Annotated in this window: 48 protein-coding genes and 1 pseudogene (2 of these 49 running past the window's edge); 25 read left to right on the forward strand and 24 right to left on the reverse strand. The window is 60.3% G+C overall.

Annotation, left to right across the window (positions count from 1 at the left end; translation table 11 throughout):
- The 5 genes from exbD to NR126_RS03765 form a co-directional block, all read left to right on the forward strand.
- On the forward strand, window positions 1-11 hold the final stretch of the coding sequence (exbD, locus tag NR126_RS03745; protein ID WP_027616805.1) for a TonB system transport protein ExbD. 418 nt of this gene lie to the left of the window's left edge; 11 of the gene's 429 nt are visible here — the last part of the coding sequence; the start codon falls outside the window, past its left edge; its stop codon occupies window positions 9-11.
- A complete protein-coding gene (locus NR126_RS03750; RefSeq protein WP_027616804.1) occupies window positions 8-754 on the forward strand; it encodes an energy transducer TonB in 747 nt (248 codons plus the stop codon). The genes exbD and NR126_RS03750 overlap by 4 nt, the downstream gene beginning before the upstream one ends.
- 158 nt (window positions 755-912) lie before the next feature.
- Window positions 913-1836, forward strand: a complete 924-nt coding sequence (locus NR126_RS03755; protein WP_027616803.1) for a hydrogen peroxide-inducible genes activator — start codon at window positions 913-915, stop codon at window positions 1834-1836.
- 9 nt (window positions 1837-1845) lie between these two features.
- Complete coding sequence (gene recG, locus NR126_RS03760; RefSeq protein ID WP_027616802.1) at window positions 1846-3921, forward strand: ATP-dependent DNA helicase RecG; 2076 nt, start codon at window positions 1846-1848, stop codon at window positions 3919-3921.
- Window positions 3922-4000: 79 nt separating this feature from the next.
- Window positions 4001-5401 (forward strand): aminoacyl-tRNA deacylase and HDOD domain-containing protein, encoded by a 1401-nt coding sequence (locus NR126_RS03765; protein ID WP_027616801.1) that lies wholly within the window; start codon window positions 4001-4003, stop codon window positions 5399-5401.
- Window positions 5402-5482: 81 nt separating this feature from the next.
- Here the strand turns inward: NR126_RS03765 and NR126_RS03770 are convergent, their stop codons facing one another.
- The 5 genes from NR126_RS03770 to NR126_RS03790 all read right to left on the reverse strand — a co-directional run bounded on the left by NR126_RS03770 (window position 5483) and on the right by NR126_RS03790 (window position 9307).
- Window positions 5483-6739 (reverse strand): hypothetical protein, encoded by a 1257-nt coding sequence (locus NR126_RS03770; RefSeq protein WP_256829692.1) that lies wholly within the window; start codon window positions 6737-6739, stop codon window positions 5483-5485.
- 160 nt (window positions 6740-6899) lie between these two features.
- Complete coding sequence (locus NR126_RS03775) at window positions 6900-7286, reverse strand: hypothetical protein (RefSeq protein WP_027616799.1); 387 nt, start codon at window positions 7284-7286, stop codon at window positions 6900-6902.
- 221 nt (window positions 7287-7507) lie between these two features.
- Window positions 7508-7783: an HU family DNA-binding protein gene (locus tag NR126_RS03780; RefSeq protein WP_003213368.1), complete on the reverse strand. Its 276-nt coding sequence runs from the start codon at window positions 7781-7783 to the stop codon at window positions 7508-7510.
- Between the two features lie 188 nt (window positions 7784-7971).
- Complete coding sequence (locus NR126_RS03785) at window positions 7972-9120, reverse strand: NAD(P)/FAD-dependent oxidoreductase (protein WP_105753565.1); 1149 nt, start codon at window positions 9118-9120, stop codon at window positions 7972-7974.
- A gap of 19 nt (window positions 9121-9139) precedes the next feature.
- On the reverse strand, window positions 9140-9307 hold the full coding sequence (locus NR126_RS03790) for a rubredoxin (RefSeq protein ID WP_027616797.1): 168 nt from the start codon (window positions 9305-9307) through the stop codon (window positions 9140-9142).
- 201 nt (window positions 9308-9508) lie between these two features.
- On the opposite strand from NR126_RS03790, the gene NR126_RS03795 reads away from it, so the two are divergent.
- Window positions 9509-10072: a chorismate lyase gene (locus NR126_RS03795; RefSeq protein WP_105753564.1), complete on the forward strand. Its 564-nt coding sequence runs from the start codon at window positions 9509-9511 to the stop codon at window positions 10070-10072.
- Complete coding sequence (gene ubiA, locus NR126_RS03800; RefSeq protein ID WP_256829693.1) at window positions 10072-10962, forward strand: 4-hydroxybenzoate octaprenyltransferase; 891 nt, start codon at window positions 10072-10074, stop codon at window positions 10960-10962. Before NR126_RS03795 ends, ubiA begins: the two co-directional genes overlap by 1 nt.
- A 57-nt stretch (window positions 10963-11019) precedes the next feature.
- Here ubiA and NR126_RS03805 read toward each other — a convergent pair whose 3' ends face one another.
- Window positions 11020-11409: a hypothetical protein gene (locus tag NR126_RS03805; RefSeq protein ID WP_027616794.1), complete on the reverse strand. Its 390-nt coding sequence runs from the start codon at window positions 11407-11409 to the stop codon at window positions 11020-11022.
- Between the two features lie 151 nt (window positions 11410-11560).
- On the opposite strand from NR126_RS03805, the gene phoB reads away from it, so the two are divergent.
- From phoB to NR126_RS03820, 3 genes are all read left to right on the forward strand, one after another.
- Window positions 11561-12250 carry a phosphate regulon transcriptional regulator PhoB gene (phoB, locus tag NR126_RS03810; protein ID WP_027616793.1) on the forward strand — a complete coding sequence of 230 codons (690 nt, stop codon included), beginning with the start codon at window positions 11561-11563 and terminating at the stop codon, window positions 12248-12250.
- Between the two features lie 82 nt (window positions 12251-12332).
- On the forward strand, window positions 12333-13619 hold the full coding sequence (gene phoR / locus NR126_RS03815; protein ID WP_256351162.1) for a phosphate regulon sensor histidine kinase PhoR: 1287 nt from the start codon (window positions 12333-12335) through the stop codon (window positions 13617-13619).
- 124 nt (window positions 13620-13743) lie between these two features.
- The gene (locus NR126_RS03820) at window positions 13744-15084 is read left to right on the forward strand and encodes a hemolysin family protein (protein ID WP_027616791.1); all 1341 of its coding nucleotides are present in this window, start codon (window positions 13744-13746) and stop codon (window positions 15082-15084) included.
- 104 nt (window positions 15085-15188) lie between these two features.
- On the opposite strand, the gene NR126_RS03825 is transcribed toward NR126_RS03820, so the two are convergent.
- From NR126_RS03825 to NR126_RS03860, 8 genes are all read right to left on the reverse strand, one after another.
- Window positions 15189-16082: a peptidoglycan DD-metalloendopeptidase family protein gene (locus NR126_RS03825; protein WP_027616790.1), complete on the reverse strand. Its 894-nt coding sequence runs from the start codon at window positions 16080-16082 to the stop codon at window positions 15189-15191.
- 94 nt (window positions 16083-16176) lie between these two features.
- Window positions 16177-17109: a response regulator gene (locus NR126_RS03830; RefSeq protein ID WP_256829697.1), complete on the reverse strand. Its 933-nt coding sequence runs from the start codon at window positions 17107-17109 to the stop codon at window positions 16177-16179.
- 146 nt (window positions 17110-17255) lie between these two features.
- Window positions 17256-18017, reverse strand: a complete 762-nt coding sequence (phoU, locus tag NR126_RS03835) for a phosphate signaling complex protein PhoU (RefSeq protein WP_027616788.1) — start codon at window positions 18015-18017, stop codon at window positions 17256-17258.
- Between the two features lie 112 nt (window positions 18018-18129).
- Window positions 18130-18963: a phosphate ABC transporter ATP-binding protein PstB gene (gene pstB / locus NR126_RS03840; RefSeq protein WP_027616787.1), complete on the reverse strand. Its 834-nt coding sequence runs from the start codon at window positions 18961-18963 to the stop codon at window positions 18130-18132.
- A gap of 131 nt (window positions 18964-19094) precedes the next feature.
- Window positions 19095-20765: a phosphate ABC transporter permease PstA gene (gene pstA, locus NR126_RS03845; RefSeq protein ID WP_105753562.1), complete on the reverse strand. Its 1671-nt coding sequence runs from the start codon at window positions 20763-20765 to the stop codon at window positions 19095-19097.
- Between the two features lie 15 nt (window positions 20766-20780).
- Window positions 20781-23066: an ABC transporter permease subunit gene (locus NR126_RS03850; protein ID WP_256829699.1), complete on the reverse strand. Its 2286-nt coding sequence runs from the start codon at window positions 23064-23066 to the stop codon at window positions 20781-20783.
- Window positions 23067-23292: 226 nt separating this feature from the next.
- Window positions 23293-24294, reverse strand: a complete 1002-nt coding sequence (locus NR126_RS03855; protein WP_027616784.1) for a phosphate ABC transporter substrate-binding protein PstS — start codon at window positions 24292-24294, stop codon at window positions 23293-23295.
- Between the two features lie 161 nt (window positions 24295-24455).
- On the reverse strand, window positions 24456-25754 hold the full coding sequence (locus NR126_RS03860) for an MFS transporter (RefSeq protein ID WP_105753560.1): 1299 nt from the start codon (window positions 25752-25754) through the stop codon (window positions 24456-24458).
- A 360-nt stretch (window positions 25755-26114) separates the two neighbouring features.
- Here NR126_RS03860 and NR126_RS03865 point away from each other — a divergent pair, with 360 nt between their 5' ends.
- Both NR126_RS03865 and NR126_RS03870 read left to right on the forward strand, forming a co-directional pair.
- A complete protein-coding gene (locus tag NR126_RS03865; protein WP_027616782.1) occupies window positions 26115-26516 on the forward strand; it encodes an acyl-CoA thioesterase in 402 nt (133 codons plus the stop codon).
- A gap of 32 nt (window positions 26517-26548) precedes the next feature.
- Window positions 26549-27448, forward strand: coding sequence for a D-hexose-6-phosphate mutarotase (locus NR126_RS03870; protein ID WP_256829701.1), 900 nt, complete (start codon window positions 26549-26551; stop codon window positions 27446-27448).
- 16 nt (window positions 27449-27464) lie between these two features.
- Here the strand turns inward: NR126_RS03870 and NR126_RS03875 are convergent, their stop codons facing one another.
- From NR126_RS03875 to purE, 4 genes are all read right to left on the reverse strand, one after another.
- Window positions 27465-28001: a DUF3299 domain-containing protein gene (locus NR126_RS03875; RefSeq protein WP_105753559.1), complete on the reverse strand. Its 537-nt coding sequence runs from the start codon at window positions 27999-28001 to the stop codon at window positions 27465-27467.
- Window positions 28002-28087: 86 nt separating this feature from the next.
- On the reverse strand, window positions 28088-28333 hold the full coding sequence (locus NR126_RS03880; protein WP_027616779.1) for a GlsB/YeaQ/YmgE family stress response membrane protein: 246 nt from the start codon (window positions 28331-28333) through the stop codon (window positions 28088-28090).
- Between the two features lie 104 nt (window positions 28334-28437).
- Window positions 28438-29523: a 5-(carboxyamino)imidazole ribonucleotide synthase gene (locus NR126_RS03885; RefSeq protein ID WP_027616778.1), complete on the reverse strand. Its 1086-nt coding sequence runs from the start codon at window positions 29521-29523 to the stop codon at window positions 28438-28440.
- Between the two features lie 11 nt (window positions 29524-29534).
- Window positions 29535-30026, reverse strand: coding sequence for a 5-(carboxyamino)imidazole ribonucleotide mutase (gene purE, locus NR126_RS03890; RefSeq protein ID WP_007971731.1), 492 nt, complete (start codon window positions 30024-30026; stop codon window positions 29535-29537).
- 606 nt (window positions 30027-30632) lie between these two features.
- On the opposite strand from purE, the gene NR126_RS03895 reads away from it, so the two are divergent.
- Window positions 30633-31223 carry a hypothetical protein gene (locus NR126_RS03895; RefSeq protein ID WP_105753558.1) on the forward strand — a complete coding sequence of 197 codons (591 nt, stop codon included), beginning with the start codon at window positions 30633-30635 and terminating at the stop codon, window positions 31221-31223.
- Window positions 31224-31278: 55 nt separating this feature from the next.
- Here NR126_RS03895 and NR126_RS03900 read toward each other — a convergent pair whose 3' ends face one another.
- On the reverse strand, window positions 31279-32190 hold the full coding sequence (locus tag NR126_RS03900) for a LysR substrate-binding domain-containing protein (RefSeq protein WP_027616777.1): 912 nt from the start codon (window positions 32188-32190) through the stop codon (window positions 31279-31281).
- 180 nt (window positions 32191-32370) lie between these two features.
- On the opposite strand from NR126_RS03900, the gene aspA reads away from it, so the two are divergent.
- The 8 genes from aspA to NR126_RS03940 all read left to right on the forward strand — a co-directional run bounded on the left by aspA (window position 32371) and on the right by NR126_RS03940 (window position 49511).
- On the forward strand, window positions 32371-33795 hold the full coding sequence (gene aspA, locus NR126_RS03905; RefSeq protein WP_027616776.1) for an aspartate ammonia-lyase: 1425 nt from the start codon (window positions 32371-32373) through the stop codon (window positions 33793-33795).
- 406 nt (window positions 33796-34201) lie between these two features.
- On the forward strand, window positions 34202-35653 hold the full coding sequence (locus NR126_RS03910; RefSeq protein ID WP_027616775.1) for a sodium:alanine symporter family protein: 1452 nt from the start codon (window positions 34202-34204) through the stop codon (window positions 35651-35653).
- A 98-nt stretch (window positions 35654-35751) separates the two neighbouring features.
- Window positions 35752-36756, forward strand: coding sequence for an asparaginase (locus NR126_RS03915; protein ID WP_256829703.1), 1005 nt, complete (start codon window positions 35752-35754; stop codon window positions 36754-36756).
- Between the two features lie 145 nt (window positions 36757-36901).
- Window positions 36902-37906: an AraC family transcriptional regulator gene (locus tag NR126_RS03920; protein WP_256829704.1), complete on the forward strand. Its 1005-nt coding sequence runs from the start codon at window positions 36902-36904 to the stop codon at window positions 37904-37906.
- Between the two features lie 145 nt (window positions 37907-38051).
- Window positions 38052-39080, forward strand: a complete 1029-nt coding sequence (locus NR126_RS03925) for a histone deacetylase family protein (protein WP_027616772.1) — start codon at window positions 38052-38054, stop codon at window positions 39078-39080.
- Between the two features lie 15 nt (window positions 39081-39095).
- Window positions 39096-40196 (forward strand): polyamine ABC transporter substrate-binding protein, encoded by a 1101-nt coding sequence (locus NR126_RS03930; RefSeq protein WP_027616771.1) that lies wholly within the window; start codon window positions 39096-39098, stop codon window positions 40194-40196.
- 161 nt (window positions 40197-40357) lie between these two features.
- Window positions 40358-44938 (forward strand): dermonecrotic toxin domain-containing protein, encoded by a 4581-nt coding sequence (locus NR126_RS03935; RefSeq protein WP_256829705.1) that lies wholly within the window; start codon window positions 40358-40360, stop codon window positions 44936-44938.
- A gap of 28 nt (window positions 44939-44966) precedes the next feature.
- Entirely contained in the window at window positions 44967-49511 is a 4545-nt protein-coding gene (locus NR126_RS03940; RefSeq protein WP_256829706.1) for a hypothetical protein, read from the forward strand.
- Window positions 49512-49542: 31 nt separating this feature from the next.
- Here the strand turns inward: NR126_RS03940 and NR126_RS03945 are convergent, their stop codons facing one another.
- Complete coding sequence (locus NR126_RS03945; RefSeq protein WP_256829707.1) at window positions 49543-51096, reverse strand: PLP-dependent aminotransferase family protein; 1554 nt, start codon at window positions 51094-51096, stop codon at window positions 49543-49545.
- A 90-nt stretch (window positions 51097-51186) separates the two neighbouring features.
- On the opposite strand from NR126_RS03945, the gene NR126_RS03950 reads away from it, so the two are divergent.
- From NR126_RS03950 to NR126_RS03960, 3 genes are read left to right on the forward strand one after another with little or no spacing between them, the layout of a single operon-like run.
- Window positions 51187-51816 (forward strand): FMN-binding negative transcriptional regulator, encoded by a 630-nt coding sequence (locus tag NR126_RS03950; protein WP_027616767.1) that lies wholly within the window; start codon window positions 51187-51189, stop codon window positions 51814-51816.
- A gap of 2 nt (window positions 51817-51818) precedes the next feature.
- Window positions 51819-52265 carry a GNAT family N-acetyltransferase gene (locus NR126_RS03955; protein ID WP_105753553.1) on the forward strand — a complete coding sequence of 149 codons (447 nt, stop codon included), beginning with the start codon at window positions 51819-51821 and terminating at the stop codon, window positions 52263-52265.
- A gap of 17 nt (window positions 52266-52282) precedes the next feature.
- Window positions 52283-52954 (forward strand): GNAT family N-acetyltransferase, encoded by a 672-nt coding sequence (locus tag NR126_RS03960; protein WP_027616765.1) that lies wholly within the window; start codon window positions 52283-52285, stop codon window positions 52952-52954.
- A 4-nt stretch (window positions 52955-52958) separates the two neighbouring features.
- On the opposite strand, the gene NR126_RS03965 is transcribed toward NR126_RS03960, so the two are convergent.
- From NR126_RS03965 to NR126_RS03980, 4 genes and pseudogenes are all read right to left on the reverse strand, one after another.
- Window positions 52959-53252 carry a helix-turn-helix domain-containing protein gene (locus NR126_RS03965; RefSeq protein ID WP_105753552.1) on the reverse strand — a complete coding sequence of 98 codons (294 nt, stop codon included), beginning with the start codon at window positions 53250-53252 and terminating at the stop codon, window positions 52959-52961.
- Window positions 53249-53740: pseudogene (locus NR126_RS03970) on the reverse strand (HipA domain-containing protein); the annotation flags it as partial. The pseudogene NR126_RS03970 and the gene NR126_RS03965, both read right to left, overlap by 4 nt.
- A gap of 426 nt (window positions 53741-54166) precedes the next feature.
- Window positions 54167-55972: a sodium-extruding oxaloacetate decarboxylase subunit alpha gene (gene oadA, locus NR126_RS03975; protein ID WP_033865966.1), complete on the reverse strand. Its 1806-nt coding sequence runs from the start codon at window positions 55970-55972 to the stop codon at window positions 54167-54169.
- 11 nt (window positions 55973-55983) lie between these two features.
- Window positions 55984-57399 carry an acetyl-CoA carboxylase biotin carboxylase subunit gene (locus tag NR126_RS03980; protein WP_027616761.1) on the reverse strand — a complete coding sequence of 472 codons (1416 nt, stop codon included), beginning with the start codon at window positions 57397-57399 and terminating at the stop codon, window positions 55984-55986.
- Between the two features lie 192 nt (window positions 57400-57591).
- Here NR126_RS03980 and NR126_RS03985 point away from each other — a divergent pair, with 192 nt between their 5' ends.
- Window positions 57592-57671: the 5' portion of a LysR family transcriptional regulator gene (locus NR126_RS03985; RefSeq protein WP_027616760.1), read on the forward strand. 883 nt of this gene lie beyond the right edge of the window; only the first 80 of its 963 coding nucleotides appear in the window; its start codon is at window positions 57592-57594; its stop codon lies beyond the right edge, outside the window.

Here is a 57671-nt window from a genome sequence, read left to right on the forward strand (position 1 = left end):
CCAAAAAATGATCACGACGCGCCAAAAGCTGACGCGTTACAGCGCTAGCCTGGCGGTGGTGCTGGGCGTCCACGCGGTCGCGGTAATCCTCGCGCTCAATTGGAAGTCCTCACCCCCGGTCACGCTGCCGCCGATGGCGATGCTGGTCGAACTGGCGCCGGTCCCGGCCCCACCACAACCGGCTCCGCCCAAGGTTGTAACGCCGCCCCAACCCCCGGCTCCGGTCGAGGAACTGCCGTTGCCCAAGCTGGCCGAGGCTCCCAAGCCGACCATCTCGGTGCCCAAGCCGAAACCCAAGCCCAAACCACAACCGCCAAAACCGGTTGAGAAAAAGCCCGAGACGCCGAAGGAAAAACCTTCCGATACGCCGCCGTCCGAAGCCCAGCCAAGCAATGCGCCGCCGGTCAAATCGGCTCAGCCCAATCCGGGGCCGACCGCTGCGCAGAACGCGGCCAAGGCCAGCTGGCAAGGCACCTTGCTGGCGCACCTGCAGAAGTACAAGAAGTACCCGCCAGGCGCCCAGGCGCGTGGCAAGGAGGGCTTGAACCGCTTGCGTTTCGTGGTAGATGCCGAAGGCAAGGTATTGTCCTTTGAGCTGGTAGGACGTTCCGGCAATGCTGATCTGGACCGCGCGACCCTGGAAATGATCCGCCGTGCCCAGCCGCTGCCCAAGCCTCCGGCCGACATGCTGACCAACGGCTCGATCGAAATCGTTGCGCCGTTCGTGTATTCGCTGGAGAAAAAGCGCCGCTAAGCCGGTGGGGTTTGTCACAAGGCACCGAAAGGTGCCTTGTGCATTTCTGGCAACGACAAAGCTGCATTGCCCAGTGTCACTCAACCAGCCCAGTCTGATAACGTGCGTCTATCGATTGCAGCCGGTATGCTTGGCTCGCATCTTCATGGACGCCCGCTATGACCCTCACAGAATTGCGCTACATCGTTACTCTCGCCCAAGAACAGCATTTCGGCCACGCGGCCGAGCGCTGCCACGTCAGTCAGCCGACCCTGTCGGTGGGCGTGAAAAAACTTGAAGACGAACTCGGTGTGCTGATTTTCGAGCGCAGTAAAAGCGCGGTGCGCCTGACCCCGGTCGGCGAAGGCATCGTCGCCCAGGCACAAAAGGTGCTGGAGCAAGCCCAGGGCATCCGTGAACTGGCCCAGGCGGGCAAGAACCAGCTGACCGCGCCGCTCAAAGTCGGGGCGATCTACACCGTCGGCCCGTACCTGTTTCCGCATCTGATTCCACAACTGCACCGGGTCGCCCCGCAGATGCCGTTGTACATCGAAGAAAACTTTACCCATGTGCTGCGCGACAAACTGCGCAATGGCGAACTGGACGCGATCATCATCGCCCTGCCGTTCAACGAAGCCGACGTACTGACCCTGCAACTCTACGACGAGCCGTTCTACGTCCTAATGCCGGCTCAGCACCCCTGGACCAAGAAAGCCACGATCGACGCCAACCTGCTCAACGACAAGAGCCTTTTGCTGCTCGGCGAAGGCCACTGTTTCCGCGACCAGGTGCTCGAAGCCTGTCCGACCCTGACCAAGGGTAACGACGGCGCCAAACACACCACGGTCGAATCCAGCTCACTGGAAACCATCCGGCACATGGTCGCCTCCGGCCTGGGCATCTCGATCCTGCCGCTCTCGGCCGTCGACAGCCACCACTACGCGCCGGGCGTGATTGAAGTGCGTCCGCTGACCCCGCCAGTACCATTTCGCACCGTGGCCATTGCCTGGCGTGCCAGCTTTCCGCGGCCCAAGGCAATTGAAATCCTCGCTGACTCGATTCGCCTGTGCTCGGTGGCCAAGCCGACTACAGTTGCGGGTTAAGCGTCAATCATGACTGAGCTGTCCCAGGTATCGGTCACGGCACTCAAGGGTGTCGGCGAAGCCATGGCCGAAAAGCTGGCCAAGGTTGGCCTGGAAAACCTTCAGGACGTGTTGTTCCACCTGCCCCTGCGCTATCAGGACCGGACCCGAGTAGTGCCTATCGGCCACCTGCGGCCCGGCCAGGACGCGGTGATAGAAGGTACCGTCAGTGGTGCCGACGTCGTCATGGGCCGCCGACGCAGTCTTGTTGTGCGCTTGCAGGACGGCACCGGCGGCTTGAGCCTGCGCTTCTACCATTTCAGCAATGCGCAGAAGGAAGGCCTCAAGCGCGGCACTCGCGTGCGCTGCTATGGCGAGGCCAGGCCCGGCGCTTCGGGACTGGAGATCTATCATCCGGAGTATCGCGCCATCACGGGCGACGAACCGCCGCCGGTGGATGAAACCCTAACCCCGGTCTACCCGCTGACCGAAGGCCTGACCCAACAACGCTTGCGCCAACTGTGCCAGCAGACCCTGACCCTGCTCCGCCCCAGCAGCCTGCCCGACTGGCTGCCCGACGAGTTGGCACGGGACTATCAACTGGCGCCTCTGGCCGATGCCATTCGCTACCTGCATCACCCGCCTGCCGATGCCGATGTCGACGAACTCGCTCTCGGCCATCACTGGGCCCAGCATCGTCTGGCGTTCGAGGAGCTGCTGACCCACCAGTTGTCACAACAACGCTTGCGCGAAAGCATGCGCTCTTTGCGGGCGCCGGCGATGCCCAAGGCGACTCGGCTGCCGAAACAGTACCTGGCCAACCTGGGCTTTGCGCCAACTGGCGCCCAGCAGCGCGTCGGCAATGAAATCGCCTACGACATGAGCCAGCAAGAGCCCATGCTGCGGCTGGTTCAGGGCGATGTCGGCGCTGGCAAGACCGTGGTCGCCGCCCTCGCCGCGCTACAGGCGCTGGAGGCCGGCTATCAAGTGGCCCTGATGGCGCCCACCGAGATCCTTGCCGAACAACACTTCATCACTTTCAAGCGCTGGCTCGAACCATTGGGCCTGGAAGTCGCCTGGCTGGCCGGCAAGCTCAAGGGCAAGAATCGAGCGGCTGCACTCGAACAGATCGCCGGCGGTGCGCCAATGGTGGTCGGCACTCACGCGCTGTTCCAGGACGAAGTGCAGTTCAAGAACCTGGCGCTGGTGATCATCGACGAACAGCACCGTTTTGGCGTGCAGCAACGTCTCGCACTGCGCCAGAAAGGCGTGGGCGGACGCATGTGTCCGCACCAGTTGATCATGACCGCCACACCAATCCCGCGGACCCTGGCCATGAGTGCCTACGCCGACCTCGATACTTCGATTCTCGACGAGTTGCCGCCTGGACGAACCCCGGTCAACACCGTGCTGATCACCGACACCCGTCGGGTCGAAGTGATCGAGCGGGTGCGCGGTGCCTGCGCCGAAGGGCGACAGGCGTATTGGGTGTGCACGCTGATCGAAGAATCCGAGGAGCTCACCTGTCAGGCGGCCGAGACCACCTTCGAGGATCTCACCGCAGCGCTCGGCGAACTGAAAGTCGGGCTGATCCATGGCCGCATGAAACCTGCGGAAAAAGCCGCGGTGATGGCCGAGTTCAAGGCCGGCGCCCTGCAATTGCTGGTGGCGACCACCGTGATCGAAGTCGGTGTCGACGTGCCCAACGCCAGTTTGATGATCATCGAGAACCCCGAACGCCTGGGCCTGGCGCAGTTGCACCAATTGCGCGGTCGGGTCGGCCGGGGCAGCGCGGCCAGTCATTGCGTACTGCTTTATCACCCGCCGCTATCGCAGATCGGCCGTCAGCGGTTGGGCATCATGCGCGAAACCAACGATGGCTTCGTGATCGCCGAAAAAGACCTCGAATTGCGCGGTCCCGGCGAAATGCTCGGCACCCGGCAAACCGGTCTCCTGCAATTCAAGGTCGCCGACCTGATGCGCGACGCAGACCTGTTGCCGGCGGTGCGTGATGCAGCCCAGGCCTTGCTGGAGCGCTGGCCGCACCACGTCAGCCCGCTGCTGGATCGCTGGTTACGCCACGGCCAGCAATACGGCCAAGTGTGATGAGCGTCACGGCGCCAACGAACCAAAGACACCAGCAAGCTGGTTATACTCTCGAAATTGTAGGAATCGGATACAGGCCATGACCGAAGCTGCTTACGCTAACGAAGCCCCGCACACTCCGTCTGTTATCCGACAGTTGCTCGACAGCTTGGGCATCAGCTACACCGAAGTGCTTGAACACCCCGGCCTGAATGCCGAGCGCAAGGTCCAGGCGGTGCTGCTCGACGACGCCATCGGTGCGCTCATGGTGCTGTTCCCGCAAAGCCAGTTGCTGGACCTCAATCGCTTGGCCGAACTCACCGGTCGCCGCCTCACTGCGGTGCCGCAGGAGCGCCTGGAGCGCATGCTCGGCAAGCACAACCTGAGCCTGCTGCCCGGCTTGCCGGCACTCACCAGCTCTCCGTGCCTATATGAACAAAGCTTGCTCGACCAGCCGCTGCTGCTGATCAACTCCGGCGAGCCGGGCATGCTCCTGGAAATTCGCGGCGAAGACTTCAAAAGCATGCTCACCCAGGCCAGCGCCGCACATTTTGGCGAGCCGCTGAGCCGCATCCGTCCGAACCTCGACCGTCCGGGAGATGACCGCGAGGAAATTACCCAGGCCGTCCAGGCCTTCACCGCGCGCCGCATCCAGCAACGCCTGGAAGCGACCATCGAGATTCCACCCCTGGCCGGCTCCGCGCAGAAAATCATCAAGCTGCGGGTCGACCCCAACGCCACCATCGATGACATTACCGGCGTCGTCGAAACCGACCCGGCGCTCGCCGCCCAGGTGGTGAGTTGGGCGGCATCGCCGTACTACGCGTCGCCCGGCAAGATCCGTTCGGTGGAAGACGCGATTGTCCGCGTCCTGGGGTTTGACCTGGTGATCAACCTGGCGCTGGGTCTGGCCCTGGGCAAAACCCTGAGCCTGCCCAAGGATCACCCACAACAGGCCACGCCGTACTGGCAGCAGTCGATCTACACCGCTGCCGTCATTGAGGGCCTGACCCGGGCCATGCCGCGCGCCCAGCGCCCGGAAGCCGGCCTGACCTACCTGGCGGGCCTGCTGCACAACTTTGGCTACCTGCTGTTGGCCCATGTCTTCCCGCCGCACTTCTCGCTGATCTGCCGTCACCAGGAGGTCAACCCGCACCTGTGCCACACCTACGTCGAGCAGCATTTACTGGGGATCAGCCGGGAACAGATCGGCGCCTGGCTGATGCGCCACTGGGACATGCCTGACGAGCTGGCCACTGCCCTGCGCTTCCAGCACGACCCGAGCTACGACGGCGAATTCGCCGAGTACGCCAACCTTGTGTGCCTGGCCGTGCGCCTGCTGCGCAGCCGAGGCGTCGGTTCCGGCCCGGACACCAGCATCCCCGACGCCCTGCTCGAACGCCTGGGCCTGACCCGCGACAAAGCCGAAGAAGCGGCCAGCAAGGTGCTGGAGGCCGAAGTGCTGTTGCGCGAACTCGCCTCGCAGTTCACTCACAACTGAAAAGCATCGCGGGCTTGCCCGCGATGAAACCACTTGCGCCCTGAGCGAGCGTGGCTTGCCTTCTAAGCTTCGTCCTACTACTCAAGTCAGGTAGCGTAACAAACTACTCTGCCCTATCAGGACAAGCTTCCTTTCGTTTGTGACCACCATGTCTTCATAGCTGTTTCTGTGGGCGTTCCAACCCTTCTCGTTGAACGATGTATCCAGTGAGCCGCTCAAGAGATAGCGTGCCACTACTGATCCGGACACAAGAATTGCATCTTCCTGCCATGCACAATTTCGCCACCAGCTCTTAGCGGGCAATACTCGCGCGAAAAGTGGAGTGCCATTATTAAACGAAGGACTGAAGGATCCTCCAGTACTTAGAACTGCAATCCATGGCGTTTCGGAAGATGGCGTTGCATTCCACTTCTCATAGGCGGCTCCTACCACAACAACTTCTCCGTCACTCTCCCTGACTGAGAGGGTCGCAGCCGCGGTCGCTCCAAAACCAGGATCAGCAATGATGACTGGCCGCCCGTTATTGAAACTGCTGTCCAGTTCGCCACTTTCTTTGTAACGAATGACATAGCTACTTACGGTTGTTCCAACAGCGAAGGCACCGCACACCAAAAATGCTCCATCCTTTTGCAGCGCAATACTAATGGCTTCATTGCTCTCTGCGTTTTCGCCATTAAGCTCGATAAGTAATACACCCGTCCCGTTAAATGTCTTATCAACCGAGCCATCCGGCATAAGGCGAAAAACCAATCCACTATTCCGGTCCTCGGCATCCCGAACGCCGCTATGCGCCACTAGAGTCTTGCCATCTGGTTGCACGCACACAGAACCGCCAATGTAGTTAACTGCAGGGGTTAGAAATTTGCCTGTGTGTTTATTTTTTGACTTTGCCGTTCTTGGGTAAATCAGATCATAGGGTTCAATCCTCACGAACCCATCGGTGCCAAAAGTAGTATCAATTCGACCATCGAAATCTAGCCGAGCGAATACCATATCGCGCTGACCATCCTCACTCAGGTGTGTACCCTTTATCAAAAATTTATCTGCCCGATATGAAAACAATCCAAATCGAGGCGCAGTGTTCCATCCAATATGCAGCGTTACCGTTCCGTTTTCGCCGAATGAAGAGTCGAAGAAACCGTTGGCATTCACACGCCTCAATTTCAAAGTATTTTGCCAATCCGCATGATCACCGTTGGCATAAATCAACTTTCCGTTAGACAGGGCAAGAATGGAGTGACGAACACTTCTGTCTCCGTCAGAGACTAAATCCACCACACCATTATCGCCAAAAGACGGGTCAAGGGTGCCCGCCGCTGCTTCGTTCAAACTGTTCATGTCCGCACTCCATGATGTTAAACAAAGGGTGCACAACCCCCTACACCCCGTACAGTGGAGCACGTAAAAAGACGTCCGTAACCTGTCAGAAATGACAGGCCTTTAGTGCTTTTTAATCACAACTTGACTCGATTAAGCACAAAAACTTTCCAATGCTCTATCAGCGACCAACAGCCGGCTTTTTCTTCGGCTTCAGATACTTGGTCAGGCCCTGGAACCACATCACCAGCGCCGGGTTGCCCTTGATCTGGATCGACTTGTCCTGGATCCCGGTCATGAACGCCAGTTGCTTGTTCTTCGCCTGCATCGTCTCGAAGGCGTAGCCGGCGTCCTTGAACGCAATGGCAAACGCCGGCTCCGCATAGAGCCCCGATTGGCTGGTGATGCGCTGATCCTTGACCCGGAAATGCCGTGCCACCTTGCCGTCCAGTGTCTGCAACTGGAACACCAGGTCCTTGTCACCCAATTGCTGCTGGAACGCCGGATTGGTGCGACTGGCCTTGCCCATCAGCAAACCCATCACCCACAGAAGAAAACGAAATTTCATGCTCGAGCCCCAGAGGAAAAAATGAACGCTGGGGCAGTGTAACGACTTCGATCAAGAACTCCACTGTTTAGCAACGTTCCCGGAAGTTGAACCGTTTATTCCTGACGATGACTGCCAAGTCACGATTTCACACTTCGTCCAGGCAAGAAAAATGGGCACCCAACCCGGTTGGCGTGCCCATTTTTCTTGCCTGCTGAGCCACCGAGCGGCGGCGCCAGGTGTTAAGGATTGACGCTGTCTTTGAGCGACTTGCCTGGCTTGAAGGCAACGGTGTTGCTGGCCTTGATTTTCACTGGCTCACCGGTTTGCGGGTTTTTACCGGTGCGGGCACCGCGATGGCGCTGCAGGAAAGTGCCGAAGCCGACCAGGGTGACGCTGTCTTTGCGGTGCAGAGCGCCGGTGATCTCTTCGAGGACGGCGTTGAGGACACGATTGGCCTGCTCTTTGGTGAGATCAGCTTTTTCGGCGATGGCGGCGGCGAGTTCTGGTTTACGCATAGTGAAGCCTCTTTGACGGTTTTTTGTTGTTATGTCCGTGCTGTTCTTCCGGAACAGCGCCCAAGGCGCCGCAGGCTCTACTCTGCGGCAGACGGGTGTGAGGATGGCACGCGGTTAAGGGCTGCGCCAGTCTCGGCGCGACCTTTGTAGGGACAAAAGCGGGGTGATTCCGACAGAACGACCAGTATTTAAGCCAGAAGCGCCGGAAGCTCCTTGTTTAGAGCCAATTTGTCCATGACGGCTGCGCCCGTGAGGGCATAACCAAGCAATTTGCCGCTGCGGTCATGGCACAGCGCCTTGATGTCCGCACCCTGTCCTTCCACGCTCCAAACGCCTTCAGTACCTCGTGGTGGCGGGGATACCACCAATGGGCAGACCGGGGTTTTCACGGTGATCGGCATAGCGCCATAGCTGACGGCGGTAGGGTTGCCGGCCAGGGTTTGCGCCAAGGCCCGGGCACAACTCATCAACGGCATGACGTAGAGCAAATTGAGGCCGTCGACTTCGGCGCAGTCGCCCAGGGCATAGATATTGGCATGAGAGGTTTTCAGCGAGCGGTCAACCACCACCCCGCGATTGACCTGCAAGCCTGCGGCTGCCGCCAGATCGGTGCGCGGTCGCAGGCCAATGGCAGAGACCACCGCATCGCACGGGATGACCTGACCATCGGACAAATGCGCCTCAAGTCCATCGTCGCAACGCTGCAGACGATTGAGCACCGGCCCGAGATGGAATTTCGCGCCGAGGCTTTCCAGCCCGGTTTGCACCGCAGCGGCGGCGGCCGGATGCAACAGGGTCGGCATCACTTGCTCGCACGGCGCAACCAGTTGCACTTCATAGCCGCCGAGGATCAGGTCGTTGGCAAACTCACAACCGATCAAGCCCGCGCCCAGAATCAGCACCCGTCGCTTGCCGGCGACCGCCGCGCGAAAACGCGCGTAGTCTTCCAGGTCATTGATCGGGAAGATCGCCTCGGGTGCATCGCCCTCGATAGGCACGCGCACGGTTTGCGCGCCACACGCCAGGATCAGGTCGCGATACACCACCGCTTCTTCACCGATCCACAGGCGCTTGTGGCCCGGATCGATACCGCTGATGCGAGTATGGGTGCGCACTTCGGCCTTGAGCGTTTCGGCCATGGCGCCGGGCTCGGCCATACTCAGGCCGTCGGCGTCCTTGTTCTTGCCGAAACCGGTGGAGAGCATCGGTTTGGAGTAGGAGCGCCCGTCATCGGCGGTAATCAGCAACAGCGGGGTTTCGCCATCAAGTTTGCGAAACTCCCGGGCCAGGTTGTAGCCAGCCAGTCCGGTACCGACGATTACGACAGGTGCACTCATTGCCAACTCCTCCAATGCCTCAGGCGATTTCAATCATTTCAAAGTCCATTTTGCCGACGCCGCAGTCCGGGCACAGCCAGTCTTCCGGTACGTCCTGCCACAGCGTGCCTGGCGCGATGCCGTCATCCGGCCAGCCGTCGGCTTCGTTGTAGATCAGCCCACAGACCACGCATTGCCACTTCTTCATTGCTTGTTTCCTCGAATTCTCAGGCTTTTTCTGGCGCGGACAGTCGCCAGCGATGGGTCCGCCGTCCGGCTCAGGGCGTTTTGTACTGATCGCACTCGCCAGATGCAAGCGTGTTCGACGCAACTGCCCGGTTAGATCAGTAAAAACCGCCAACCGACATGGTAAGCTCGCCACCTCATTTGCTGCCAATAATGACTCACTGTGCCGCACTCAAAATCCTCCGCCCCGACTCCGGACTGGCTGCCACGAAGCCTGCTGGCCCCCCTCCCCGACGCCCAAACCCTCGACTGGCTATTCGACGAAGGCTCGCTCACTCGCCGCCTTACCGGTTTGTCGGATGAGCACTTCAGCGTCACGCCGCTGGTCGAAGGCTGGCAGCCATTACGCACCGATGAATGCCTGGCACTCGATCTTCCCGAGCACAGCGAAGGCTGGGTGCGCGAGGTGTACCTGCGCGGGCATGGCGAAGCCTGGGTGTTTGCCCGCAGCGTCGCGGCGCGCAGCGCACTGCAGGGCGATGGCTTGCATATGGATGAGCTGGGTAGCCGTTCCCTGGGTGAATTGCTGTTCTGCGACCAGGCTTTTCAGCGTCGGGCCATCGAGGTTTGCCACTATCCTCAAGCGTGGCTGCCAGAACAGGTGAAGGCATCCACCCTATGGGGCCGGCGTTCACGTTTCGATCGCGGCAGCCTGAGCGTGCTGGTGGCGGAAGTTTTCCTCCCGGCCCTGTGGCGCACCGCCAGCGCGCAAGCGGAGATCAGTTGATGTATCAGAACCTGCTGAAATCGTTGAACCGCCTTAACCCACGCGCCTGGGATTTCGTGCAGTTGACGCGCATGGACAAGCCGATCGGCATCTACCTGCTGCTGTGGCCGACCCTGTGGGCGCTGTGGATCGCCGGTAAAGGCTCGCCTACCCTGGCCAATATCGTGATATTCGTCCTCGGCGTGGTGCTGACCCGCGCCGGCGGCTGCGTGATCAACGACTGGGCCGACCGCAAGGTCGACGGCCATGTGAAGCGCACCGCCCAACGGCCGCTGGCGGCCGGCAGGATCAGCTCCAAAGAAGCACTGGTGTTCTTTGCCTTGTTGATGGCCCTGAGTTTCCTGCTGGTGCTGTGCACCAACGCGGCGACCATCTGGCTGTCCTTCGGCGGCCTGGCACTCGCCGCCAGCTACCCTTTCATGAAGCGCTACACCTACTACCCGCAAGTAGTGCTGGGTGCGGCATTCTCCTGGGGCATGCCGATGGCGTTCACCGCCGAAACCGGTGAGCTGCCGGCGATCGCCTGGCTGCTGTGGATCGCCAACCTGCTGTGGACGGTGGGGTATGACACTTACTACGCCATGACCGACCGCGACGACGACCTTAAGATCGGCGTGAAATCCACCGCGATCCTGTTCGGCGAGGCCGACCGCATCATCATCCTGACCCTGCAATGCCTGGCGCTGGGCTGCCTGCTGCTGGCCGGCTCGAAGTTCGAGTTGGGCGGCGGGTTCCACCTCGGGTTGCTGGCCGCAGCCGGGTGTTTCGCCTGGGAATACTGGTACACCCGCGACCGCGACCGGATGAAATGCTTCAAGGCATTCCTGCACAACCATTGGGCCGGACTGGCGATTTTCGTCGGGATTGTGCTGGATTACGCGTGGCGTTGATGGGCTGGCGGGTAGCCGCTGCTCGGAGTTGCTCCGGGCAGCGAGCTGGGGCCGAGGTTATTTCTGCGACATGTGCACCACGTGCCAAACGTCTTTCATTTTGTCACCGGTCATGTCTCCAGGGGCCTTGTCTTTGACAAAGGTGTAGAGCGGCTTGCCGTCATACGCCCACTGCATAGCGCCGTCGTCACGCTTGACCGTCGACCATTTGCCTTCGGCCTTGTCGCTCGGCGTCGCCATCAGCGGCGGCCAGTTCTTGGCGCAGTCGTCATTGCACATCGATTTACCGCCGCTGTCCTTGTCGAAGGTGTAAAGCGTCATGCCCTTGTGATCGGTCATCATGCCGTTTTTATCGGCCATCGCCGGATCGGCGGCAAAAGCCAAGCCCGGCAAGACCAGCGCAGCGGTCAACATCAGGGCTTTCAAGGAGCGAGCAGAGTGAGTCATGGAAACCTTCTTTTGTGGTTGTCAGGATTCGGACTTAGAGCTTAGCCCAGGATCATGACAATCGCCGCGACACAAAATGCTGTAACACGACTGCAATAATTCCGTTATCTAATGCGGCGCAAGACAGTTAAATGACAAGAGGATTAAACCCATGGTTGGCAGGAGCATTCTGATCGTCGACGACGAAGCGCCCATCCGCGAAATGATCGCCGTGGCGCTGGAAATGGCCGGCTATGACTGCCTGGAGGCCGAGAACTCCCAGCAGGCGCACGCTATTATCGTCGACCGCAAGCCCGACCTGATCCTGCTCGACTGGATGCTGCCCGGAACCTCCGGCATTGAACTGGCCCGCCGCCTCAAGCGCGATGAACTGACGGGTGATATCCCGATCATCATGCTCACCGCCAAGGGCGAAGAGGACAACAAGATTCAGGGCCTGGAAGTGGGCGCTGACGACTACATCACCAAACCCTTCTCCCCACGGGAACTGGTGGCCCGCCTCAAAGCCGTGCTGCGTCGCACGGGTCCGGCCGAAGGTGAAGCGCCAATCGAAGTCGGCGGCCTGCTTCTGGACCCGATCAGTCACCGCGTGACCATCGACGGCAAACCTGCGGAAATGGGCCCGACTGAATACCGCCTGCTGCAGTTTTTCATGACCCACCAGGAACGCGCCTACACCCGCGGGCAATTGCTCGATCAGGTCTGGGGCGGCAACGTGTATGTCGAGGAGCGCACGGTCGACGTGCACATCCGTCGCCTGCGCAAGGCCCTGGGGGATGCTTATGAGAATCTGGTACAAACCGTGCGCGGCACCGGCTATCGTTTTTCCACCAAGGCCTGAGTCGAGCCCCACCGACCCGAGACGCTGACAAGGACGCATTTTCTCCGTGAACCAAAACTGGCATGGCACTCTGATCCGCCACATGCTGTTACTGGTCACCGGCTGCCTGGTGATCGGTCTGATCAGCGGCTATTACGGCTGGAGCCTGGCCGCTGGCCTGGGGATCTACCTGGGTTGGACCCTCAAGCAGTTGCTGCGCCTGCACGAGTGGCTGCGCCTGCACCAACCCGATGAAGCACCGCCCGATGGCTACGGCCTGTGGGGCGAAGTGTTCGACAGCATCTATCACCTGCAACGCCGTGACCAGCGGGTGCGCGGGCGCCTGCAAGCGGTAATCGACCGAGTCCAGGAGTCTACTGCTGCGCTCAAAGATGCCGTAGTCATGCTCGACAGCGACGGCAACCTGGAATGGTGGAACCGCGCCGCCGAAACCCTGCTGGGCCTCAAGACGCCGCAGGACAGTGGCCAGCCGGTGACCAACCTGGTGCGCCATCCACGGTTCAAGGAATACTTCGAACAGGACAGCTACGCCGAACCGCTGGAAATCCCTTCGCCGACCAACGACCGGATGCGTATCCAGCTGTACATCACCCGTTACGGCAACAATGAACACCTGATGCTGGTGCGCGATGTAACGCGCATCCACCAGCTCGAGCAGATGCGCAAAGACTTCATCGCCAACGTCTCCCACGAACTGCGCACGCCGCTGACCGTGATCTGCGGCTACCTGGAGACCCTGCTCGACAACGTCGAAGAGGTGAATCCACGCTGGACCCGCGCGCTGCAACAGATGCAGCAGCAAGGCGGGCGCATGCAAACCCTGCTCAATGACCTGCTGTTGCTGGCCAAGCTGGAAGCCACCGATTACCCCTCGGACAACCAGCCGGTGGCCATCGACACCCTGCTGCAGTCGATCAAGAGCGACGCCGTGGCACTGTCCGGATCACGCAACCAGCGCATCACCCTGGAAGCCGACCCGACGATTGCGCTCAAGGGCAGCGAGGCCGAATTGCGCAGCGCGTTTTCCAACCTGGTGTTCAACGCGGTGAAGTACACCCCGGCCGAAGGCAATATCCGCATTCGCTGGTGGGGCGATGATCAGGGCGCTCACCTGAGCGTGCAGGACTCGGGAATCGGCATCGACAACAAGCACCTGCCACGCCTGACCGAACGCTTCTACCGCGTCGACTCCAGTCGCAACTCCAACACCGGTGGCACCGGCCTCGGCCTGGCGATCGTCAAGCACGTGCTGCTGCGCCATCGTGCGCGTATGGAAATCAGCAGCGTGCCGGGCCATGGCAGCACCTTCACCTGCCATTTCGTGCCGACGCAGGTTACCCGATTGCTGGCCGGCAGCCTGACCGACTAGCACCCAGGCAGCACTACCCCTAGGCAATTGCCCTGTCAGCCGCTACATTGGCTGACTTGAGCCTGCCTTTCAGGCTCGTATTCAGCCTTTCTATTCGCCGACACGGAACCTGCAAAACTCCATCATGGACCCTTCCCCTGGCTTGTCCCTCGCTACACTCTTCGCCGATTTCGGCATGATTCTTTTTGCACTGATCCTGGTTTTGCTCAACGGTTTCTTCGTTGCGGCAGAATTTGCCATGGTCAAATTGCGTTCGACCCGGGTCGAAGCGATTGCCGACCAGAACGGCTGGCGCGGGCACATCCTGCGCACCGTGCACAGCCAGCTCGACGCCTACCTGTCGGCCTGCCAACTGGGTATTACCTTGGCCTCCCTCGGCCTGGGCTGGGTCGGTGAGCCGGCGTTTGCGCATATCCTCGAACCGTTGCTGGCTGCGGTAGGTGTCGATTCGCCGGAAGTCATCAAGGGCGTGTCGTTCTTCACCGCCTTCTTCATCATTTCCTACCTGCACATTGTGGTGGGTGAGCTGGCGCCGAAGTCCTGGGCCATTCGCAAGCCGGAGCTCTTGTCGCTCTGGACGGCGGTGCCGCTGTACCTGTTCTACTGGGCCATGTACCCGGCCATCTATCTGCTCAATGCCAGCGCCAACGCGATTCTGCGGATTGCCGGCCAGGGTGAGCCCGGCCCTCATCACGAACACCATTACAGCCGCGAAGAACTGAAGCTGATCCTGCACTCCAGCCGTGGCCAGGACCCGAGCGACCAAGGCATGCGCGTGCTCGCATCGGCCGTGGAAATGGGCGAACTGGAGGTGGTCGACTGGGCCAACTCGCGCGAAGACCTGGTAACGCTGGAGATCAATGCGCCGCTCAAGGAAATCCTCGCGATGTTCCGCCGCCATAAGTTCAGCCGCTACCCGGTGTACGACAGTGAGCACCAGGAGTTTGTCGGCCTGCTGCACATCAAGGACCTTTTGCTGGAACTGGCGGCACTGGACCACATTCCCGAGTCGTTCAACCTGGCCGAGCTGACCCGCCCACTGGAGCGCGTGTCCCGGCACATGCCGCTGTCGCAGTTGCTGGAGCAGTTCCGCAAGGGCGGCTCGCACTTCGCCGTGGTGGAAGAGGCCGATGGCAACATCATTGGCTACCTGACCATGGAGGACGTGCTGGAGGTGCTGGTCGGCGATATCCAGGACGAACACCGCAAGGCCGAGCGCGGCATCCTCGCTTACCAGCCGGGCAAGTTGCTGGTGCGCGGTGACACGCCGCTGTTCAAGGTCGAGCGCCTGCTGGGCATCGACCTCGATCACGTCGAAGCCGAAACCCTCGCCGGCCTGGTCTACGAGAGCCTCAAGCGCGTGCCGGAAGAGGAAGAAGTGCTGGAAGTCGAAGGCTTGCGGATTATCATCAAGAAGATGAAAGGTCCGAAGATCGTCCTGGCCAAGGTGTTAATGCTCAACTGATTGGGACTCATCGTACTTCCACCACAGAACCTGTAGGAGCTGGCTTGCCAGCGAAGCTTGCGCGCCCTCAATGACGCCTTCGCCGGCAAGCCGGCTCCCACAGTTCATTTGCCGAATGCAAAGTTCGGCAGGCCGCCTACCGGCTGGTTGAATTGATACGGAATCGACACCAGCCCCATCCCGGTATTGCGCTGCACCACAAAGTGCAGGTGCGGGCCGCTGCTGTTGCCGGTGTTGCCCGACAGCGCCAAGGCGCTGCCCACCGCCACCCGCTGGCCCTCGCGAACGCGCACCGAGCCCTGCTTGAGGTGCAGGTACACGCCCATGGTCCCATCGCTGTGCAGCACCCGTACGAAGTTGCCTGACGGATGAGTGCCACGCCCACTCTGCGAGTTTTCGGTCTTCACCACGACACCGCCACGGGCGGCGATGATCGGCGTGCCTTCGGGCATGGCGATGTCCATGGCATAGCGGCTCTTCGGCCCGAAGTGGCTGTATTGGCCGTTGGCGCCCTGACTGATACGAAATGGACCGCCACGCCAGGGCAACGGGTAGCGATAGGCCGTGGCGCTGCCTTTAGGGTCGCCCAGCGAATACTTGAGCCTGGGAATGTACGCCAGCGGTTTTGAGGCTTGAGTCGCGGTGAGCTGCGCCAGGCGCACGCTGGTGCGCAGCGGTATGACCCGGCGGATGGGCTTGCGGGGTGCCCCGCTGACGTTCTTCACGGCAGCGAAGCTCAATTCGATCTCGACCGGTGCATACAGGTCGTTGCGCACGTAGACGCTGTCCACGCCGTCTTTTTTCAGGATGACGTAATACACCTGACGGTCCAGATGCTCGTCCATCTGGTCCAGAAAGACGAACACCTTTGAGCCTTTCGAGGGGCGGTCGCTGTAACTGACCACGCCATTGGCATCGGTGGATTTGTAGATCGTCCCGGCGCCCGCCGTAGCGCACGCCATGAACAGAGCACAACACAGCAGCAGGCGCATGAGCATGGGCAGGACTCTGTCGACGGAAGGCATGAAAATCAGCCTAGCAGCCAAAATTGTCCTGCATGGTCGGCAGCTGTTGCAAAGCGTGCTGCGCCAGTCACGCCCCCGGAATGAAGTGTTTCTGCGCAGTCCCACGGGCGATCAGGCGCGAAATGTAGTCGAGCTTCTGCGCGTCCTGATCGACGAAACGAAACGTCAGCTGCAACCATTCGCTGTCGGGTTTGGGTTCATGGGCGACGATGGCGTGCAGGTAGCCGTTGAGGCGCGCCGTTTCCGCGTTGTCACCCTGCTCCAGATCGAGCACAGCGCTGTCGAGGACCTGTGGCAGGGACTCCGTGCGCTTGATCACCAACAGTGCCTCCTTGATGCTCAGGGCCTTGATCACGCAGGGCTGGCTGCCGCTGGGTAGGCGCAGCTGGCCATGGCCACGGCCGCCAGCCACTGCAGGCGCGTGTGGTTTGACCGGCGGGCTGTTGAGCAGGCCCTTGCTCGCATCCGCGGCGCTGGTGCCCTGCAGGTAAGCATTGGCCGCGACGGTTGCCGCCGGGGCTGGCGCATTGGCTCTGGTGGCCGTCAAGGCGCTCAGCGAGTCGTTGGCGAATGCCGGCGCCAGGCGGGTCGGCGCCTGATTCATCAACGCGTCGAGCTTGCCAATCTTGTTCAGGGCCTGCTTGACCTTGGTCAGTAACTGCTCGTTGGTGAACGGCTTGCTCACGTAGCCAGAGACGCCAGCCTGGATCGCCTGGACCACGTTCTCCTTGTCGCCCCGGCTGGTCACCATGATGAACGGCATGCTCCGCAGAGCGGGTTGCTCGCGGCACCAGGTGAGCAATTCCAGCCCGGACATCTCCGGCATTTCCCAATCGCACAGCACCAGGTCGAAAGCTTCACGGGCCAACAGGGCCTGGGCCTTTTTGCCGTTGACCGCGTCTTCGATGCGCATGCCCGGGAAGTAGTTGCGCAGGCACTTCTTCACCAGATCACGAATGAACGCTGCATCGTCCACGACCAACACATTGACCTTACTCATCGACCACCCCTTGTGCATGCCCCGACCAGGCATTTCGCCAATACACTTCAGTCACGCCGGGACTTTTCTCGTTCGCGGGCGCCAAAAATCCAATCGCACAAACGAAAACGCCCGGCCAAAAGGCCGGGCGCTTCAATTGGGCAATCTTACTTATCGTCCGTTTCGCCCGGAACATTAGCGGATTCACCGCTGGTGCCCTCAACTTCTTCCTTCATGCGCTTGAGGCCCATGTGCCGGACATCGGTGCCGCGCACCAGATAGATGACCAATTCGGAGATGTTGCGCGCGTGGTCGCCGATACGCTCCAGGGAACGCAGGACCCAGATGATGCTCAATACCCGCGAGATCGAGCGCGGATCTTCCATCATGTAGGTGGCCAGCTCGCGCAGCGCAGTCTTGTACTCGCGGTCGATGATTTTGTCGTACTGGGCCACGGACAACGCCAGGTCGGCGTCGAAACGGGCAAACGCGTCCAGCGCATCGCGGACCATGTTGCGCACCTGGTCACCGATATGCCGCACTTCGACGTAGCCACGCGGGGCTTCGCCTTCTTCACACAACTGGATAGCACGGCGGGCGATCTTGGTCGCTTCATCACCGATGCGCTCCAGGTCGATCACCGACTTGGAAATGCTGATGATCAGACGCAGGTCGGATGCAGCCGGCTGGCGCCGGGCGAGAATGCGCAGGCATTCTTCGTCGATGTTGCGCTCCATCTGGTTGATCTGGTCATCGATCTCGCGCACTTGCTGAGCCAGGCCGGAATCCGCCTCGATCAGCGCGGTGACCGCGTCATTGACCTGCTTCTCCACCAACCCACCCATCGCCAGCAAATGGCTGCGTACTTCTTCCAGCTCAGCGTTGAACTGCGCGGAAATGTGGTGGGTTAAACCTTCCTTCGAAATCATGGTTTTGCTCCGCAAAAGCTGTGAGCTGCAAGCGCCAAGCTGCAAGCTGATAGATGTCGTTACGCTGAACCGCTGTTACTTGCCGCTTGAAGCTCGCGACGTGAAGCCGCGATTAGCCATATCGCCCGGTGATGTAGTCTTCGGTCTGCTTCTTCGCCGGGTTGGTGAACAGCGTGTCGGTATCGCCGAATTCCACCAGTTTGCCCATGTACATGAACGCCGTGTAGTCGGAAACTCGCGCCGCCTGCTGCATGTTGTGGGTCACGATGACAATGGTGAACTTGGATTTCAGCTCGTAGATCAGCTCTTCGACTTTCAGCGTCGAGATTGGGTCGAGTGCCGAGCATGGCTCATCGAGCAGCAGCACTTCCGGCTCGACGGCGATGGTACGGGCGATCACCAGACGCTGCTGCTGACCACCGGACAGGCCCAGTGCCGACTCATGCAGGCGATCCTTGACCTCATCCCACAGAGCTGCGCCCTTCAGTGCCCACTCGACCGCTTCGTCGAGCACGCGTTTTTTGTTGATCCCCTGGATACGCAGGCCGTAAACCACGTTTTCATAGATGGTCTTGGGGAATGGGTTGGGCTTCTGGAACACCATGCCGACACGGCGACGCAGCTCGGCGACATCCTCGCCCTTGCGGTAGATGTTGTTGCCGTAGAGATTGATCGCGCCCTCGACCCGGCAACCGTCCACCAGATCGTTCATCCGGTTGAAAGTGCGCAGCAGGGTCGACTTGCCACAGCCGGACGGGCCGATGAAGGCGGTCACGCGCTGTTTCGGGATATTCATGCTGACGTCGAACAGCGCTTGTTTCTCGCCGTAGAACAGGCTCAGGCCCGGCACTTCGATGGCCACGGTTTCCTGCTCGAGGTTCAGGCTCTGCTTGTCGCGACCCAGGGCCGACATGTTGATGCCGTGGGTATGGGTTTCGTGTTGCATGGGAGGCTCCCTGTGCTAACAAATTCGGTTCGGTTTTTGTAGGAGCCAGCCTGCTGGCGATCCGGGCAGTGCGGATTATCTGTAAGTCCGCGGTGATGCCATCGCGAGCAGGCTCGCTCCCACATTAGAAATCAGCTATCCAGTGCTTTGTATTTTTCACGCAGGTGGTTACGGATCCACACCGCCGACAGGTTCAAGGTGGCGATCACCAGCACCAGCAGCAAGGCCGTGGCGTACACCAGCGGTCGTGCGGCTTCGACGTTCGGGCTCTGGAAGCCGACGTCATAGATATGGAAGCCCAGGTGCATGATTTTCTGGTCCAGGTGCAGGTACGGGTAGTTGCCGTCCAGCGGCAGCGAAGGTGCGAGCTTGACCACACCCACCAGCATCAAGGGCGCCACTTCACCGGCGGCACGGGCCACCGCGAGGATCATGCCGGTCATCATCGCCGGGCTGGCCATCGGCAGGACGATCTTCCACAGCGTTTCCGCCTTGGTCGCGCCCAGCGCCAACGAGCCTTCACGCACCGTGCGGGGAATCCGCGCCAGGCCTTCTTCGGTGGCCACAATCACCACCGGCACCGCCAGCAGCGCCAGGGTCAGCGAGGCCCAAAGCAGGCCCGGGGTACCGAAGGTCGGCGCCGGCAAGGCTTCAGGGAAGAACAGGCGGTCAACCGAGCCGCCCAGTACGTAGACGAAGAAGCCCAGGCCGAACACGCCATAGACGATCGCTGGAACGCCCGCCAGGTTGTTCACCGCGATGCGGATCACCCGGGTCAGGGTGTTCTGTTTGGCGTATTCACGCAGGTACACCGCTGCCAGCACGCCGAACGGGGTGACGATCATCGCCATGATCAGGGTCATCATCACGGTGCCGAAAATCGCCGGGAAGATCCCGCCTTCGGTGTTGGCTTCGCGTGGGTCATCGCTGAGGAATTCCCAGACCTTGCTGAAGTAGAAACCGACCTTGGTGAAAGTGCCCATGGCATTCGGCTGGAAGGCATGCACCACCTTGCCCAGTTCGATTTCGACTTCCTTGCCGTTGCCATCGCGGGCGGTCAGGCTGTCGCGGTTGAACTGTGCGTGCAGCTCGCCGAGGCGCTTCTCGATGTCCTGGTAGCGGGCATTCAACTCGGCGCGCTCGGACTCCATGTCGGCCTGGGCCGCGGCGTCCAGCTTGCCGTTGAGTTCCAGTTTGCGGCCGTGCAGGCGGATACGCTCCAGACCGGCGTTGATCGCGCCGATGTCGGACTTTTCCAGGGTCTTGAGTTCGGCCGACAACGTGCTGACCCGCTCGATCCGCGCTTGCAGCTCAGGCCAGGCAGCTTCGCCTTCGGCGACGATCTTGCCGTCCTGCTTGACGTTGACCAGGTAACCGTAGAAGTTGCCCCACTCGCGACGCTCCAGCGCCATCAACTCCGGCGGCGTGGTCTGGTCAGTCAGCCACTCGCCGACGATCCAGGTGAAGTCGTTGCCGTTCAGGTCGCGGTTGCCGACCTTGATCAGCTCACGCGTCATGAACTCCGGGCCTTCGTTCGGCACCGGCAAGCCAGCACTTTTCAGGCGCTCACGAGGCACCTGCTCTTTCTGCACCACTTCGCCGATGACCACCTGGCTGCCCTGGCCCGGCACTGCGTACTGGGCATGCACCAGGTCGGCGGGCCAAAAGTGGCCCAGGCCGCGCACGGCAATCACCGCCAGCAGGCCAATGGTCATGATGACCGCGATGGCGACCGCGCCACCGCTGATCCAGACACCGGGGGCGCCGCTCTTGAACCATCCATTCAGGGAGTTCTGTTTCACAGACTTCTACCTTTATTAAAGCGACGAGTATTTCTTGCGCAGACGCTGACGAATCAGTTCCGCGAGGGTGTTCATGACGAAGGTGAACAGCAGCAGGACCAGGGCCGAGAGGAACAGCACCCGGTAGTGGCTGCCGCCGACTTCCGACTCCGGCATTTCCACCGCGACGTTGGCTGCCAGGGTGCGCAGGCCTTCGAACAGGTTCATTTCCATGACCGGGGTGTTGCCGGTGGCCATCAACACGATCATGGTTTCGCCGACTGCACGGCCCATGCCGATCATCAGCGCCGAGAAAATCCCCGGGCTGGCGGTGAGAATTACCACGCGGGTCATGGTCTGCCAGGGCGTGGCACCCAGCGCCAGCGAGCCCAGGGTCAGGCCGCGCGGCACGCTGAATACGGCGTCTTCAGCGATCGAGTAGATGTTCGGAATCACCGCGAAGCCCATGGCCAGGCCGACCACCAGGGCGTTGCGCTGGTCGTAGGTAATGCCCAGGTCGTGGGAGATCCACATGCGCATATCGCCGCCGAAGAACCAGGTTTCCAGGTACGGACTCATGTACAGCGAGAGCCAGCCGACGAAGAGGATCACCGGGATCAGCATCGCGCTCTCCCAGCCATCCGGCACTTTCAGGCGAATCGACTCAGGCAGGCGGCTGAAGGTGAAACCGGCGACCAGGATGCCGATCGGCAGCAACATCAGCAGGCTGAAGATGCCCGGCAGATGCCCTTCCACGTAAGGTGCGAGGAACAGGCCGGCAAAGAAACCGAGGATCACCGTCGGCATCGCTTCCATCAGCTCGATCACCGGCTTGACCTTGCGGCGCATGCCCGGGGCCATGAAGTAGGCGGTGTAGATCGCTGCGGCGACGGCCAGCGGTGCCGCCAGCAACATGGCGTAGAACGCGGCCTTGAGGGTACCGAAGGTCAGTGGCGAGAGGCTCAGCTTGGGTTCGAAGTCGCTGTTGGCCGCGGTCGATTGCCAGACGTATTTAGGCTCGTCGTAGTTTTCGTACCAGACCTTGCTCCACAGCGCGCTCCAGGACACTTCCGGATGCGGGTTGTCGAGCAGCAGCGGTTGCAAGGCGCCGCCCTGCTCCACAATCACCCGGTTGGCTCGCGGCGACATGCCGAACAGGCCCTGGCCTTCGACCACTTGATCCACCAGCAAGGTACGGTGCGCGGTGCTGTGGAATACCCCGAACTTGCCCGATGCATCCAGGGCAACGAAGCCCTTGCGACGTTCTTCGGCAGTGATTTCAACGATCGGCGCGGTGCCCATCTGGAAGGAGCGAATCAGCTTCAGGCGCTGCTCGCCATCCGGGTCGCGGGCCATGAACCACTGGGACAAGGCACCCTTGGAGTTACCGATGATCAGCGAGATACCGCCCACCAGCTGGGCGGCGGCGGTGACTTGGGCTTCGCCGTCTTCCAGCAGTTTGTAGCGACCGTTGAGGCTCTTCTCGCGCAGGCTGAACACGTCGGCCTGGGCGCGCCCGTTGATCACGTAGAGCCACTGCTGGCGCGGGTCGATGAAGATGTTCTTCACCGGCTCGGTCATCTGCGGCAGGTCGATGCGCTGCTGATCACTGGTGACTTCACCGGTCATCATGTTTTCTTCTTTGGTCAGCGCCAGCACATGCAGGTGAGCACCATTGGAGCCGGCGACCATCAGCGTCGAGTCGCTGGCATTCAGGCTGACGTGCTCCAGCGGGTCGCCCTCCTCGTCCAGGGCAATCGGCGCTTCGCCGTAGGGGTACTCGATGGCCGGCGAAATGGTTTTCTTGCCGTCCGGGTAGCTGACTTTATAGGTGTGGCGGAACACCAGGGCCTGACCATTGGACAGGCCGACGATCACCAGCGGAGTGCCCGGCTGGTCTTTGCTGATCGAGGTTACGCGGGTGCCTGCCGGAATTGGCAGATCGACACGACGCAGCTCGGCGCCACTGTCGAGGTCAAAAAACAGTGCCTGGCCCTTGTCGGAAACCCGCATCGCGACCTGGTTCTGCTCTTCAAGGGCAATCATCAGCGGTTTGCCGGCGTCCTGCATCCAGGCCGGCGTGAGCTTGTCCTTGGCGGTCAGCTCGGCACCCTGAAACAGCGGGGCAACAACGTAGGCGAGAAAGAAGAAGATCAGGGTGATCGCGCCAAGCACGGCGAGGCCGCCGATCAGCACGTACCAGCGGGTCAGCCGGTCCTTGAGCGCCCGCAGACGACGCTTGCGTTGCAATTCAGGCGTATTGAAGTCAATTCGCTTGGGAGGGGAAGTCGTAGTCATTGGGGAATTGGCCAGATCATTCATGCGCACACCCTAGCGATCCTGTATGACAGAAAGATGACAATCAAGTGACGCAACAAAGCCACCGCCAGTGGGGACTGGCAGTGGGTAAGGAATTTGTCGGTAGGAGCGGGCTTTCGCCTGGGCTGGCTGGCGATGCGGGCAACGCGGTCCGACAGGTGATCCGCGTTGATGCATTCGCCAGCAAGCTGGCTCCTACAGAGTCCGGGGCGAGCCCGGGCTCAATTTATTACTTCTTTGCGACGTTTTCGCCGCCTTCCGACAGACCCAGGTCAGCCAGTGCTTTTGCAGCTACCTTGGCCGGCAGCGGGATGTAGCCGTCTTTCACCACGACTTCCTGACCCTGTTTGGACAGAACCAGCTTCACGAACTCGGCTTCCAGCGGGGCCAGAGGCTTGTTCGGGGCTTTGTTGACGTAAACGTAGAGGAAACGTGACAGCGGGTATTTGCCATTCAGGGCGTTTTCTTCGGTGTCTTCGATGAAGTCGGTGCTGCCTTTCTTGGCCAGGGCCACGGTCTTCACGCTGGCGGTCTTGTAGCCGATGCCCGAGTAGCCGATGCCGTTCAGCGAAGAGCTGATCGATTGCACGACCGAAGCCGAGCCAGGCTGTTCGTTGACGTTCGGCTTGAAGTCGCCTTTGCACAGGGCTTCTTCCTTGAAGTAGCCATAGGTGCCGGATACCGAGTTACGGCCGAACAATTGCACTGGCTTGTTCGCCAGGTCGCCGGTCACACCCAAATCGCCCCAGGTTTTCACGTCGGCCTTGCCACCGCACAGACGAGTCGACGAGAACACCGCGTCAACCTGTTCCATGGTCAGGTGCTTGATCGGGTTGTCTTTGTGCACGAACACCGCCAGGGCATCGACAGCCACTGGAATGGCGGTTGGCTTGTAGCCGTATTTGGTTTCGAATGCCTGCAGTTCGTTGTCCTTCATCTTGCGGCTCATCGGGCCCAGGTTAGCGGTGCCTTCAGTCAACGCAGGTGGCGCGGTGGAAGAACCGGCGGCCTGAATCTGGATATTTACGTTCGGGTATTCTTTTTTGTAGTTCTCAGCCCACAGGGTCATGAGGTTGGCCAGGGTATCGGAACCGACGCTGGACAAGTTGCCCGACACACCAGTGGTCTTGGTGTAGCTCGGGATAGCAGGGTCAACAGCGGCCACTGCGTTGGCAGTCGCGACGCCAGCAGCGACAAAGGTCATTGCCGCCATCAAACGCTTCAGTTTCATGCCTTACTCCAGGAAATAGGGGGGACTTGAGTCGGGGCCAAGTATCGGCAGGTCGTATGAACACTCTATGACTGGATTGTGACAATTAGATGAAAGGCCAGCATCCGCGAAGAATGCTGGCCTTCATAGAGAGACAGGCTGGAACTGCGGTTTTCAGCGCCTCAACGGCCCTTTTTCCACAGGTAGCCACCGACGACGATGCCCACGCCGCAAATGATCGCGACATAGTAGGCCGGGCCCATCTGGCTTTCCTTGAGCAACAGGGTCACGACCATTGGCGTCAGGCCACCGAAGATTGCGTACGCCAGGTTGTAGGAGAACGACAGGCCGCTGAAACGCACCACCGCCGGGAAGGCCTTGACCATGACATAAGGCACGGCACCGATGGTGCCGACCAGCAGGCCGGTCAGCGAATACATCGGGAACAGCCAGTCCGGATGGTTGAACAGGCTGTGATAGAAGGTCCATGAGCTCAGCAGCAACAAGGCGCTGCCGACCACGAACACCCGACCGGCACCAAAGCGGTCAGCCAGTGCACCGGAGATCACGCAACCCAGGCTGAGGAACACGATCGCCAGGCTGTTGGCCTGCAACGCGGTGGTGGCCGGGAAGTGGTAGACGGTCTGCAGCACGGTCGGGGTCATCAGGATGACCACGATGATCCCAGCCGACAGTAGCCAGGTCAGCAGCATCGAGATCGCAATCGCCCCGCGATGGTCACGCAGCACCGCACGCAGCGGCACTTCTTCGGCCAGGGCCTTGCGCTGTTGCAGTTCGGCGAATACCGGGGTTTCGTGCAGCCAGCGGCGCAGGTAGACCGAGAACAGGCCAAACACGCCACCCAGCAGGAACGGGATCCGCCAAGCGTAGTCGGACACCTGCTCCGGGGTATAGATGCTGTTGATCGCGGTGGCGACCAGCGAGCCCAGGAGAATCCCGGCGGTCAGCCCGGAGGTCAATGTGCCGCAGGCATAGCCAATATGTCGCTGCGGGACGTGCTCGGACACGAATACCCAGGCGCCCGGCACTTCACCGCCGATGGCAGCACCTTGGATCACCCGCATCAGCAGCAGCAGGATCGGTGCCCACATGCCGATCTGCGCGTAAGTCGGCAGCAGACCCATGATCAACGTCGGCACGGCCATCATGAAAATGCTCAGGGTGAACATTTTCTTGCGTCCCAGCAGGTCGCCGAAGTGCGCCATGACGATGCCGCCCAACGGTCGCGCGAGGTAGCCGGCAGCGAAGATGCCGAAGGTCTGCATCAGCCGCAGCCACTCGGGCATGTCGGCCGGGAAGAACAGCTTGCCGACCACCGTGGCGAAGAACACGAAGATAATAAAGTCGTAGAACTCCAGCGCACCGCCCAGGGCGGACAGCGACAGAGTCTTGTAGTCATTGCGGGTCAAGGGTCGTGCGGGCTGCGCGGGTGACGCTATGCTCGATGGCGCTGTGGTCATGGCAAGGGCTTCTCTTATAGTCGGATCTGCAACCCCAACAACGCTGGCTGGAGCTTGGGCAGGTTTGGCACGATAACAAATTGTTTGAAAAAGCACAGGATGCGCGTATTTGACAGGCAAAATGAGAACCGGACGGTCGTCGCGCGGTCTACCGCTCGATATACTCGCAGCCTGCAATATGCTGCAAGGGTTGCTGTGCGAAGACGCTGCTGGTGCAACCAGTCGATTTCGCAGAGTTTCCCTTTAGCACGCCTTATGGAAAACACGACGAACGCAGTGTGTTCGGGCTGAATCGTTTTTCGAAAGACGGCTATTCACCTGAAATACCAATGAGAGTCACGGGTAAGAGGCACCCCCGGCATGATAGAACTCGAACAAGACGATCCGATCCCGCAAGGCGATCTGGCCCTGCAAATCACTGCGCTTCCTCGCGAAACCAACGGCTTTGGCGATATTTTCGGCGGCTGGCTGGTGTCCCAGATGGATCTGGCCGGCACCGCCATGGCCAGCAAGATCGCCGGTGGCCGCGTTGCCACGGTAGCGATCGACCGCATGGCCTTCCTGGTCCCGGTAGCCGTTGGCGCCCAGTTGTCGTTCTACACCCAGGCCCAGGAAATTGGTCGTACCTCGATCAAGATGCTGGTCGAGGTCTGGAGCGACGATCCGCTGTCCAGCGAGTGGCGCAAAGTCACGGAAGCGGCTTTCGTCTTCGTCGCCATCGATGGCAGTGGCCGCACCCGTTCGCTGCCACCGCGCGCCTGATATCGTCCCTGTTGCTGATCGAGAGTTGCCCCATGAGCACGCCCGTCGTCGAAACCGTCAAACTGGATCAACTGAACTGCTGGCGGATTCGCCACGGCCAGGCCGAACTGCTGGTCGCCCAGCAAGGCGCGCACATCCTCAGCTATCAACTGGATGGGCAGCCGCCAGTGATCTGGCTCAACGATGAAGCGGTGTTCAAGACCGGTAAAAGCATTCGCGCCGGCGTGCCGGTGTGCTGGCCCTGGTTTGGCAATCTCCAGCGCAACCCGGCCAGCGTCCAGGCGATGCGTGTCAGCAACGAACCCGCCCCTGCTCACGGGCTGGTGCGGGCGCTGGATTGGGAGTTGGGCGAGATCGGCACCACCGACGGCGGCCTGAATGTCGAGTTCATCCTGCCGGTGTCGGAAAACGGCCTGCCAGGTTGGCCGCATCAGGTTGATCTGCGCCTGAGCATTCGGCTCGACGAACAACTGCACATTCACCTGACCAGCCACAACCGCGGCACCGACAGCGTCAGCATCAGCCAGGCGTTGCACAGCTATTTCGCGGTCAGCGATGTGCGCAACGTGCAGGTTGAAGGTGTAGACGGGTTGAGCTACATCGAAACCCTGGATGATTGGAACATCGCCAAACAACAAGGCGACCTGCACGTCACCGGCGAAACCGACCGGATCTACCTCAATACGCCTGCCAAATTGAGCATCGTCGACCCAACCTGGGAACGACGCATCGAGCTGACCGCCACCGGTTCGCGCAGTGCCGTCATCTGGAACCCCTGGATCGACCGCGCGGCAGCGTTCAGCGACATGGCCAACGACGGTTGGCAGCGCATGCTGTGCATCGAAACCGCGAACGTGATGGACGACATCGTCCAACTGGCAGCGGGTGCCAGCCATACCTTGGGCGTGAGCATCGCCAGCAAGCCGCTCTGAGCCTTCGGGCTCCCCGCTACAGATCCGACTCCTGCACGACCCGCACCTGCGCCGCATCCAGCGCGTAGGCGGCGTCGGCCAGGTCATTGTTGACCGTCTCGACCTTCAGCGTCCCAGTCACCCACAACGGCGTGTAGATATCGTCCAGCTTCAAACCCTTCGGATAGCGCACCAGCACCAGTTGGTTCGGCGGAGGTGGCGGCACGTGGATACAGGCGCCCGGGTATGGAACCAGGAAGAACAGGGTGCTGCGGCCCTTGCCATCGGTTTCCAGCGGCACCGGGTAACCACCGATGCGTATGTGTTTGCCGTTCATCGCGGCGACGGTCTTGGTCGAATACATCACCGCCGGCAAGCCTTTGCTCTGCTTCAGGCCACCCTTGTCAGTAAAGGTGCCGTTGGCTTCCGGAGAGTTGTGGTCGATTTCCGGCATGGCTTCCAGCGCCTTCTGGTCCGACTTGGGCATCAGTTCCAGCCAATCGGTTTCCGGCAGGTCGCCAGCGTGAGCCAGGCCAGAGCCCAGCAAGATAAGAGTTAACAGAAGACGGCGCATGAAGGTGCTCGGCAGGAAGGGACTATAAGACGCCGGGCATTCTAGCCCTCTGCGCGTCAATCGCGCAGAGGGCTTGGTCGCTTGAATCAGTTCTTTTTGACCATACCGTAGATCACCAGCAAGACCACGGCGCCCACCAGCGCACCGATGAAGCCGGCGCCTTGACCCGCCTGGTAGATACCCAGTGCCTGACCGCCGTAGGTGGCGGCCAGCGAACCACCGATACCGAGCAGAATCGTCATGATCCAGCCCATGCTGTCGTCACCCGGTTTCAGGAAACGAGCCAGCAGGCCCACGATCAGTCCGATGAAGATGGTTCCGATAATTCCCATGGCGTTTCCCTCTGAGTGAAGTAGCTATGCCACAGCCTAGACAGACTTTGGCATCCTGCCATCAGAGAACGCCGGGACCCGAAGGTTCCCGGCGGACCATAGCCTTATTGCTCGGCGATGAGCGCTTCGACCTTGAGGATCTGCCGCTCCAGCGTGGCCTTGTCGGCGCAGCGCAGGTTGGCGTGACCGACCTTGCGCCCGACCTTGAAGGCCTTGCCATAGTGATGCAGGTGGCAATCTTCGATGGCGATGACCTGCTCCACCGGCGGCACCACGCCGATGAAGTTGAGCATGGCGCTCTCACCGACCTTGGCCGTCGAACCCAGTGGCAGGCCGGCAACGGCACGCAAGTGGTTTTCGAATTGGCTGCACTCGGCGCCTTCGGTTGTCCAGTGCCCGGAATTGTGTACACGCGGGGCGATTTCGTTGGCCTTGAGGCCGCCGTCGACTTCAAAGAACTCGAAGGCCATCACGCCGACATAATCCAGCTGCTTGAGCACACGGCTGGAGTAATCCTCCGCCAGGGCTTGCAATGGATGCTCGGTGCTGGCCACGGACAGCTTGAGAATGCCGCTGTCGTGGGTGTTGTGCACCAGCGGGTAGAAGCGAGTTTCGCCATCGCGGGCACGCACGGCGATCAACGACACTTCACCGGTAAAGGGCACGAAGCCTTCCAGCAGGCACGCCACGCTGCCCAGCTCGGCGAAGGTACCTACCACATCGTCAGCCGTGCGCAGGACTTTCTGGCCCTTGCCGTCGTAACCCAGGGTGCGGGTCTTGAGGACGGCTGGCAGGCCAATGGCACTGACTGCGGCGTCAAGGTCGGCTTGCGACTGGATATCGGCGAACGCCGGGGTCGGGATCCCCAGGTCCTTGAACATGCTCTTCTCGAACCAACGATCACGAGCAATGCGCAGCGCTTCGGCACTCGGATAGACCGGGACGAACTGCGACAGGAAGGCTACGGTTTCCGCCGGAACGCTTTCGAACTCGAAGGTCACCAGGTCGACTTCGTCGGCCAATTGACGCAAGTGATCCTGATCGCCGTAATCGGCGCGCAAGTGCTCACCCAGTGCCGCGGCACAGGCATCCGGCGCCGGATCGAGGAAAGCAAAGTTCATCCCCAGCGGAGTGCCCGCCAAGGCCAGCATGCGACCCAACTGGCCGCCACCGATTACACCGATCTTCATCGTCAACAACCTCAGGCGATGCGTGGGTCTGGATTTTCCAGGACGCTGTCTGTTTGCTCAGCACGGAAGGTTTTCAGCACCGCGTGGAACTGCGGGTGCTTGGCGCCAAGGATACTCGCCGACAGCAGGGCTGCGTTGATCGCGCCGGCCTTGCCGATTGCCAGTGTAGCGACCGGAATACCCGCAGGCATCTGCACGATGGAGAGCAGCGAGTCGACACCCGACAACATAGCCGATTGCACGGGCACGCCCAGTACCGGCAAATGAGTCTTGGCCGCACACATGCCCGGCAAGTGCGCCGCGCCACCGGCACCCGCGATGATCACCTCGATGCCACGCGCCTCGGCTTCTTCAGCGTACTGGAACAGCAGGTCCGGGGTGCGGTGGGCGGAGACCACTTTAACCTCGTAGGGAATGCCGAGCTTTTCCAGCATATCGGCGGTGTGGCTAAGGGTGGACCAATCGGACTTGGAGCCCATGATCACGCCAACCAGTGCACTCATCGTCGCGCCTCTTCTCTCTGGGCGCCCGCAGGCGCGTCAAAAAACAACAAGCCACGCAGAATGCGTGGCTTGATTGTACAAATTTTGGCCAGGCATGCCGGCCGAAGGCCGCGCAGTATACCGCAATACTGCCGATAAACAGCCCCTGCGATGACCATCTGTCACATGGCCCCGTACAGCAATTTTATTGACTTGAAAATCAAGAATTTTGCCGACGCCTGAATGAAAAATCCGATGATTATGGCAATGACGCCCTTCACAAGTATCTGTTATTGACCCGCGACAGAATCAATACCCCCGGTTTGTTTGGTAACGCCTCGACAGAGTTGAAGATAACGGTATCCCACGAAATCGGGCACATGCTGGACGCCCGCCATGAAGACAGTGCTTATCGAAATGAAACTTACACGGGGACTGATCCTTCCAGATCATTCATGACTGCGGATAAAGGCAAGCAGGTATTCATTTTCAGCAATAAAAATGTAGAAACCATTCGCAACTACCTCAACCGATTCGATAGAGCCTAAAGTACGTTGCGTAAGCCCAAAATGTAAAACCGTTAAATCTTGATTGAATTTTAGACACCCATACGTAAAGGATTACGGTATGAGCAGCGAAACGCCAAGAAAAAACAGCATTACCATCTTCGTCGTCATCCATGATGATGTGCCATCCTCTAAAAGAACAACCATTTACCAGGACTACTTTCTCCACCTGAAAACCGAACTGGAAAGTTTTATTGAACGTGACGTTCACATTATCTTCGGCAGCGGCAAACCGTATAGCAGCTTTGACTACAAAAATGAGGATGGTCTAAAAGTATTAATCAGATGGGGAAAAGAAGGCGTCAAATACCTGGATGAGGCTAGAAAAGAAGGATTCGTTACAAACCCATTAACCAAGGTTGTTTTGGTGACCAATGAGCCAATCAATGAAAAACTAAGTGGTATCGCACTAATTGATCGAGTGACGAATGCAGGCAGCTTTGCCATCGCATCATTAACCAATTACTTGATACCTGCCCATGAAGTCGGCCACTTGCTGGGTGCAAAGCATGAAGACTTCGAAGTCCAATATGATGGCTGGTGGGGTGAAACCTACATGACACCACAGCCCCACCCGCTCAGATCCAACATTTATCATTTCAGCTCAGCCAATCGACTAAACATCAAAAATCATCTGGCTAACAAAGCTTGACCGCTCAACCTAATATCCACAGAGCCGTTCGAGCAACGGCTCTGCCTGCCTGACCCTATTGATTCGTGCTTGCCGCCCCTCCCTCCAACTTGCGCCAAAGCAATCGCACGTTAGCCTTGCGCACCAACGCGCAGCGATACAAGCGAATCTCCAGCGGCACATGCCATTGCGCCCCACCGCAAACCACCAGCTCACCACGCGCCAGTTCGGCGCGCACGCTCAACTGCGGCACCCAGGCGATACCCAGCCCTTCCAGGGCCATGCTTTTGAGGCTGTCGGCCATTGCCGTTTCATACACCGTGGTAAAGCGCAGCGCCCGCTGGCGCAGCAACATGTTGACCGAGCGTCCGAGAAAAGCCCCGGCGCTATACGCCAACAACGGCACGCTGGCTTCGCCTTCGAGGTCAAACAAAGGTTTGCCGTCGGCATCGGCTGCACATACCGGGAGCATTTCGGTCTGACCAAGGTGCAGCGAAGGAAAAATTTCCGAATCCATCTGCATTGCCGCATCAGGATCGTAAAAGGCCAGCATCAGATCGCAGCCGCCCTCGCGCAAAGCATGCACGGCATCGCCAACGTTGGTGGCCACCAGCCGCGTAGCGATATTCAGGCCTTCGTTGCGCAATTGCGCAATCCAGCGTGGGAAAAACCCCAGCGCCAAGGAGTGCGCTGCCGCGACCTGCATCACTTCACCCTGCCCACCTTCGAGGTGATGCAGGTGGCGCAACACTTCACCCAACTGTTCGACCACCGTCCGCGCGGTCACCAGAAACAGCTGTCCGGCCGCCGTCAGTTCGATGGGTGTGCGCGAGCGGTTGACCAGTGTCAGCCCCAGCGCCGCTTCCAGGCTGCGAATGCGCCGGCTGAATGCCGGCTGCGTCACGAAGCGCCGCTCGGCCGCTTGGGAAAAGCTGCGGGTCGCGGCCAGGGCACTGAAGTCCTCCAGCCATTTGCTTTCCAGATTCATCACATCCTCCCGGACACGCACCAAATTAGGTCACACGCTCGCCGTGTACACGGCGTCACATCGGCATTATGCCGAATGTGCATAGGCTAGTGTTTAACAGCATTGGCTCAAAATTCTCCACAAGCCTAGCATTCACAGCGTTCCGGCACAGACCGGGTCCATATTGAGATGATTTCTATCATGTCCTCCGCTGCATCATTCCGCACAGAAAACGACCTGCTTGGCACTCTCGAAGTCCCTGCTCAAGCGTATTACGGCATCCAGACCCTGCGAGCGGTGAATAACTTCCGCCTCTCGGGCGTTCCGATTTCGCATTACCCAAAACTGGTTGTCGGTCTGGCCATGGTCAAACAGGCCGCTGCTGACGCCAACCGTGAGCTGGGTCACCTGACCGAAGCCAAGCACGCTGCCATCAGCGAAGCCTGTGCACGTTTGATCCGCGGCGATTTCCACGAAGAGTTCGTGGTGGACATGATTCAAGGCGGCGCTGGCACTTCGACCAACATGAATGCCAACGAAGTGATCGCCAACATCGCGCTGGAAGCCATGGGCCACCAGAAAGGCGAGTACCAGTACCTGCACCCGAACGACGACGTGAACATGGCGCAGTCGACCAACGACGCCTACCCAACGGCCATTCGTCTGGGCCTGCTGTTGGGTCACGACGCCCTGCTCGCCAGCCTCGACAGCCTGATTCAGGCGTTCGCGGCCAAGGGTGAAGAATTCAACCACGTCCTGAAGATGGGTCGTACCCAACTGCAAGACGCCGTGCCGATGACCCTGGGTCAGGAATTCCGTGCGTTCGCCACCACCATGGGCGAAGACCTGGCACGCCTGAAAACCCTGGCGCCAGAGCTATTGACTGAAGTGAACCTGGGTGGCACCGCGATCGGCACCGGCATCAACGCCGACCCACGCTACCAGGCCCTGGCCGTAGAGCGTCTGGCACTAATCAGCGGTCAACCGCTGGTTCCAGCCGCCGACCTGATCGAAGCCACTTCCGACATGGGCGCCTTCGTGCTGTTCTCCGGCATGCTCAAGCGCACCGCGGTCAAGCTGTCGAAGATCTGCAACGACCTGCGCCTGCTGTCCAGCGGCCCGCGTACCGGCATCAACGAGATCAACCTGCCAGCGCGTCAGCCAGGCAGCTCGATCATGCCTGGCAAGGTCAACCCGGTAATCCCGGAGGCCGTCAACCAGGTAGCGTTCCAGGTGATCGGTAACGACCTGGCCCTGACCATGGCGGCCGAAGGCGGCCAGTTGCAACTGAACGTGATGGAGCCGCTGATCGCCTTCAAGATCCTCGACTCGATCCGCCTGCTGCAACGCGCCATGGACATGCTGCGCGAGCACTGCATCGTCGGCATCACCGCCAACGAAGCCCGCTGCCGCGAACTGGTCGAACACTCGATCGGCCTGGTCACCGCACTGAACCCGTACATCGGCTACAAAAACGCCACCCGCATCGCCCGTATCGCGCTGGAAACCGGCCGTGGCGTGCTGGAACTGGTACGTGAAGAAGGCCTGCTCGACGATGCCATGCTCGCCGACATCCTGCGTCCGGAAAATATGATTGCCCCGCGTCTGGTGCCTTTGAAGGCCTGATGCTGTAGCACCGCTCACCAGGTCGAGGGACTAGACACCTCTCACCTTTTGAGGGCCTGGAGATGAATCTCCAGGCCCTTTTTTTAACCTTAACAAATGTAGAACCTGTGGGTGCGAGCCTGCTCGCGAGAGCGTCCAGTCAGTCGCCACCTGCATTGAAAGTTCTACCGTAAACGCGAGCAGGCTCGCTCCCACAGGAAAGCATCGGTATAGTGCCGCCCCTCTTCGCATGAGCGGTCGTCGGTAGCGAGACCCCAACTCATGCGAAACCCGAACTAATAACAAACCCGCGATATGAACCCGGGACGAACATCGAACCGCCTGTTGAGCCGTGCGCCCACAGACGTAACAAGATGTGTCCACCAGGTCAGCATCTGCCTACACAAAAAACAGCGAGGAATAATCCATGCTCGAAGTCATTAACGACTTCCTCTCAGGGAAAGTACTGATCGTGCTCATTGTCGGGCTCGGTGGTTACTTCACGATCCGCTCGCGTTTCGTTCAACTGCGTCACTTCTTCCACATGTTCGCGGTGTTCCGTGACAGTCTGCGCAGCAGCGCCGGCCAACTCAGCTCATTCCAGGCGCTGATGCTCAGCCTCGCCGGGCGCGTCGGTGCCGGCAACATCGCCGGGGTTGGCATTGCCGTAACCCTGGGCGGCCCGGGCGCCGTGTTCTGGATGTGGATGACCGCACTGGTCGGCATGTCCAGCAGCTTCTTCGAGTGCTCCCTCGGTCAGCTCTACAAGCGCTGCGATTCCGAAGGTCAGTACCGTGGCGGCCCGTCCTACTACATCGAGCACGGCCTGAAAAAACGCTGGCTGGGGATGATCATGGCGTTCCTGCTGCTGATCACCTTCGGTTTTGCCTTCAATGGCCTGCAAGCCCACGCCGTGACCCACTCGCTGAACAACGCCTTCGGTCTCGACACCACCTACACCGGTCTCGCCCTGGCAGTGCTGCTGGGCCTGGTGTTCATCGGCGGGATCAAGCGGATTGCCGCGATTGCCGACCTGCTGGTGCCGGTCAAGACCCTGGTTTACATCGCCGTGACCATCTACGTGATCGTGCTGCAGTTCGACCAAGTGCCGGGCATGCTGATGACCATCGTCAAGAGCGCCTTCGGCCTGGACCAGGCCTTCGGTGGCCTGGTGGGCAGCGCCATCATCATGGGCGTGAAGCGTGGCGTATTCGCCAACGAAGCCGGCCTGGGCAGTGCGCCCAACGTCGCTGCTGTAGCCTCGGTCGAGCACCCGGTCGCGCAAGGCGTGGTGCAAGCGTTCAGCGTGTTCCTCGACACCTTCATCATCTGCACCTGCACCGCACTGCTGATCCTGCTGTCGGGCTTCTATACCCCGGGCTTCGAAGGTGACGGCATCGCCCTGACCCAGAACTCCCTGGCGGCCGTCGTCGGCGAATGGGGCCGGATGTTCATCTCGGTGGCGCTGGCGCTGTTTGTGTTCACCTCGATTCTCTACAACTACTACCTGGGCGAGAGCAACCTGCGCTACCTGATCGGTGACAACCGCAAGGCCCTTATCGGCTACCGCGCACTGGTACTGGTGTTGATTTTCTGGGGCGCCATCGAAAACCTCGGCACCGTGTTCGCCTTTGCCGACATCACCATGACCATGCTCGCATTCGTCAACCTGATCGCGCTGTTCCTGCTGTTCAAGATCGGCATGCGCATCCTGCGTGACTACGACGACCAACGCGCGGCCGGCATCAAGACGCCAGTCTTCGACTCGAGCAAGTTCTCCGATCTGGACCTGGATCTGCAAGCCTGGCCGGCCAACCCGCCTGCCGTAGCGACCAAGACTGATACCGCCATTGACGGCGTCACCGCAGCGCAACGCTGACCGGTAAAAAACGGGCGCACCCCCTGCGCCCGACGTGACACATCGTGCGACCGGCGTCATGCTCGGTCGCACGCCGTCATCCCTTCAGGAGACCTCACATGACCCCTGCAACCTACCCCGCCGCCCAGCACATCATGGTGCTCTACACCGGTGGCACCATCGGCATGCAAGCCAGCGCCAATGGCCTCGCACCGGCCTCCGGCTTCGAGGCGCGGATGCGCGACTACCTGCACAGCCAGCCGCAACTCGTGGTGCCGCAGTGGCGTTTTCGCGAGATGAACCCGCTGATCGACAGCGCCAACATGACGCCCGACTACTGGCAGCGTTTGCGTGAGGCGGTGGTTGAGGCGGTCGACGTCGATGGCTGTGACAGTGTGCTCATTCTGCATGGCACCGATACCCTGGCCTACAGCGCCGCGGCCATGAGCTTCCAACTGCTGGGCCTGCAGGCCCGCGTGGTGTTTACCGGTTCGATGCTGCCCGCCGGGGTCACCGACAGCGATGCCTGGGAAAACCTCGGCGGTGCGCTGACTGCCCTTGGTCAGGGTCTGGCGCCAGGGGTGCACCTGTACTTCCATGGCGAACTGCTGGACCCGACGCGTTGCGCGAAAATCCGCAGTTTCGGTCGCCATCCCTTCGCCCGCCTGCAACGCCAGGGTGGCGGTATGAAGGCCGCATCGATCCCGCAAGCCTTGCAGTATCAGCAGCCCAAACAACTGGCCCGGGTCGGCGTACTGCCGCTATTCCCCGGCATCGGTGCCGAACAACTCGACGGCATGCTCGACAGCGGTATCCAGGGCCTGGTGCTGGAGTGTTTCGGCAGCGGTACCGGACCGAGTGACAACCCGCAGTTCCTGACCAGCCTTGAGCGAGCCCGTGCGCTTGGCGTGGTGGTAGTGGCGATTACTCAGTGTCACGAGGGCGGCGTCGAACTGGATATCTACGAAGCCGGCAGCCGTTTGCGTGGCGTTGGCGTGCTGTCGGGTGGCGGCATGACCCGTGAGGCGGCATTCGGCAAGCTGCATGCATTGCTCGGCGCTGGACTGGCGAGTGATGAAGTGCGTCGCCTGACCGAACTGGACCTGTGTGGCGAGTTGAGCTGAAATGCCCGAAAGCTGGGCGATTGGCGCAGCGTGATCGGCCTTGATCTGGCCCGGCGAGTGTTTTCGGAGTGCTTGAGCACGCAGGGGTGGCGGATCACGGCACGCTACTTGCTCTTCTCCCAGCAAACCTCGACGGGAACCTTCCATGCTGCACTCCCACCTCACTACGCTTAACGCGGTTTCGCTGGTGCTCGACGCCTTCCGGGCCGACGGCCTGTCCAGCGAAGCACTGCTGGCCGGCAGCGGGATTAGCCCGGCGGACCTGAACCGTGCCGATACACGCATCACCACCAACCAGGAGATGCAGGTATGCGCCAATGCCGTCGCCCTCAAGCACGACATCGGCCTGGAGCTGGGGCGGCGTATGCACGTTTCCTGCTATGGCATGCTCGGTTACGCCCTGCTCACCTGTGCCACCTTCGGTGACGCCTTGCGCCTGGCAATTCGCTATCCGGCGCTGTTGGGAACACTTTTCGAGCTGAGCCTGGAGGACGATGGCGAACAGGTGTGGCTGGTCGCCGCCGATTACCGCGAGAGTCCGGCGATGGCCGTGTTCAACGCCGAGTTCTGCCTGGTGTCGTTACGAGTCACCTGCGACGACCTGCTCGGGCACCCACTGCCCTTGCTCAGTGCCCGCTTCGAGCATCCTGCACCCGATTACGAAACCACCTACGCTCAACACTTCAATTGCCCGCGACATTTCGGCGCGCGGGACAACGCCTTCGCCTTCGACAAGCGCTGGCTCGACCAGCCTCTGCCACTGGCCGACGTCATTACCCACCAGGCCATGGCCGAACGCTGTCGCAAGCAGAACGTCGAGTTCACCGGGCGCCAGGCGTGGCTGGGACGCATCCGCCAGTTACTCAGCGCCCAGTTGAACGCGGCACCGGGGCTCGAAGGCCTCGCCGAACAAATGAACTGTTCGGCCCGCACGCTGCGTCGCCACCTCAAGGACCTTGGCTGCAGTTATCAGGAACTGCTCGACGAGTTGCGCTTCGAGCAGGCCAAGCAAATGCTCTGCGAGGATCAGCTGCCGATCTACCAGATCGCTGAGGCCCTGGGCTTCAGCGAAACCGCCAGCTTTCGTCACGCATTCGTGCGCTGGAGCGGGGTTGCACCCAGTCAATTTCGGCCGTTGGGGTTGCGCTGAGGAGTAAACCCCTGCCGGCCAGGGGCGAATTTCGGTCATTTTTATTGGCCGTATCGATCCCCTTTTGGCCTTTCCTGCCGTTCTCCCAAATCCCGCACCGGGCAAAACTGTGGCTAACCGAATCAGCCCTGCGGAGAACAACAACATGCTGACCATCTACTCGGACGACCACCATTTGCACCACGGTCGCTGTGAACTGATCGACGGCCAACTCAAGCCCTGTTTCGAAATGCCTTCGCGCGCCGACCACGTGCTGGCCCGGGTGCAGAACCAGAACCTCGGCCCCGTCGAAGCCCCCAAGGACTTCGGCCTTGAGCCGATTGCGCGGATCCACAGCCACGACTATCTGGAGTTCTTCAAAGGCGCCTGGGCGCGCTGGACCGAGTTCAATACCGACGGTGATCTGCTGCCCTACACATGGCCGGCCCGCACCCTGCGTCAGGTCAAACCTACCAGCCTGCATGGCCAACTCGGCTATTACAGCTTCGACGGCGGTGCACCGATTACCGCCGGCACCTGGCAAGCGGCCTACAGCGCAGCGCAAGTGGCGCTTACCGCACAGGCTGAAATTCAGCGCGGCGCCCACAGCGCCTTCGCCCTGTGCCGTCCGCCGGGACACCACGCCGCCGGTGACTTGATGGGTGGCTATTGCTACCTCAACAACGCCGCGATTGCCGCCCAGGCCTTCCTCGATCAGGGGCACAAAAAGGTCGCGATCCTCGACGTCGACTATCACCACGGCAACGGCACTCAATCGATTTTCTATGAGCGCAGCGACGTGCTGTTCACCTCGATTCATGGTCATCCGGAAGCCGAATTTCCGTTCTTCCTGGGCTACGACGACGAACTCGGCGAAGGCGCCGGCGAAGGCTTCAATTTCAACTATCCATTGGCTGCGGGCAGTGGCTGGGAGACCTGGAGTGCAGCCCTGGAACAGGCCTGTGCAGAGATCGACAACTACGGCGCCGACATCATTGTCGTCTCCCTCGGCGTGGACACCTTCAAGGACGACCCGATCTCGCAATTCAAACTCGACAGCCCGGACTACCTGGCCATGGGCAAGCGCATTGCCGGCCTCGGCAAGCCGACCCTGTTCGTCATGGAAGGCGGCTACGCGGTAGAAGAAATCGGCATCAACGCCGTGAACGTTCTACAGGGTTTCGAAAACGCTTAACGAGGGTGCACCCGCATGAACAGTCTCAAGCGCTTCATCCTGCCAGCCCTGTGCGCCTCGCTGCTCAGCGTGGCGGCCCACGCCGAAGAACGAACGTTGCGCGTCTACAACTGGTTCGACTACATCACCCCCAAGGCCCTGGAGGACTTCAAGGCGCAGAACAGCCAGGTCAAGCTGATCTACGACATCTTCGACACCAACGAAGCCCTGGAAGCCAAGCTGTTGACCGGCAACTCCGGCTACGACGTGGTGGTCCCCTCCAATGTGTTTCTGGCCAAGCAGATCGATGCGGGGGTGTTCCAGCCACTGGATCGCAGCAAGCTGCCGAACTGGAGCCACCTCGACCCCAAGTTGATGAAGCTGATCGAAGCCAACGATCCGGGTAACCAGTTCGCCGTGCCCTACATGTACGGCACCATCCTGATCGGCTTCAACCCGGCCAGGATCAAGGCGGCCCTCGGCGATAACGCCCCCGTGGACAGCTGGGATCTGATCTTCAAGGAAGAAAACATCAGCAAGCTCAAGCAATGCGGCGTGGCTTTGCTCGACTCGCCGTCAGAGATCCTGCCGCTGGCCCTGCAACACCTGGGCCTGGACCCCAACAGCAAAAAGCCTGCGGATTACGCCCAGGCCGAAGCGCTGCTGATGAAGATCCGTCCTTACGTCACCTACTTCCATTCGTCCAAGTACATGGCCGATATCGCCAACGGTGACATCTGCGTCGCGGTCGGCTATTCCGGCAGTTTTTCCCAGGCCGCCAACCGCGCCAAGGAAGCCAAAAATGGTGTAGTCGTCGACATGCGTCTACCCAAGGAAGGCGCGCCGATCTGGTTCGACATGCTGGCCATTCCAAAGGGCGCAAAGAACCCCGACGATGCCTACACCTTTATCAACTACCTGCTGCAACCCCAAGTGATTGCACCGGTCAGCGACTTCGTGGGTTACCCGAATCCGAACAAGGACGCCACGGACAAGGTCGACCCGGCGATCCGCAACAACCCCAACCTGTACCCCACCGACGCCGCCATGAGCACGCTGTACACCCTGCAACCGCTGCCAAGGGATGCCGAACGCGCACGGACTCGTGCCTGGACCAAGATCAAGTCCGGCACCTGACGCTCGCCAGGCTTACGCTGTGATCGAGACCTGCGCCTGCGCAGGTCTTTTTTATCCTGGATATTTGTTTACCACCCTCGCCACGCCCGCTCTCACTACCTTGCCACGGACCGCGCAACGAGCCCCCATCGCTGCCCGTCTCCCACACACAGGAAGTGACCATGCCCGACCCTGACACCTCAGCCATACCTACCCTTGCCCCTGATCGCGAGGCCCTGCTCACCCAACTGGTTGCAGGCCCCTCGATCACGGAGGTCGCCACACGCGCCTTGCAGCCGTCTCTGGATAAGCTCTACCCGCACTTGAAGATCGATCCGCGCCTGGCAGTGGTGGTGACACCGACCAGGATGGTCCAGGGCCCGCAGCTTTTACCCGGAACCCATAATTTCGAATCCTTGACCGATGCCCTGGTGCGCCATGGTGTGACTGGCACGAGCGCGGTTTATCTGGATGGCGAAAACTTTCTGACGCTTCAACCTGAAGACCTGGTGCCGCCACAATTACCCGTCAGCATCGACGCCATCGCACGCCTGATCAACGAATTGGCGCCGCTGTTGTTTGTCGCCTTTCAGGAGCAGCAGGTCGACTACTGGAACCAGTTCAGCCGAAGCTCGGTTGCACGCTGGAAAACCCTGTCCAACTCGTTGAGCGAGTTCTGGAACCTGCAGACAAACCCTGGCTGGGACAGCGAGCAGACCGCCATGGCGCGCAATCTGTACCTGTTCCCGGTGAAAAGCGCGCGAACCTTGCTTGATCCGTACCGTTCCCGCGCCTGCCTGATTGACCTGGACTCAATGCACGGGGATGTCTCGACCCACGGCAACATCCTCGATGTCGCCGTGCTGATCGGCTCGCTGGAAAATCGCACCCTGATCCTGACGCATAACATCACCCTGGGTTTCCAGGCCTACGACTCACTGCAGGAGTTGGGTGATTCCTTGTTGAACTCCGTCGGTGGGATCAAGCCCGGCGCGACCCTGCACTGGCGCTTGATCGAACCCGACGGCAATTATTTCGACCATCTGGCGTGCAACCTGATCGCCCTGCAGGCCGACGCAATTGGCGCCCTAAAGGACGACAGGAATACCGCGATTCCGGACCTGGCACCCCACATCAGCCGCACGCAGAGCCAACTGGACCCCACCGATAAAAAAGCGCCGTCGCGTTTCAATCAGGTCGAACAAGCGCTGCCGGAATGGTTGGTCAGCGCCTCATCCGGCGACCTCACCGCCTACAGCCGTCACCTCATGGACCTCGCCACCGTACAGCAGCAAAACGCCGAAAAGTCCTTCCTGGACGGGATCCAACCGATTCGTGAATACGCTGAGGACGTCTTGCACCAAGCCATGATCGAACAGCATGCCGATGCCGCTACGCTGGACCTTACTGACATCGAAGTGGTGGTCGAGAGCGTGGTGGTGTGGGGCAGCTTCGTACCGCTGGTGGAGCCCGAACGCACCACCTTGAGCCTGGTCGACCTGGCACTGCAAAACCTGATTGCCCTGCCCACGGGTAACAAATCCGTGCGCAGCCGCCGCGGCACGTTACTCCCGCAATGGATGACCTCGGCCTACCTGGAAGCATTGATCACCAAGGTCAACATCGGCCAGGTCTACCCGGAACTGATCAAAAGCACGCTGCTCGGCACCCCGCTGGAGAGCTTGCAGCGCCAGAACCTGTTCACCAGCCATTTGCGGGTCGAATTGCCATTGCGCGCCCTGCAGCAAAAAATTCGCCGGCAGGCCGGGATCGACGAACTGGGTTATCGCTATGTCGCCGCCGTGGTCCAGGTGGTGGATGCCAAGCGCTGGGTCGATGGCCAGGAAATTGTCATTCGTCCGCTGGCCTTCAAGCCGGGCTGGCGACCGGGAGACTCAACCGACGAAGTGACCAATATGTTCGTGATCGGTCCCAGGCAGATGGACCAGGGTCCGTGCCTGCTCTACCGCCCGCTACTCGATCAGCCGCTGAGCCAATACCCCACACCGGCCAACCTCATTTACGCGATCAAGCACGTTCCGGGACTGCGCCAGTCGGTGCTGGCCTGGTTGCCGGATGCATCGCGTGCCAACTACACCAACTACGTGTTCACCGGTGACCGACCCAGCGCCTGGTCGCTCTCGCAACTGCTCGCCGACCCTCTGGGCTCGCTGCAACTGAGCGGACCGCTGACTCTGGGCTCCCAGGTCATCGCCGGTGGCTATCTGCCCCATCTGTATAAATCCAACGTCAACGCGTTGGTGGAAATGGCACAACGGCAATCGCTGTCCAATGCGCAAAATCGCTGGAACACCTTCAAGCGCGCGTCCTGGATGCTGCTCAATGCGGCGCTGCCTTTTCTTGGACGCACCGTGGGCACCGCCGCCTGGATCTGGCAGGTACTCGATGACGTGCAACAAACCCTCGACGCCAGCGAGACCGGTGACCGCGAGCGCCAGAAAACCGCGATGACCGACCTGTTGCTGACCCTGGCCATGGTCCTCGCCCACCATGCCGGCAGCCGCAAACCCGTGAACCGCTTGCTTGAGGAAAAGCCACCCGCGCCACCTGTAAAAGGAACAACGGAAAAAGCCCCGGCGCTGACGCCTACCCTGGTACAGCAGCCCGATGTCATCGGCGAACATCCGGCCCAACATCGCCTGTCGATCAACACTGACGCCGCGCTGAACCTGAACGCAACCCTGGAGCGGTTCTCGATCACCCCGCCCGAACCCTTCCCCTCGCCCGCCAATGGCAGTGGAATCCATCATCATCTTCATCAACACGGGCAACGCTACTACGCAGCGGTCGGTGAGCGCTGGTTCGAGGTCTCGGTCGAGGACTCGGGGGAGGTCGCGATCATCGACTCACGGCAGCAACCTGCGCGCCGCGGACCACGCTTGATCCGCAATAAAACGGGCAACTGGTTTGTCGATACCCGACTGCGCTTGCGCGGTGGCGGATTGCCGAGCCGCCGCAAGGTTTTACAACAGCAAAACAAAGCGCGTATTGCCGAACTCAAACAGCAATTGCTCGATTTTGAACGTCAGCGCGATCAAGCGCGCATAGACCTGACCGAGGCGCATAACGCCACGAAAAACACCCTCGACGACACGGCACTGCAGGCCGCGCAATCGCAATTTTTGCAGAAGCTCGAGCACGGCTCCCACGAATACACCGCCCCCATCGAACAATTGAAGTCGCTGAACCTGCTCGACACGGTTCCCAACTACCGCACCGCCATGGTCGAAATGCTCGGCACTCAACTGTTTCTCAACCAGACTTGGCTGGATCAGCGCAATGCCATCTTCGGCCAGACCTTGGGCGACACACTGGAGTTGCTTGACGCGGATAAACCCGTGTCGAGCCCCGACGAGCGCGCAACGTTTCGCAAAATGGTCGACCTGTGCGAGGAGACCATCGGCAAACTCGAGTTTGCCCACTCACGTTTCCAGGAGCTCAGTCGGTTGGGTAAAACCGCTGCCGAGGTTGCAAGCACTTATCAGGCGCGCCTGCCGAATTACGAGCCCCGCACCCTCAAAGCACTGCAGGTATCACTCGGTCGTGAGACCTGCCTGAAGGAAAACACCAGCACCACGCCCACTGAAGCGGAGAACTCACTCGACGGTCTGCTGGACTCCACCGACCTGGTGATTCAGACCTCGCAGGAACTGATGCAGGACAAAGGCGCCTGGAAAATCGACGAACGCCTCGAGGGTCTCAACGCTCTGCTTGAGCAGTTCGCCACGATCGACCAGTCGCTCGAGGATTTCGCCCTCAGCCACAAGGATGAGGTGCTGGAGCAACCCTTCCAGCACCTGAGGATGCGGATTAATGAGTTCCAGAGCGAGACCGAGGGCTATTTGGGGCAGCTACTGCGCGAACAGCTGTCGCTCGAACCCCGACCCGGCCCTTCCAGGCCCGCACAGCAGGCACAAAAAAGAGTGATCAAGACGCGCTTCAAGGGCACGCTGGTCGGAGAGATGCGCCCTCAGGTGGCAGGCCAGCCAACGCTGCTGGATGTGAAAGCGCCCCTGACTGGCGCGGTAATTGCCACCTTTCATGAGAAAACCCCAGGGGTCTGGCTGGAGCGCTTGAGCCCTGGGTCGCGCCGGCCAGCCGCTAAGCTGCCCGATCTCTCCACGCAACTGGTTCAAGCGCGCACGCTGTTGAGTGGCGTGGATGGCTTCATTCGACAGACAGAATCGAGCGCGAACAAACCTGGCCGTATCCCGGTGGAAATCGAGGAGCAGTTCCAGCAAAAAGCCGACCAGCTCCACGAGGCCGCCAAAAATCTGCAGCGGACCCCGTCGCAAACCAACACCACCGCCGACCCTGCGCCCCTCATCAAAGCGCTGGATGAAGCTCGCGAGCGACTTAATGCCGAGGGCTACCGGATACGGGTCGACATGCTTAAACGCCAGCCGCCCACCGCCGCGCGGATCGAATGGCTGAAGGGCAAAAATGAAATCGATATCGTAGCGCTCGGTGAACGGCGCCGGCTCAAGGGGACACGCAAGGACTTCCTCCAGGAGTACGAAATTCGTGAGCGACGCAGCGGGCAACCGTTGTGGTATGCGCATTTTCACTACGCCAGCCTGGATGCCGCGCGCGAAGCCTTTACAGCCGCCCATCTCAAGTTCAGCGATCAACGTCTGCTGGCCGGCCCCTTTGACGTACGCACCGCCACCAGCGCGCAAATGATCGCGGTCTATCGGAGTGCGATCAGCCCACAACTGGCCAGCTCGCTGTTTTTTGCCTGAGCCCCAAACGTCAAAAAGGATCATGACGATGACAGAAACCCTGGTGAATACCGACACCCCCAACCTGCTGAAAAAGAGTCAGGTCATTCAACAAATCAGTCGCGGCCCGACGATCGAAGAAGTCGCCGCCCAACTGCTGCGCCAAGCCCTGAAGGCGATCTATCCCGACCGTGATATCGATCCGGATCGAGCGATGATCGGCACGCCTCAATGGCGCTTGGTGGACGACTCTCTTGCGCCGATGCCGACCCGGTTCGAGTCGCTGACAAAAACGCTGATACGGCAGTTTTTCACTTCCAGCAGGGCCAATTACCTGGAGGGCGAACACTTCCTGACAATGGACCCGCTGACTCACCCGGTGGTGCACCTGGATATCAGCATCGAAGCCATTGCCACGCTCCTGAATGACTACACACCGCTGCTCTACGTAGCTTTCGGGGAGTTCCAACTGGAGTACTGGAACCATAAAGGTCGACATGCCGTGCATTGGCTTGAGCTGTCCGCGGCCTTGCGCAAAACCCTGGATGTGCAACAGGTCAAGGGCTGGGATCATGTCCAGTGCCAAGTGGCTCGGGCCGTCGCACGCGACCCTGATAAAAAGGAACGGCAGCGCCATGATCCCGCGCTTTCGGCAATCAGTGCGTGTCTGATCGATGTCGATACGGTCGATGCCCAAGGCATCACACGCCACCAGCTGCTGGCGGGTGCAGCCGTGCTCAAAGGGCGATATCAGGACCGCGATCTGCTGATGATGTACACGGTCGAAGACGGGTACGAAACGTTCGACAGCCTGGCACAGCTGGGTGCTTCGCTGCCGGAACGCATCAAGACGCTGGCGCCGGGACAGAAGCTTGTGTGGCAGTTGTATGAGCCAGAAGGCAACTTCTTCGATCACATGGCCTGGGCCCTGGTCACAAGCCAATTGGATGCCATCCGCGCAATTACCCAGGAGGGGCCTGCCGGCAAATCGGACAGTCCCCCCGGCTCAGCCGATCTGATCGAAAAGGCTGGTCTTGAGGAGAAGAACACCCTCGTCAGCCTGGACAGCGCCATACCCGACTGGCTGTTCGACGCCTCAGCGACCGACCTCGACCACTACAGCCAGGCAATCGACGCACTGGGAAAACTGCACAAACACAGTGACAAGAAGCTGTTGCGGATCTCTCCCATCGACACCTACGCCCAGCAACGCATGCGCGAGGCGATCATTGCCGAGAGGCCATCCGCCGCCAAGCTGGCGCTCGACAACCTGCGCATCACCATTACCAATAGTTTTGAGTCCGGCGGGCTGACCTTGCCCAACCCGCTCGACGTGCACACCGAAACCCTGGGCGAATATGCCCTGCAGAACAATGCACCGTATCAAGCCACGCTGCGCTTCGAACCACCGCAGCCCGTCCCCGCATGGCTCGACGCGGCTTACCTGACGACCATCGCCAGCCAGGTTGATATCGGCGAAGCCTACCCGCGCCTGATCCGTGACAAACTGCTCGATGACCCGGAGCAGGCGCCGTTGCAGCGCGATTTCTATATCAACCAGATACGCACCCTGCTGCCGTTGATTGCGCTGGAGTGCAAGATCCGCCGCATCGGCGGCATTGATGAACTGGGCTACCGCTACATCCGCGAATGGCTCAATCCACCACCAGCCCACTCACACCCGGTGCTGATACGTCCGCTGACCTTCGTCCGCTCCGGGACCACCGAGGGTGACACCGTTGCCAACATGTTCATCATTGCCCCGCAGCACCCTGCAGGCGGCCCCTGCCTGCTCTATCGACCGCTGTTCGAACAACCGTTGCTGCAGTTTCCGTCAACGCAAAACCTGCTGTATGCCCTGCACCAACCGGGCGAGTTAAGGGATTCGGTGCTGGCATGGCTGCCCGACTCGAACATCACCTTCAAATACGCCCAATATACTTTCCCCGTCGGCCTGCCCAGCCCTTGGCTCAGCACTCAGCTATTGTCCGAACCCTGGACCTCCGTGAGCTGGGCCGGACCCGTCGAGCTCTCAGCCAAGGCGCTGACAGGCGATGTCTTTCCTACCCTGTTCAACACCCATGCCCTGGCCATGGCCGAACTCGCCGACCGCCAGTCGCTGTCCAATACTCAACGTCGCTGGGCCATGCTCCAGGACAGTGGATGGGCACTCTTCAACGTCGCGGCGAATTTTCTCGGGGGTACGGCCGGCGCTGCGATTTGGATCTGGCAAAGCCTCGCTCAACTTGAACAGGTGCAGCGCGCCTGGCAACGCGGCGATACCCATGCCCAATGGAGCGCCATCGGCGACATGCTGCTGAATCTGGGGATGATCCTTGCCCATCACGCCGCCAGTCGACGCAAGACCGGTCCGCGCACAACCCGGCAGCTAGACCAGGAAGCGTGGCTCAAGAGCACCGATATTGTTGTCACCCAGCCCGCCGCCACTCCGGACGTGACGCTGCGAGCCGACATGCTGACGGGGGAACTGCCCTCCAACCATCTGTCCTCGCTTGAGCCTAATGGCTCGGTGCCCCACCGCTCGCCCACGGCATTGGCTCACTACCTCGATAGCCTGGCAGTGAGGACCCTCGATATCACCAAGCCGGAGGTGCAGACCTTGCTGCGCGACAAAGCCTCGTTATACCAACTGGACTCACGGGTCTATGCACAGGTCGGCGAACGCTGGTTCCAGGTTCAGGAAAACGAAGATCAGCACGTGCAAATCGTGTATCCACACTCACCCTCGAAGACTGGTCCGCTGTTGATTCACAACCAACAGGGACAATGGTTTGTCGACACCCGGCTGCGTTTGCGTGGAGGGGCTGGCGGCACCAGTCTGCGCAATGCACTCAGGGCACAGCGCCAGGCCAAGGAGCAGGAAAGGAACCAGTTGGGTGCCACACTGGAAACCTTCAAGCGTCAGGAACCAGCCAACAACGCCGCATTGAAAAAAGCTCAGTCCGACATGGAGGCCACAACCGGAGCCGAGCACGAACAGGCAACCGCGCGGTATTTGGGTCAAGTGGAAAAGCTTATCGGCGAGTACGACCAAGCTTTGCAAACCCTCGTGCAATGGCGCCTGAAAGGCGGCACAGAAGGCTACCTGAATGACATGCAGCGCCTGTCGATCGAGCTGCAAAAGAACCTTGCGCTGTGGTTCGCACTCAAGCGCACCCGCTATACAAAACTCACCCAAATGCTGGCCGATGACGCCGAGCTGGAATCCACCAGCCTGTTCCAGACATACGTCGAAGGCGTCAGGCAGACCATGGCATTGAGCCATGAACTCATTGCCCGCCTGGAGCTTTCCCAGAAATCTCTTGCAGTCCTTGAGGCCACCGGCAGCGCGGGCATGACCACGGCACAAAGCCTGCGCAAATTGCTTCCGGCGTTTAACCAATGGGACTTGAAGTCCAACGAAATCGGTATGTCCCATGAAATCTGTTTGCGCGGTACTGCCACCGTAAACGTTGAGCCGGCTCGCGAAGCGGTGGGATCCCTGATTCTCGAGGCCGCCACCGCTGCCCACCATCATTCGGCCATGCTCAGATCGCCCCTGGACGCCGAATCCAGCGCCCAGCGGATCGAACATCTGACCCGCCTGATCGACGTCTATGCCGACGCGAATCAACGACTGACCGACCTGCCTGGCGAATACCCCGATAAAATTGAAGCCACTGAGGTTGCACGGGTCGGCGCCTTGATTGATGAGTTCAAGCAGTTGGCCCAAGAGCAACTGGATACTCTCCTGCCGGATGGGGAGCGTATCGAGCCGCCGACGCCCCAACCACCGAGTGCAGGGCCATCTCGGCCCGTGGGCAAGGTCACCAAGACTCGGCCGCGCAATGCACCACCCGCAAAAACCTCACCAGCGGCCGAATTGCCTCTGGCCGAGTTTCTGCCTGCCAAGCCCAAGGCCAATGCGCCACCCCTGGTTGACGACATCGATATTCTCGACGACGCGCTGGCACTCAATGAAGGCGTCCAGGACTTTATCGAGCGAACCCGTAAAGACGCCTTCAGGCCCAATCGAATTCCGGCGGACATGCAGGACGTGTTCGATCAACAGGCGCAACGACTGGAGCAAGCCGCAGTCAATGTCGAGCCAGCGCTGGAACGCCTGCGCGCTTCAGGAAAAAACCGGCCTCCTGTCGGCAATCTGAGCCAACAACTCAACAACGCGGCCCTTCAATTGCGTAAACAAGGCATCAGTGTCCGCGCCGCTCTGCTGAAGAGTCGTCAACCTCGTCAGGCGTACGTGCAGTGGCTGCTGGACAACAATCAGGTGCGCATCGTCAGGAACGAACAAGGTCGAATCAAGACCAAAAAGCGCCAGGATTACTTTCAGGAGTATCGGATTCTCGACAGCAGCCATAACGACCAGGTTCTGTGGCTGGCGCACTTTCACTATGACTCGCTTGCCGCGCCCGCCCATCAATTCAGTGTTGCTCACCTGAAGATTGCCGACCCGCAGTTGCAACAGTTGAGTAAAGAGCAGCGCCTGGCGCTCACTACCCTGGCACCCATCGACTACGTGCTGCGACGCATCAGCGACCCATCCCTGTTTCTGAAACTCGAACAGCAGTCCTGAGGCCAGCGGACGGGGTGCGAGCCCGTCCGCTTCACCCCACGCCCCACGCCTTGCGTAAACGCTCGAGTGCCGCCGCTATCGCCGCTTCGGGCACGGCGGCAAACCCCAACACCAGTCCGGCACGCTGGTCTTCAGGCGTCACCGAATCTGCCAGCCAGTAACTGCTCAAACCATTAATCTCGACATCGACACTGCGCGCGAGATCGATTAATTCCCGCTCACGCGAGAGGCTGTCGACCGACACCGTCAGGTGCAGCCCGGCCGCCACGGAGGGCAGCTTGCCAATGCCGGGGACACCTGTAGGCCAGCCGTTCAATACGACATTGCGGCGGCTCAGCGCGGCCCTGCGCATACGACGGATGTGCCGCTGAAAATGGCCGGCAGCCATGAATTCGGCCATCACCGCCTGGGTGCTGACTTCAGAATGCCGCACATCCACCGCGCGGCGCCGGGCGAATGCGTCCACCAGCCCCTGCGGCAGCACCAGATATCCCAAACGCAACGCGGGGAACGCGACCTTGCCGAAGGTGCCGACGTAGAGCACCCGCCCCTGCCGATCCAGGGCCGCCAGAGGCGCCAAGGGTGCGCCGCTGTAGCGGTACTCGCCATCGTAATCGTCCTCGATAATCCATCCGTTGCTGCGTTCGGCCCAGGCCAACAGCTCCAGGCGCCGTGCCAGGCTCATGATGACCCCAGTGGGGTATTGATGGGAGGGCGTGACATAGGCCAACCGGCAATCGGCCAATGCATTCAGTTCGGCGCAACTGATGCCTTCGCTATCCACTGATACACCGTGTAAACGCGCGCCGGCGACCGCGAAAGCATGCCCCGCCGCGCGATAGCCGGGGTTTTCCACAGCCACGCCATCCCCCGACGCCACCAGCAGCTGTGCACAAAGGCTGATTCCCTGCTGCGCGCCACTGGTGATCACAATTTGTTCAGCGCTGCATTGCATACCCCGTGAGCTGCGCAGATAGGCGGCAATCATCCCGCGCAGACGTGCATCGCCTTCAGGAGCGCCATAACACAACTGCTGCAAATCCGGTTTGCGCCAGAAAGCCGCGTTGAGCTTGGCCCAGACCTCGAATGGGAACAGATCGAAAGCCGGTACGCCGACCCGAAATGCCCGTGGCGGCCCGCTGGGCGGCCGGGGTAAATGGTGCTTTTCGACGCGCGCCAAGGCGTCGCTGTGGATAACTTTGCTGGATAAATCAACAGGTGAATCCAGCCAATTTGTGGATAAGGCTGTGGGTAAGCCTGTCGATAACCCTGTGGATACTTTTGTGGATAGTTTTCCGGGTGGTAAGGCATTTGCCGGTAATTGCGCCACATAGGTGCCATCGCCTACCCGTCCCTCAATGAAGCCCTCGGCATACAGTTGATCGTAGGCACGTACCACGCTGTTGCGCGATATCGCCAGGGCCGCGGCCAGATCCCGACTCGCCGGTAACCGGGTGCCGCTCGCCAGGCGGCCGTCGAGTACACGCGTGCGCAGTGCCTGATAGAGCTGACGGCTCAAACCCTGACGACGGTCGAGCGTGATGCCCGCCGGGTTGAATGACAAGGAAAGCGGCGCATCGGTCATGGCAATGGACCTATGAAATTGGTCTTTAATGGCTCTTACAACAGACCAATAGCCTGCCTAGGATGCACACATTCGCCAAGGAAATTTTCCATGTATACGCCCAAAGCCTTCGCCATCGACGATTTACCGACACTGCAACAGCACATGCTCGACACCCGGCTGGCGATTGTTGTAACCCAGGACGAACAGGGCCTGCAGGCCAGTCATCTGCCATTGCTGCTGGATACCGCACAAGGCCCGAATGGCACCCTATACGGGCACTTTGCCAAGGCCAATCCGCAATGGCGGGCATTGCAGGAGGGTGCCGAGGTGCTGGTGATTTTCCCCGGTGCCGACGCCTACGTGAGCCCCGGGTTTTATCCGTCCAAGGCCGAACACGGCAAAGTCGTGCCGACCTGGAACTATGTGGCTGTCCACGCGTACGGCAGCGCCGAGGTGTTCACCGATGCCGAGCGTTTGCTCACGCTGGTCAGCGCGTTAACTGATCGGCATGAGGCGGGCCGCGTCCAGCCCTGGAAAGTCGTCGATGCCCCCGCCGACTACATCGACAGCATGCTCAAGGCCATCGTCGGCTTTGCCCTGCCGATCCAGCGCCTGGAAGGCAAGCGCAAACTCAGTCAGAACCGCAACACCACAGACATCGCCGGCGTACGCGAAGGGCTGAGCGCCAGCCCCGACCTCCACGACCAGGCCCTCGCCCACTTGATGCCCAAGGAATGAACATGAGTCAGATCGAGATTCGCCGAGTCACCGCCGCCGACCACGCCGCCTGGCTGCCGCTGTGGCAAACCTACCTGCGCTTCTACAACACCGAACTGCCGGACGCGGTCAGCGAAAACACCTGGCAACGCCTGCTCGACCCCAGCGAACCGACCCACGCCGCGCTCGCCTGGGCCGACGACAAAGCCGTCGGCATGGTGCATTTCATCTACCATCGCTCGAACTGGAGCATTGAAAACTCCTGCTACCTGCAAGACTTGCTGGTCGCACCTGAAACCCGTGGCACCGGTGTCGGCCGCCAGTTGATCGAGTTCGTCTACAGTACCGCCAAGGCCGACGGTTGCTGCAAGGTGCACTGGCTGACCCACGAAACCAACGCCACCGCGATCCAGCTCTATGAGCGCATTGCCGAGCGTCCCGGTTTCATCCAATTTCGCAAAACCCTTTGAGAGGCCAGGAGAAACACATGACGATTTCACTCGCAGACTGGAAAGGCGTCCCGCCGCCGTCGGTGCAATTGATCGAAGGACGCTTCATACGCCTCGAAAAACTCGACCCGGCGCGCCATGCCGAAGGTCTTTTCAACGCATTTCAGGGCCCCGGCGCCGACCCGAAACTCTGGGATTACCTGCCTTACGGCCCCTTCACCGAGCGCAGCGTTTTCAATGACTGGCTGAACAACCACGCCGCTCACAGCGACCCGTATTTCTTCACCGTCATCGACCGTGTCAGTGGCGATATTCAGGGCATCCTCAGCCTGATGTCGATCGTCCCGGCTCAGGGCCGCATCGAAATCGGCCACGTCACCTTCGGCGCACCGATGCAGCGTTCGCCGAAAAGCACCGAGGCGGTCTACCTGTTGGCCAAACACGCTTTCGAACTCGGCTACCGTCGCCTGGAGTGGAAGTGCAACAACGGCAACGCCCGCTCCAAGTACGCTGCCGAACGTCTGGGCTTCAGCTTCGAAGGCGTGTTCCGCCAGCACATGGTGGTCAAGGGGCAGAATCGTGATACCGCCTGGTATTCGATCCTCGATGGGGAATGGCCAACGATCCGCGCTGGGTTCGAGCAGTGGCTGGCGGACGACAATCAGACCGCGACCGGTCAGGTGAAGACGCTGGTGGAGTGCCGCGGCTGATGGGTCAAAGGGGTGACGCCTGATTGATCGCCCGGCGAATTTTCACCACGCCCATTTGCATGCCAAATGGGCGCAATACGGCGTTAAGCGACTTCAGCGTCTGATTGCCTTCCCCGTGCTCAATGTGGACCAGGGTGCGCACCGAAATTTTGCACATCCTGGCGAACTGACTCTGGTGCAAACCAGTGACCTCAACCCGCAAGCGGCGCACGGCGTCACCGATGCTCAAGCTGTCCTCGGCCAGGCCTTGCTGAATACCTTCAATCAGCAGCGTCCGCTCTGCCACGCTCATGCTCATTGCAAACCCCACTCCTTTAAACGTTGCTCAAGATGCCGAAGCCCTATGCGCGGATGATTCATTGTCACCTCTGGCAAACCGCTAGCGGTCAATAGATCCGGGAGCGCAAGCAGGCGCGCAGCCTCATTGCGCAACCGCTCGAAGATCACGGGAGAATCGACGATCCCCGTCAGAGCCTCACACACGCCACGCCAATCGACATCCCCTGCTATCTCCAACTCCCGTGACCATTTGGTGGTGCGGGTAATGCCTTCGTCGTCCATCACCATGGGTGCCAAATCGTAAATGGGCGCCAGTTCGAATGAATCGGCGTGGCGAATGATTGCGGTATTACGACCGTGGTTATCGGAATTGCCGAGGATTTTATTGAGCAGGTCACGACGCAGGTAATCCAGCACCAGATCCTCGACCTGCGCGTCTTGGCCAGCAGATTGCCAGAGACCAGCGAGCAGCCAGATCACGTCGAGGTGACTCATGGCACTCCCAGGCAATCGGAGCGGGGGCGCTCACGGCACCCGCGAAAGGGCTGGGGATATTTTCAATATGCTCAACCAGATAGCTGGTTTCGTAACCAAAGCTGCAGCGGCTGTCGAAACCTCGTTCGGGTTCATCAAACGTCACGGTCATGGCGTCCTGCCAATTTCCGACGTTATAAATCTGCAGTGTCAATGCCAGCATCGTTTGCTCCTGCATTTTAATGCACGTTGATTCATCAGGCGTTTACTGTAGATGCAATATAGTGCATTCAACAACGATGAGCAGCACTGATAGATGCATTAAAATGCAGTTTTATTGAAATCATGATCCGCTATACGCATTAAAATGCATTTAGCCTAATAGGTGCATATAAACCGCACAAAAAAAGGGGAGCATGTGCTCCCCCGAGGTAAAACGTTGCAGATGAAGGCGTTTGATCAGCCTTCGATCTCGATCAGGATTTCACCCGGATTGACACGGTCGCCCTTGGCTACGTGAATCGCGGTGACCTTGCCGGCGATGGCCGATTGCACTTCGGTTTCCATCTTCATCGCTTCGGTGATCAGTACGGCCTGGCCGGCTTTGACGGTGTCGCCTTCCTTGACCAGCACGTCGACGATGTTGCCCGGCATGGTGGTGCTGACGTGACCCGGTGCAGTGGCTTGCTTGCGCTTGCTGCTGCCGCCGCCGACGAATTCGTTGAGCGGTTCGAACACCACTTCTTCCGGCATGCCGTCAATGGACAGGTAGAAGTGACGCTTGCCTTCGGCCTTGACGCCCACACCAGTGATGTCGACGCGGTAGGTTTCGCCGTGCACGTCGATGACGAACTCAGTCGGTACCCCTTCGCCGCCCGCCGAGGCCACGCCGCCTGCTTCAGGAATCGGCAGCAGGACTTCCGGAACCAGGGTGCCGGCTTCGCGCTCCTCGAGGAACTTGCGCCCGATATCCGGGAACATGGCGTAAGTCAGCACGTCTTCTTCAGACTTGGCCAGTGCGCCGATGTCGTTGCGCAGCTTGGTCATCTCCGGCTTCAGCAGGTCCGCTGGGCGCACGTCGATCACTTCCTCGTTGCCGATTGCCTGGCGACGCAGATTCTCGTCAACCTGGCCTGGCGCCTTGCCGTAACCGCCTTGCAGGTACAGCTTCACTTCATTGGTGATGGTCTTGTAGCGCTCGCCAGCCAGCACGTTGAAGAACGCCTGGGTGCCGACGATCTGCGACGTCGGGGTGACCAGCGGTGGGTAGCCAAGGTCGTGACGCACCCGCGGAATCTCCGCCAGCACTTCGCTCATGCGGTTCAGAGCGCCCTGCTCTTTCAACTGGTTGGCCAGGTTGGAAATCATCCCGCCCGGTACCTGGTTGACTTGCACACGGGTGTCGACCGCAGTGAATTCGCTTTCGAACTGGTGGTATTTCTTGCGCACGGCATAGAAGTACAGGCCGATCTCTTGCAGCAATTCCAGGTCGAGGCCGGTATCGAACTCGGTGCCTTTAAGCGCGGCGACCATCGATTCGGTGCCCGGGTGGCTGGTGCCCGAGGCGAAGCTGGAGATCGCGGTGTCGATGTGATCGGCACCGTTTTCGATCGCCTTGAGTTGGCACATCGCGGCCAGGCCGGCGGTGTCGTGGGAGTGGATGAACACCGGCAGCGATTGCTCGCTCTTCAGTGCCTTGACCAGCTCGCCGGTAGCGTACGGGGTCAGCAGGCCAGCCATGTCCTTGATCGCCACCGAGTCGCAACCCATGGCTTCCATCTGCTTGGCCTGGTTCACGAAGGCGTCGATGGTGTGCACCGGGCTGGTGGTGTAGGCGATGGTGCCCTGGGCATGTTTGCCGGCGGCTTTCACCGCTTCGATCGCCACACGCAGGTTACGCACGTCGTTCATCGCGTCGAAGATGCGGAACACGTCGATACCGTTGACTGCCGCCTTGGCCACGAAGGCCTTGACCACGTCGTCGCTGTAGTGACGGTAGCCCAGCAGGTTCTGGCCGCGCAGGAGCATTTGCAGACGGGTGTTGGGCAGTGCCGCGCGCAGTTTGCGCAGACGCTCCCACGGGTCTTCCTTGAGGAAGCGCACGCAGGCATCGAAGGTCGCGCCGCCCCAGCATTCCAGCGACCAGTAGCCGACTTTGTCGAGCTTGTCGCAAATCGGCAGCATGTCTTCGGTGCGCATGCGGGTGGCGAGCAGCGACTGATGGGCGTCGCGCAGGATGGTGTCGGTAACGTGGATCTTGGACATTGTTATATTCCTCACAGGCCTGCGTGGGCGGCGATGGCGGCGGCGATGGCCAGGGCCAGCTCTTCGGGTTTGCGCTTGATCGAGTAGTTGGTCAGTTCAGGGTGGCTTTCGACGAAGCTGGTATTGAACTGGCCGCTACGGAATTCCGGGTTACGCAGGATTTCCTGGTAGTACGCGGCAGTGGTCTTGACCCCTTGCAGACGCATGTCATCCAGCGCGCGCAGGCCACGATCCATCGCCTCTTCCCAGGTCAACGCCCAGACCACCAGTTTCAGACACATCGAGTCGTAGAACGGTGGAATGGTGTAGCCGGTGTAGATCGCTGTGTCGGTACGTACGCCGGGACCGCCGGGTGCGTAGTAACGAGTGATCTTGCCGAAGCTGGGCAGGAAGTTGTTTTTCGGGTCTTCGGCGTTGATCCGGAACTGCAGGGCGAAACCGCGGTGCTGGATATCTTCCTGTTTCACCGACAGCGGCAGGCCGGACGCAATGCGGATCTGCTCACGGACGATGTCGATCCCGGTGATTTCCTCGGTGATGGTGTGTTCCACCTGCACCCGGGTGTTCATCTCCATGAAGTACACCTCGCCCTCGGCGAGCAGGAACTCCACGGTGCCGGCGTTCTCGTAACCCACGGCCTTGGCCGCACGTACCGACAGGTCGCCGATGTAGGCGCGCTGCTCGGGCGTCAGTTGCGGGCTCGGGGCGATCTCGATGAGTTTCTGGTTGCGGCGCTGGATCGAGCAGTCACGCTCGAACAGGTGCACCACGTTGCCAAAGCTGTCGCCGAGGATCTGCGCTTCGATGTGCTTGGGATTGACGATGCACTTTTCCAGGAACACTTCCGCCGAACCGAAGGCCTTGGTGGCTTCGGAAATGACTCGCGGGAAGTTCTGTTCGAGTTCTTCACGGCTGTTGCAGCGACGAATACCGCGGCCGCCACCACCGGAAGTGGCCTTGAGCATCACTGGGTAGCCGATACGGTCGCCTTCGGCCAACGCTTCCTCGATGCCCGAGACGTTGCCTTCGGTGCCCGGGGTTACCGGCACGCCCGCCTTGATCATGCTGCGGCGCGCTTCGGTCTTGTCGCCCATGCGACGAATGACTTCCGCCGACGGGCCGATGAACTTGATCCCGCGCTCGGCGCAGATATCCGCCAGTTCAGCGTTTTCCGACAGGAAGCCGTAGCCTGGGTGCAACGCATCGCAACCGGTTTCCACCGCCAGGTTCACCAGCTTGCGCGGGTTCAGGTAGCCGGCCAGCGGCTCGGCACCAATGCTGTGAGCCTCGTCGGCACGCTTGACGTGCAAGGCATGGCGATCGGCATCGGAATAGATCGCGACCGAGCGAATGCCCATCTCGGCGCAGGCACGTACGATTCGTACGGCAATCTCACCACGGTTGGCGATCAGGATCTTTGTTATCACTTGGAGTTTCCCTTGAGCCGGTTGCTACCCACGACCCGCTAGACTGGGGTCGGCGCGTGACTAAATGTTTCAAGTCAGTCGCAGGCCCACACTATCCCGCTCAAGGAATTAACAAAAATCAATAATAATTGGGTTAGTCATAAGTAAAGACTTATAGTTAAACCATCGACTGCCGGCCGGAGCCTCTATAAGATGCGTAAGTCATTGATGCGTATGACATTACGTCAGCTTCAGATCTTTAACGAGGTCTGCGATTTGCGTTCCTACAGTCG

The sequence above is a fragment of the Pseudomonas sp. Pse1 genome, assembly GCF_024519635.1.
In the GTDB taxonomy this organism is placed as follows: Bacteria; Pseudomonadota; Gammaproteobacteria; order Pseudomonadales; family Pseudomonadaceae; genus Aquipseudomonas.

Coding starts and splice junctions, on each gene's coding strand:
- ubiA (WP_256829693.1), top strand. CDS start 10,072: ATGTATCAGAACCTGCTGAAATCGTTGAACCGCCTTAACCCACGCGCC.
- oadA (WP_033865966.1), bottom strand. CDS start 55,972: ATGTCCAAGATCCACGTTACCGACACCATCCTGCGCGACGCCCATCAG.
- NR126_RS03945 (WP_256829707.1), bottom strand. CDS start 51,096: ATGACCGATGCGCCGCTTTCCTTGTCATTCAACCCGGCGGGCATCACG.
- NR126_RS03790 (WP_027616797.1), bottom strand. CDS start 9,307: ATGAAGAAGTGGCAATGCGTGGTCTGTGGGCTGATCTACAACGAAGCC.
- NR126_RS03820 (WP_027616791.1), top strand. CDS start 13,744: ATGGACCCTTCCCCTGGCTTGTCCCTCGCTACACTCTTCGCCGATTTC.
- phoR (WP_256351162.1), top strand. CDS start 12,333: ATGCTGTTACTGGTCACCGGCTGCCTGGTGATCGGTCTGATCAGCGGC.
- NR126_RS03930 (WP_027616771.1), top strand. CDS start 39,096: ATGAACAGTCTCAAGCGCTTCATCCTGCCAGCCCTGTGCGCCTCGCTG.
- NR126_RS03765 (WP_027616801.1), top strand. CDS start 4,001: ATGACCGAAGCTGCTTACGCTAACGAAGCCCCGCACACTCCGTCTGTT.
- NR126_RS03960 (WP_027616765.1), top strand. CDS start 52,283: ATGACGATTTCACTCGCAGACTGGAAAGGCGTCCCGCCGCCGTCGGTG.
- NR126_RS03855 (WP_027616784.1), bottom strand. CDS start 24,294: ATGAAACTGAAGCGTTTGATGGCGGCAATGACCTTTGTCGCTGCTGGC.
- NR126_RS03865 (WP_027616782.1), top strand. CDS start 26,115: ATGATAGAACTCGAACAAGACGATCCGATCCCGCAAGGCGATCTGGCC.
- NR126_RS03805 (WP_027616794.1), bottom strand. CDS start 11,409: ATGACTCACTCTGCTCGCTCCTTGAAAGCCCTGATGTTGACCGCTGCG.
- NR126_RS03780 (WP_003213368.1), bottom strand. CDS start 7,783: ATGCGTAAACCAGAACTCGCCGCCGCCATCGCCGAAAAAGCTGATCTC.
- NR126_RS03870 (WP_256829701.1), top strand. CDS start 26,549: ATGAGCACGCCCGTCGTCGAAACCGTCAAACTGGATCAACTGAACTGC.
- NR126_RS03940 (WP_256829706.1), top strand. CDS start 44,967: ATGACAGAAACCCTGGTGAATACCGACACCCCCAACCTGCTGAAAAAG.
- NR126_RS03750 (WP_027616804.1), top strand. CDS start 8: ATGATCACGACGCGCCAAAAGCTGACGCGTTACAGCGCTAGCCTGGCG.
- NR126_RS03880 (WP_027616779.1), bottom strand. CDS start 28,333: ATGGGAATTATCGGAACCATCTTCATCGGACTGATCGTGGGCCTGCTG.
- NR126_RS03875 (WP_105753559.1), bottom strand. CDS start 28,001: ATGCGCCGTCTTCTGTTAACTCTTATCTTGCTGGGCTCTGGCCTGGCT.
- NR126_RS03825 (WP_027616790.1), bottom strand. CDS start 16,082: ATGCTCATGCGCCTGCTGCTGTGTTGTGCTCTGTTCATGGCGTGCGCT.
- NR126_RS03935 (WP_256829705.1), top strand. CDS start 40,358: ATGCCCGACCCTGACACCTCAGCCATACCTACCCTTGCCCCTGATCGC.
- NR126_RS03755 (WP_027616803.1), top strand. CDS start 913: ATGACCCTCACAGAATTGCGCTACATCGTTACTCTCGCCCAAGAACAG.
- NR126_RS03770 (WP_256829692.1), bottom strand. CDS start 6,739: ATGAACAGTTTGAACGAAGCAGCGGCGGGCACCCTTGACCCGTCTTTT.
- aspA (WP_027616776.1), top strand. CDS start 32,371: ATGTCCTCCGCTGCATCATTCCGCACAGAAAACGACCTGCTTGGCACT.
- NR126_RS03915 (WP_256829703.1), top strand. CDS start 35,752: ATGACCCCTGCAACCTACCCCGCCGCCCAGCACATCATGGTGCTCTAC.
- NR126_RS03860 (WP_105753560.1), bottom strand. CDS start 25,754: ATGACCACAGCGCCATCGAGCATAGCGTCACCCGCGCAGCCCGCACGA.
- NR126_RS03955 (WP_105753553.1), top strand. CDS start 51,819: ATGAGTCAGATCGAGATTCGCCGAGTCACCGCCGCCGACCACGCCGCC.
- NR126_RS03885 (WP_027616778.1), bottom strand. CDS start 29,523: ATGAAGATCGGTGTAATCGGTGGCGGCCAGTTGGGTCGCATGCTGGCC.
- NR126_RS03850 (WP_256829699.1), bottom strand. CDS start 23,066: ATGAATGATCTGGCCAATTCCCCAATGACTACGACTTCCCCTCCCAAG.
- purE (WP_007971731.1), bottom strand. CDS start 30,026: ATGAGTGCACTGGTTGGCGTGATCATGGGCTCCAAGTCCGATTGGTCC.
- NR126_RS03900 (WP_027616777.1), bottom strand. CDS start 32,190: ATGAATCTGGAAAGCAAATGGCTGGAGGACTTCAGTGCCCTGGCCGCG.
- pstB (WP_027616787.1), bottom strand. CDS start 18,963: ATGCAACACGAAACCCATACCCACGGCATCAACATGTCGGCCCTGGGT.
- NR126_RS03775 (WP_027616799.1), bottom strand. CDS start 7,286: ATGAAATTTCGTTTTCTTCTGTGGGTGATGGGTTTGCTGATGGGCAAG.
- NR126_RS03965 (WP_105753552.1), bottom strand. CDS start 53,252: ATGAGCATGAGCGTGGCAGAGCGGACGCTGCTGATTGAAGGTATTCAG.
- NR126_RS03830 (WP_256829697.1), bottom strand. CDS start 17,109: ATGAGTAAGGTCAATGTGTTGGTCGTGGACGATGCAGCGTTCATTCGT.
- NR126_RS03950 (WP_027616767.1), top strand. CDS start 51,187: ATGTATACGCCCAAAGCCTTCGCCATCGACGATTTACCGACACTGCAA.
- NR126_RS03925 (WP_027616772.1), top strand. CDS start 38,052: ATGCTGACCATCTACTCGGACGACCACCATTTGCACCACGGTCGCTGT.
- NR126_RS03895 (WP_105753558.1), top strand. CDS start 30,633: ATGAGCAGCGAAACGCCAAGAAAAAACAGCATTACCATCTTCGTCGTC.
- NR126_RS03910 (WP_027616775.1), top strand. CDS start 34,202: ATGCTCGAAGTCATTAACGACTTCCTCTCAGGGAAAGTACTGATCGTG.
- NR126_RS03785 (WP_105753565.1), bottom strand. CDS start 9,120: ATGAGTGCACCTGTCGTAATCGTCGGTACCGGACTGGCTGGCTACAAC.
- recG (WP_027616802.1), top strand. CDS start 1,846: ATGACTGAGCTGTCCCAGGTATCGGTCACGGCACTCAAGGGTGTCGGC.
- NR126_RS03920 (WP_256829704.1), top strand. CDS start 36,902: ATGCTGCACTCCCACCTCACTACGCTTAACGCGGTTTCGCTGGTGCTC.
- phoU (WP_027616788.1), bottom strand. CDS start 18,017: ATGATTTCGAAGGAAGGTTTAACCCACCACATTTCCGCGCAGTTCAAC.
- phoB (WP_027616793.1), top strand. CDS start 11,561: ATGGTTGGCAGGAGCATTCTGATCGTCGACGACGAAGCGCCCATCCGC.